Source organism: Sulfurimonas sp. NW9 (genome assembly GCF_051132275.1).
Taxonomy (GTDB): domain Bacteria; phylum Campylobacterota; class Campylobacteria; order Campylobacterales; family Sulfurimonadaceae; genus Sulfurimonas; species Sulfurimonas hydrogeniphila.
The window spans coordinates 1-57,124 of record NZ_CP093236.1 but is presented as its reverse complement, the minus strand read 5'-3'; the positions used below and the strand labels follow the sequence as shown (position 1 = coordinate 57,124).

The following is a 57,124-nucleotide window of genomic DNA, read 5'->3' as shown; positions in this document are numbered from 1 at the left end:
ACTCAGCATTTCGGATTTTCTCATGGCCAGAATCTGTGAAGAGAAGATACTTCTGTGCCCTGAAATCAAGAAGCTTATAACTGCTGCAAGTGCTGCATAGTGTGCGATATCTATCCCGAAGAGTTCTACTGCCATAATCGTTGAGGCAATAGGCGTATTTGTGGTGGCCGAAACAACACTTACAAAGCCGAGGGCTGCAAAAAGCGTAATATGTTCGGGAGAGATGATGGAGCCAAAAAAATGCCCGCTTGTTGCCCCGATGTAAAAGATCGGCGTAATGACACCCCCGCTTCCTCCTGCGGCAAGAGAAAGAGAAGTAAATACTGTTTTTAAAAGAAATGTATACCAGTGAATGTCCTGAGATGCAGCGGTATGGGGATTGAGAGCATCTGCAATTGTACTCATTCCCAAACCTATATACTGCTCACCGAAGACCAAGGTCAGTGCGACTATCAAAATACCGCCCACAAAGGCTTTGATGTATGTATTTATTTTGATGCTTTTTACATATGTATGGCTGTAGGAGATTGTTGTTATCACTATATCAGAGACAAAACCGAAAAAGAGTCCGGCAATGACCACTTTGGCTATCAGCCAGATATCCAAAGAGATATCCTGAAAAAAATGCAGGTCATAATAGGTATATTCTATCCCCAGAAACTGGGCTGTTGTAAAAGCGGCAAAACCTGCAATAAAAGACGGCAGAAGCACATCATACATAATCACACCGATAATTAACACCTCAACACCGAAGATTGCTCCGGCTATCGGGGTACCGAAAACTGTGGCAAAACCGGCACTGATCCCGCATACAACAAGCTTTTTTCTGTCTTGTTTGTGAAACTTCAAAAGCGTAGAAATAAAAGAGGCAACACCTGCCCCGATCTGCGCGCCAGGGCCCTCTTTTCCGACAGAAGCACCTGCAAAAATACTTAAAACGGTCGCAAGTGTTTTTACGGGAATGACCGAAACATCTATTTTCCCGTTATCTTTATGAATTGCGGAAATAACTTTTTCCGTTCCGTGCCCTTCTGCACTCGGGGCAAAGGTTTTCACCAGCCATACAGTCAGAACAAGGGCAAAAGGAAGCGTATAGTAGTATTCAAACGGTAAAAAAGAACGGCTTGTTTCACTATAGGCTAAAATTTTTAAAAAACCTGTAACTGTTGCACCAATCATTATGCCGATAATTGATGAGAGAAAAACCCATTTTGTAACACTGAAAAAAATAGCTGTCTGTTCTGTTATATGATTTTGTATCATCTCATTTTCTACTTTAAAGTCTTTAAAAAGATTATAACACTTTTTATTAAGATTGTATTAGAACTTTTTCCAAAAAGAACTGCTGAGCAGGACAAAAACAGTATAACACTCCAATCTGCCTATAATCATAGCCACGGAGAGAAAGATTTTGTCAAAATCAGAGAAAAAAGAAAAGTTGTCTGCAGGGCCTACCATAGAGAATCCTGGACCGATATTGCCCACTATGGCAAATGCACCTGAAACTGCAGTCATCGCATCATACCCCCGGGCATAAATATAGACGGTTACGATGGCTACAGTAATCATAAAAAGCGTAAAAAAACCAAACGTTGAAGACAAAATCCGCTCTTTTTGCTTGAGCCCGTCGATAAAAACAGAAATAATCATATTTGGATGCAGTATTCTTTTAAGCTCCGCAGAGAGTGTTTTAAAAATAATTACATGGCGGATGATTTTAATGCCGCCTGCCGTTGAACCGGCATTGCCCCCCATCAAAAGCCCCAAAAATATAATTGCTATAGCCAAATGCGACCAGGAGCCGTAATCTATAGTTGCAAATCCTGTTGTTGTCATGACAGAAGCAATCGTAAAAGATGAGTGTTTGAGGGCATCATAAAAAGAATCTCCGCTGATATCTACATGTACAAGACTCAAAGCAAGACTCAGCAGTAAAAAAACTGTAAAATACCATCTGACCTCTTCTGTTTTGTACCCGCTGACATCCCTGAAATAAAGCTTTAAATGGGCTAAAAAATTTATCCCTGCCAGCATCATAAAAATTGTCGTTGTCCAAATAATGCCGTCATTGCCAAAAGAGCCCAGAGAATCATTTTTTGTAGAGAATCCTCCCGTGGAAATTGTCGAAAAGGCATGGTTGAGCGCATCAAACCAACTCATACCGAAAAACTTCAAAAGCAGCATGTCGACCAGTGTCAGCAAGGCATATACTATCCACAGACGCAAGGCTGTATCTTTTATTTTTGGTGTCAGTTTTTCAAGAGAAATTCCTGTTGATTCGGCTTTAAAAAGAGAGAGGCTTCCCGTAGGATTGATGACTGACAAAAGCCCAACGCCCAAGACAATAACGCCAAGCCCTCCAAGCCAGTGCATCAGACTTCTGTGAAATAGTATCAAATGGGGCAGAGCTTCTATATCGCTGTAAACTGTTGCTCCCGTTGTTGTAAATCCGCTGACGGCTTCAAAAAACGAAGAGGCAAGAGACACATTTGTATAAAGAAACAGCGGTATGGCTCCGGCAACGCCAAGCAACACCCAGAGCAGATTAACCACCAGGATACTCTCTTTTATTTTCAAATCCAGTTCATGCTTTCTCAGCCACAGCCATACGCCAAGATTGATCAAAAAAAACACCCCGTCATAAAGCAAAAATTTTCCATACGCTTCTTTGTATATAACGCCTATCAAGACATCAAACAAAAAAAGTGCAGAAACAGTAATGCCTATAAGAGAGAGAATCTTCAGCACATTTTTATAGTTCATAAATCCATTCTTTTACTTTTGCACTTGTTTTTACTGCACAAAAGGCTACAATCAAATCATTTTCCTGCAGTCTCACTTTTTCACTGAGACTCCGTATCACATTTTCTCTTATATAAAAGAGGCTGGATTCTTTTACATGTAAAGGTTTTATCACTTTGTCAATAAGCCTGGAGGCGGGAAAAACTTTACGCATAAAAACCACTGCCTTTGCCCCGCAGTAACTTTTTTGAATAACAACACCTGTAGAACTGATCTCTTCCATGATTGCATTGTAGGCACTCATTTTTGGACCTCTGACAACGACTATCCCCAAAGAGTGCATCAGGTTGTAATATTCCATTTCATTGTTAATCGCAACCACTTTTTTTATGCCGCTCTCTTTTGCTTCGAGACATTTTATGATGTTATACTCATCATTGTTGGTCGCTGCTATAAAAATATCGGCACTCTCCAGTCCTTCATCTTCAAAAATATCATGCGAACCGTATTTATAGTTAATGATGGAGACCCTGCCTTTGAGCTCCTCGTCCGCTGTTTCACAAAGTTTTAAATCTTTTTCTACCAGTTTGACCTCTTTGTCTGCTTTTAGAAGTTCCTGCGAAATGGCAATCCCCAGTTCACCACCGCCAAATACAACACATCTTTGAATATCCAGAGTGTTGTCCACATCCAATTTCTGGCACACCTGCTTGATTTCATTTTCATCACCAAAAAAATAGACAAGATCATTGGGAAGAATTTCCACATCTGCATCAGGAATGCAAAAATCCTTCTTGCGTTCAATGCCGACTATTTTAAAATGCTCAGAACTGATGCTTTGCGGAAGTGTTTTGCTTGAAACCATAACAGAAATAAGTTTGCAGGGTGTGTATTTAAAAAATTTTACATTATTTGCTTTTGGGTACAAAAGAAGTGAAGAAACGGCCCCCGAGGTAAGCTTTAAAGGGAAAATAACTTTTTCAACAGCAAGTCTCTTTTGGATAACCTGCTCTTGAAAAAAATATTTTTGCACCCGTACAAATTTTCTCTTTACATGTAAAGCCGCATCTACTGTCATTGCAGCAATAAGATTTACATTGTCAATATTTGTCACTGCTATAAACAGGTCGATTTCCTGACCGATAAAACGCTTATATGTATGTATGTCCTCGACATCCCCCTGAAGCGGTAAAATATCCAGACTCTCCTGTATCCTGTCCAAAGCCTGTGAATTTTTATCAATGACAGTAACGTTGTGTCCCACACTCAGTGTTTTGGCAAGGTTAAAACCAACCTTTCCGGCACCCGCAATAATTATATGCATATACCACCCTTAAAAAAGATTAGCCAATTATATCACTATAGTCATATTTTTTTGTATCTATGTAATATTTTTTCCCTACAATAATAATTCTTTCATCTTTTTTTGCACTCTTTTTAAATCTTGCTTTGATTTTTTTGATTTTTTTTGCTGAAAAACCACGTTTTTTAAGATGCCTGTTTAAAGAGACAACCTTGCTCTCTTTGGCAACCTCGGATTCTATTACTGCCTCAAGCATCTCCTCCTCGGCTACTGCTTCTTGCGGAGCATTGAGCATAAACTGTGACGAAATACTGCTGAGAATATTTTTGAGCTGTTCATCTTTTTCTTTATAGATTCTTTCTATTTTTTCACGCTCGGCTATAAGCATCTGCTCTTTTTGGTCTCTAAGGCTCCGCGTTTCATTCTCCAGAGTATCCACACGCGACTGCAGTTTTTGATTTTGTTCTTCAAGAAGTTTGTAATATCTGTCATTGCTGAGTGTGGTGCGTCTTGGCTGCAGAGTTTTTCGCCCTGTTTTTGCCTGTGTCTCATCCAGCAGCACCATTTTGACACCGTTCTCTACAACACTTTGCAAAGAACCCCGTCGGACCCGGTTGTGTATAGCCTCTTTTGAAACACCAAAATACTCAGCCGCATCATTTATGCTCATCTTTTTCATCTTTTTTCCCCTGCTAACGCATGTTTTCAAAAACCAAAGGAGCTTCCCACTCACCTTCACGCACCATTTTCATCACCTTTTGCAGATCATCAAGCTTTGCACCTTTTACACGGATAGAATCCCCTTCTATCTGGGCATTGACTTTGAGTTTCATCTTTTTAATATCTGCAGTGATTTTTTTCGCCTCTTTGGATTCTATATAATCCACAATTTTAAAAGTCGCCTTGCGTGTGCCTCCACTGGCATCTTCCACACGAAGTTCATCCAGCACTTTTGAGGAAAGCCCCTGTTTTAGCAGTTTTGCTATAACAATGTCTTTGAGTGCATCCAGTTTGTTATCACTCGAAGCAACAAGTACCAGTACTTTGTCTTTCTCTTTCAGATTCACTTCATACGGTGTTCCCTTGAAATCATAACGATTGGAGACTTCTCTGTCTACCAGGTTAATAGCATTTTTCAAATTCTGCATATCTATTTTTGCCGTTATATCAAACGAGTGTTCTTTTGCCATAGGTGTTATCCTTTTTTTGTTTTAATTATAACATAGTTTGTTTGTTATCAATAACAGTCGGTACTACAGAAAAAAAATTAGTTTTAAAAATGCAAGGTCGGCACTGAAGTACCGATTCCGAAGAAATATAAACCTCCTCTTAGGAACCCGTACTTCAGTGCGGGCTTTGCGGCTTGAAAGCACAAGGTCGGCACTAAAGTACCGATTCCAAACAGTATAAATCTAACTAAAATTGACTTATATCATCTCCATGTAAAGAAAAAATAGCTATTATCACTCTAATTATTTTACATCTAGGTACTTATATGCAAGAAGAGTTAGAAAAAAAACTCAACAAACGTGAACGCTACAAAGCCAGACTCAAACCCTATGACTATTTTGTCAAAGAGTTCGATACCATTGATTTTGAGAGTCTGGGTGAAGGTGACAGGTACTATCTGCAGGATTTTGGCATTTTCAATACCGATTTTTTGGAAGATGAATTCACCATTCGTATTCGCGTAGCCGGAGGCAGAATCAGCACAAAACAGTTTAATTTTTTGGCAGATATTGTCAACAAATATGATTTGACCCTTGTAGTCACGGCACGTGCAGGCTTTCAACTCCATGATGTCGAAGCCGACGATGTCCATGAACTTTTTAGACTCTTGAATGAAAACGGACTCATTACCTGGCAAAGTTTTGGCGACAACATCAGAAATATAGTCACTGATGTCTATGACGGCGTCAACAAACACGCAAAAATTGAAGTCTATCCGCTGATACAACAGATGCAGGACTACATCATCAAAAACCCGAAATATGTCGGCATGCTGCCCCGCCGTGTCAGTATCGGTATCTCGGGTAACGAGGCAAATGTCAACTCCTTTTTTGCAAATGACCTCTACTTTGCACTTGCCAAAAAAGAAAACACTTACGGTTTTAATGTCTATATGGGCGGCAAAAATACGGAAATAGCACAGGATGCAGATGTATTTTTACTTTATGAGGAAGTTTTTGATTTTTTTACGGCTTTTGTAGAGACATTTTATACGCACGGCTCACGCTTTTCACGTTCTAAAACCAGACTCTTTTACATGATAGAAGAGTTGGGGATGGACAGACTCAAAGCACTTATTGAAGATGTCTATGGAAAAAAATTTAATGCTGCCGGCAAACTGCAGCTTTTGCATGGCGAATTTAATGAGTTTGAATTTTTAAACAATAACAAATACGCCTTTTGTTATCAAACAGATTTTGCAAGACTCAGTCCCAAAGAGATGCGCCAAATCAGCGACTATGCGAACAAACACGATGCCCATATTCGTTTGGGGATTGACCAAAACATCTATATTGTCGGCATAAACGAAAAAACAGCGCCTTTTGATTCGCCCGCGCTCAGCTCTACAGTAGTATCTTGTGCCGGCAATCTTTGTCCCTACGCGGTCTGGAGCATTAAGGATGAAAGTGCCAAATACCTGCCCCTGGAAAAAATCTACGAACATAAAATAAAAGTCGGATTTTCAGGCTGTGCAAAAGGGTGTGGACGCCATCGCCATACCGACATCGGGCTCATAGGCTTGAAAACCAATAACTTCGGAGATACCGACGGCGGCGCAAGAGTTTTTATAGGTGCCGAACACGACAGCGGAAAAAGTGTGGCAAGACAGCTTTTTTCCATGGTGCCTTTTGTGCACTTAAAAGAGACAATAACACTCATTGTAGAACTTTTTGAAAAAAGCAAATATAAAAATTTTCAGCTTTATGCACATCACGTTTTAAACAAATATTCTGAAGATTTTGTCAGCCTCTGGCATCTGTACAATCTCAAAAACAAAACAGCACTCACACTTCCAAAACAAAACAATATACTTACATGTAAAGAAGAAGAAAAATTGCTTTTTGAAAGTTTTTCAGATGTAATACTTATAGAAAACGACTTTAAAAAGAGTGAGTGCTTTGGCAAAAGAGCTATGGACGGTAGAGGGAAAAGACCCGCACTACAAACCGCCTATGAAAAGGGTAAATGTCAGATAAAGTTTAAATTTGCTAGAATAAATAAAAAAAGATTATACAGTATCCTTTATGAAACAACTAAACTATAACTACACATCAAAAAAAGAGTTCATCAAGTATTTACATGTAAACGATGTGCCTCTTTTTGATGACAAAATTCTAATCCAAATGTTCACCTCTTTACAAAATAAAGAAGAGATAGAACGCATTGCAAATGATGTCTGTGCAATCCTGCCTCATGCAAAACTCATCGGCTGTTCAAGTGCGGGAGAGATTCTTGAAGAAAAAATGCTTGAGAGAAGTGTTGTTTTAAGTATCTCTGTTTTTGAAAATACAACCCTCCATACATTATACATGGATGATGAAAATTCCCATCGGCTTGGTATCAAAGTTGCCAATGCTCTCTTGCAGGAGGAGACAAAATGTGTCATCTCGTTTGTAGATGGATTATCACACATTGGAGAAGAGTATCTTAACGGCTTTAACTCCTGCAATAAAACAGGCGTTCTTGTAGCCGGCGGTATGTCTGCAGACCTTTTTAGCTTTGATGATACTTTTGTCATTTATCAAAACAAAATTTACAAAAAAGGTGCTGTTGGAGTTGCGCTCAAAGGAGAAGATCTTGAAGTCACAAGTGATTACAACCTGGGCTGGAGAGCTGTCGGTCCGACTTTTACAGTGACAAAAGCAGAGGGCAACAGAGTTTATGAAATAGACAACAAACCCGTAAAAACACTCTATGCAGAAGTTTTAGGCGAAGACGTTGTGACAAATCTTCCCGCCTCGGCAGTCGAATTTCCTCTGTTAAAGCAAAAGAACGGTGTTTTGGTTGCGCGTGCAATGGTGAGTATTCTCGAAGATGAAAGTATCCTCTATGCAGGACTTTTTGAAGAAGGAGACAAAGTCAGTTTCGGTTTGGGAAGTGCCACACAGGTGAATGCACATCACCCTGAAGAAATACTCAAAGAAGAAAACAAAGAAATTCAGGCTGCCTTTATCTACTCCTGCGCCGCACGCAAGCAGTTTTTGTCCTTTGAGTTGGAAAAAGCATTCTCCCACATAGCACAACTTGCCCCTACAGCAGGCTTTTTTACCTATGGCGAATTTTATACAGACACGCAACAGGCAAACCTGCTCAATATTACAAATACTCTGCTGTTTCTTAATGAAAAAAATACACAACATATAAAAAAAGAAGTACCAAAACAAACAGACGCACCTGTGCAAACAGGTAAATTGACAGAGAGTGCCACCCTGCACCTCATCGACTATGTCTCCAAAAACCTTCAACTCCAACAAAAAGAGTTTGATGCAACAAAATTCAAACTTAACGAATTTTTAGAAGCCATCAACAGTGTTGTCATTATTTCAAAAACTGACTTACAGGGAAAAATCACCTATGTCAATGAACAGTTCGAAAAAATAAGCGGCTACAAAAAAAGTGAACTGCTGGGAAAATCGCATAATATAGTACGCAGTCCTCTGATTGAAGCAGATGTATTTAAGATTTATGGCAAACCATACAAAAAGGCAATATCTGGCACGGAACACTTTCAAACCGCAAAAAGGATGGCTCTCTCTACTATATAAAAACACATATCTTTCCAATTTTTGATCAAAACCATACTATCATAGAGTATTTGGCTATCGCGAAGATATAACAGATGTTATCGAGAGTAAAAAAGCCTATGAAAATCAACTCAAATTTACAAATATGCTCCTTGACAATGAAGAAAACATAGTCATTGTCACAAAAAACAATAAAATAGACAAAGTCAATCAAGCATTTTACAGGCGCTTCGGATATAAAACTTTAGAAGATTTTACAAGCTGGCATGAGTGTATCTGTGATCTTTTTATAGAAAAAGAGGGCTATCTGAAAAAAGAAAAAAGACCGAAGGTCTGGTATGACCCGGTTTTAAAAGAGCCTCATAAAATTCATCTGGCATGATGCTTGATGCAAACAACCAGGAACGGATTTATCATGTACGATCCCGCCAGGTTGTTTATGATGATGAAACCATCTATGTCATCCATACCTTCAATGACATTACCGAACTCGAACAGGCAAAAGAAAAAGCACAACGGGCAGAAGCGGCACAGGCAATGTTTTTGGCAAATATGAGCCATGAGATACGAACACCGATGAACGGAATTTTGGGCTTTGGGGAACTTTTGCAAAACACCCAGCTCTCAGATACACAAAAAAAATATGTAGATATCATCAACAGTTCAACCCAGACACTTTTAAACATTATTAATGATATTCTTGACTCTTCAAAAATTGCCAACAATAAAATAACACTTGAACATATAGAAATAAATCCTTATGTTGAGTTCAATACAACCTATGAACTTCTTAAATCATTGGCAGAAAAAAAATCATTGCTCTATCTGCATAAGTTTGATACAAAAATGTTTGAGTGCATTATCAGTGATCCGACAAGACTGCGCCAAATCATGACAAACCTTCTCTCAAATGCCATTAAATTCACTCCTGAAAATGGAGAGGTTCTCTTTCAGACGGAGGTTATAAAAACAAATAACGATTTTCAAACTATCCGTTTTAGTATTCATGATACAGGTATAGGCATACCAAAAGAAAAACTGCAAACTATATTTAAACCTTTTTCTCAAGCCGATGACTCTACCACACGTAAATTCGGCGGCACAGGACTCGGTCTCACCATAAGTGCAGATTTGGTAAAACTCTTTGGAGGCAAACTGGAAGTAGAGTCGCAAGAAGGGAAAGGCACCACATTTTTCTTTGATTTGGAATTTAAAAAGTGTACAGGCATGCCTACATTGAAGAAGCTTTTAGCAGACTATGAACTGATACTCATAGAAGACAATCATGAATTTGTTATACAAAAGATAGCCCAAACATTAGACTCTTTTCATCTGAACTATACACGTTTGCCCAAAGAGGATGATTTTACAAAGAAACTTTCTCAAAACACTATTTTATTAACCCTGGATACCACTGTTGGTATGCAGGCAAGAGATCTTCTCCCGCGGGAACAAATCATCTGTATCAGCGATACATGCAATAATGAGCATCTTGATTGTGTTGATTTGACTTTTGATGAATCTTTTAGTTCGAATTTATATAATTTTCTTCTCTCCAAAATGCAAAATCATGCTGCAATGCACAAAGAAAACGAACAGACTATAACACAGACATTAAAAATTCTTGTTGCCGAAGATTATGACATTAACCGCATGCTTATAGAATCTCTTCTGAACAAACATCCAAACATCAGTTATGAATTTGCAAATGACGGAGAAGAAGCTGTTCAAAAAGCAACGGCTTCCTCGTATGATATGATATTTATGGATGTCAATATGCCAAAAATGAACGGTATCGATGCAACAAAGAAAATACGACAAAAACTAGAGCATCATATTCCCATAATAGCGCTCACAGCCAATGCACTTGACGGAGACAAAGAGCGCTTTCTCGCTGCAGGAATGGATGACTATATAGCCAAACCTATCCAAATCAAGGAACTCCAAAGAGTCATCACAAGATATGCTCCCGCACAGAGTATTCACACAGATGACAAACCCGGTGACTTTAATTTTAATGCTCTGCTCAAAGAGATAAAAGAACGCTTGGAGCTCGATGATGCCATCATCATAAAACTTCTGAGTGCTTTTACAAAAACTTTCGCAGCGCACTTGAAGAACTTGAAACTGCATTTGAAACAAATGATACACAAACCATACTGCACCTGGCCCACAAACTCAAAGGTTCCTCAGCAACACTTGCCCTGGATGAAATAGCTGATATGATGGGAGAGATAGAAAAAGATATAGCCAATAATATTTCAATTAGCTATAATGACAAAATTAAAACACTCAACACCTATACCAATCTACTGGAGGATGGTTTAAAAGATGCAACATAAACTACATATTGTCATAGTCGATGACGAAACAGTTAATCTGCTTTTACTCGAAAGTATTGTAAATGCAGAAGGCTACGAGCATATCAGACTTTTGAAAATGCTCACGAAGCATTAAGCTATATGCAATCAAACACTGTTGATGCACTCATTACCGACTTCAATATGCCTGAAATGGACGGGATAGAACTTCTCAAGCAGGCAAAAGCACTCTACCCTGACCTGGTAAGCATTATGATCACAGCCAATGACAATGAAATGATGCACCGTGCCCTTGAAAGCGGTGTAACAGACTTTTGACAAAACCTATCTCTCCGCTTGTTTTTAAACTGCGTTTAAATAATATTTTGAAACTGAAAAATTCTCTCAATATCACACAGCATTTCAATGAACTTTTAACAACAAAGGTAGAAAAAGCAACAGCCGCATTGCAAAAGAGCGAATATGAAGCCCTTGAGGTACTCTCAAAAGCAGCAGAGTACAAAGATCCCGAAACAGCAAGCCATATCAGCAGAGTCTCTCACTATTCTAAGCTTTTGGCAAAAGCAGCCGGACTCTCTGAAGAAGAACAAAAAATTATTTACTATGCCGCTCCTCTGCATGACATAGGAAAAATCGGCATTAATGACGCCATTTTACTCAAACCGGAAAAACTGACAAAGATGAATTTGAAAAAATGAAAGAGCACTCCATAATTGGTGCGAAAATATTGCAAGGCAAAGAGAATATTTTTCTCAAGGCAGGAGCAGTCATAGCCCAGTCACATCATGAAAAATACAACGGCAAAGGGTATCCAAAAGGACTCAGTGGCAAAGAGATTCCTTTATATGCCCGAATTGTAGCTGTTGCTGATGTATTTGATGCACTGACATCAAACCGGCCGTATAAAAAAGCATGGGACTTTGACAAAGCCTTACAGCTGTTAATCGCCGAAAAGGGAGAGCATTTTGACCCACAGATTGTCGAATATTTTATCCAAAACATAGATGAAATAAAAACCATCTATGCCAAATTTCAGGATGATTAACTACAGTTTACTTTTTCAAAAGAGATTAAATATTCATCCCTTGTATCGGGAATACCTTCACAAGATAATGCTGGCCTTGCTTATCTGTCACCTGTTTGCTGTATGTCTGATAATTTTTCATCGTTATAATGATATCTTCAATAAATTTTGCGTCAAACTTTTCAAAAGCCTGTGCCATATTTGAAGAAACTCTCCAAACTCATTTTTAAATTTTTCGTTTGCATATTTCAGTTTTGTATCTGTATAAAAGATTGCCGTCGCATAAAACTCATTTAAATAACTTTTGCAAAGTGTACTGACTTTCATGCTGCATTGCAGTTCAGTTTCAATCTGTTTTTGACGAATAACCTGCTCTACTTTTAATTTGAGCTCTTCAGGAGAAAACGGTTTTTTGAAATAATCCAGCACCCCCGCTTTATACGCATCTCGCATCACTTCTATATCTAGGGTACTCGAAATCATAAACACCGGTAAATGGAAATTTTTTTCATCTTCTTTGATTTGCTTCAAAGCCTCTAACCCGCTCATATCCGGCATCTGCATATCCAACAGCATTAAATCAATCTTGGACTGTGCGACTTTTTGAATCGCTTCTGTACCATTGTGTGCCTCAAGAATCGTATACCCGCAAGAAGATAAAATATTTTTCATCATTCTTCTGATAACACGGGAGTCATCGACTATCAGCAGTGTATAATTTGGATTTATTTGCATACTTTCTATAATGGACAAAATCTCTTTGACTGTTAAATTTGCATTTTTTCCTTTGAGCAGATAGTCCAGTATCCCGAGTCTGAACAACTCGTCTCTTCGCAAAAGATCATTTTCTGAAGTAAATATAACAATTTTAGTCTCTTTGTTGGCTTCTTTAATCTCATCAATTAAATCTTCACCTTCTCCATCGGGAAGATGCAAATCAAGAATAACAAGAGAAATTTCATTTTCTTGTAAAATCTCTCGTGCCTTTGCCAAATCATAACTCTGCAAACAGCGAAAACCCTGTTCTTTTAATCTTGCTGTTAATGTATTGTTAATGACTCTTGAATCTTCAACAATAAGAACAGTAAAATTTTCATTTTTAATTCTTTGTTTTTCCTGTATACAGCTAAACATATCTACTTCCATTAATTTTTTCTGAATTTTTATTATTATATCTTATTTGCGTAAAACAATCAAGAAAATTATTTTCTGTTAAAATGAAAGCCCTCCACCAAAGTTTTGCGCAAAACTCGGGTCGATGTACCCTGCCATTGTAGACTTCATGCGAAGTTTTTCTATGTCTGCTTTTGAAGATATTCCCTGAGGGCAGACTAAAGTACACTCATTGCACAGGGTACAGTCCCAGACACCGTTTGTCTGCACGGTGTCTATCTTCTCTTTGGGCTCTGCCTCGCGTTTGTCACTGACATATTTCCAGACACCTGTCAACGCAAAAGGTCCTAAAAACTCTTCATTTACACTGTAAACCGGACAGGCAGAATAACACGAACCGCATAAGATACAGTCACTCTGCAAAGCATTTGTTTTTTCATCTTCATGCGTGAGCTTTGCTTCTTTGTTATATGTCTGCAGCCATGTTTTGGCACGTTTGTTCGTCTCAAGGGCTTTGTCCATATTGACAACCAAATCACGTATGACTGCTACATTTTTGAGCGGTTCTATCACATCCCCATCTTGCACTTTATAGGCACAGGCAAGCACCTCTTTTTCATTTACACGCATCGAACAGCTGCCGCAGACACTGCTTCTGCATCCGCTGCTGTATGCCAAAGAACTGTCCTGCTCTGTTTTTATACTGTTTAACACTTCTAAAAGCGTTGCATCGTTTAAATCTACTTCATACATCACAAAGCCGGATGCTCTTTTTATGCTTACTTTCATCTATTGCTCCTCTTGTACAAAATGAGCGCCGCAGCTCTCTTTTCGCTCTAACGCAGCACTCACTACCGCTTCACAGACATCAAGCATATTTCTAAATTCTATGAACTCTACAAGATTGGTATTATAAACTTTGCCGGTGTCTTTGACGCCCATAAGGGGCAGTTGTTCTTTTAAGAGTTGTATCTCTTTTCGTGCTTGGAGCAGTGCACTCTCTTTTCTTATAATGCCCACTTTTTTATAAAAAAGTTCCCCTACATACGAACGTTTTTCATAAAAATCAATTTCATTGCTAAAGCTTTTGAGCTTATCAAGAAAATTTGTCTCTTTTTTGCATGTACGCTCATTTTTGCTTTTATCATCACAAAAAGTATAATGCGCTGCACTTTTACCGGCTTCACGACCAAAAACTATAATCTCAAGCAAAGAGTTGCCACCCAAACGGTTTGCGCCATGTACTTTGTGGTTTGCACACTCACCACAGGCAAACAAACCGCTTACACTTGTTTGCGATTTGTTATCAACTTCTATTCCTCCCATGGTATAGTGTGCAACTGCTTTGATGGGAATCAGATCTTTTACAGGGTCCACCTTTTCATACAAAAGCGCCAGTTTTCTCTCCTGTGGCAGATTCTCGTCTATAAACTCTTCTCCTAGATGTCGAATATCCAAATAGACCTCTTCACCTGCTAAGATTTGCTCATTGATTGCACGACTTACTTCATCTCTTGGTGCAAGTTCGTTTATAAAACGCTCTCCCTTGGAATTAAGCAGATACCCGCCTTCTCCTCTGGCACTTTCACTGATAAGGATAGAAGAATTTTTCAATCCTGTCGGATGAAACTGTACGAACTCCATACCCAAAAGTTTTGCACCGATTCTAGCAGCTGCCGCGATACCGTCTCCTGTAGAAGCTGTTGAGTTTGTAGAGTATTTGTCATATATGCGTGAGTACCCTCCTGATGCCAAAACAACACTTTTTGCAAAGTGATGTTCCAATTCTCCGCTTCTTATATTCAAAATTAATGCACCACAGATACTCCCGTCTTCTTTTGTGAGCAAATCAAGCAAATAGCGTTCATTATGTATTTCAATATCTTCTTTCAAACAACGCTCATAAAGTGTATGCAGTATTTTTAATCCTGTATAATCCTGTGCATAGCAGGCCCTTGGAGCGGATGCCCCTCCAAGCTTTCTTTGGGCAATTTTTCCATCAGCTGTACGGGAAAAACAGACACCGATTTCATCAAGCCACTGTATGGCATTCGGTGCTTCACTGCACATGTAACGCACAGCTTCTTCGTCTGCCTGTCCGTGTGCAGATTTCAGCGTGTTTTGAATATGCTCTTCTACAGAGTCCGGACTCACATTTCCAAGTGCAGCATTCATCCCGCCCTGTGCCATACAGGTCTGACTTCTTGTCGGGTACTCTTTTGTAAGTACGCGCACACTTGCACCGGCATCCTTGGCAGCAAGAGCCGCTGTAAGTCCTGCCCCGCCTGCTCCTATAATCAATACATCTGTAATCATTGTATATTCTCACATACACTCTGAATGAGCTTTTCTCTGGCTTCAACCGATGTCCAGGCAATATGCGGTGTCATATAGAGCCTCTCTTTGTTCTTTACATGTAACAGGGGACTCTCTTGCGGCAAGGGCTCTTTTTCAAACACATCCAGCCCGAAAGAGATATTTTTTTCATCCACAAGTCTGGCAACTGCCGACTCGTTAATGATTCCGCCACGCCCGAGGTTCAGTACCACTGCACCCTCTTTACATGTAAAGAGCTTTTCATAGTCTAAAAGGTTTTTTGTTTTTTCATTAAGCGGTGCGTGCACAGTAATAATATCGCAATTTTTTAAAAGCTCGTCAAGGTCTGCTCTTTGAAAATCTTGACTGCGATTTACCCCGCTTGTCGAGTAGTAACAGACATCCGCACCGAAACATTTGGCAATATTAGCAACACCTCTGCCTATTTCACCCAAACCGATGATGCCCCATTTTTTTCCTTTTATCTCAAAAAACGGATGACTTACATCGGTAAACAGGGCACTCTTGGAGTAGGCACCGCTTTTGACAACTTCATCATAGTAGCGTGAATGGCCTATGAGATAAAAAAGCATAGAAAATGTGTGCTGGATAACAGAGTCGGTAGAATATCCGGCCACATTTTTTACTGCAATGCCAAACTCTTTTGCAGCCTCAAGGTCAACATTGTTCATTCCTGTTGCCGCAACACAGATCAGTTTGAGGTTTTTTGCATGCTGCATATGCTCTTTTATTATCACAACTTTGTTTGTTACTATAACTTCCGCATCTGTTATACGTTTGAGTGTCTCCTGCGGTAATGTTGTTTTGTATGCTGTTACGCTTCCCAACTTATCAAAACAGGACAGGTCTGTATCGCCAAAGGTCAATGTATCGAGTAAAACTATTGTACGGCTTTGCATTTACATGTCTCTGATTTTTGTTATAAGTTCACGCGCTTTTTCAAGTGCGGCATCTACTTTATCAAAAACAAGTGCCACAGCCAAGCGGCGTCCTTTATGTGCTTCGGGTTTTCCAAATACTCTGACATAGGAATTGTCACTAAAGAGGCTCTCATCCACATCAACAACAGGAGCAAAGCTCTCTTTTTCGCTTTTGAATGCGGCAGATGCGCCTTCACCGTAAAAAGTAAATCCGAGTGGCAGTCCCAACACAGCACGCAGATGCAAGGCAAACTCACTCTGGCTTTGTGTTATAAGCGTTACCATTCCCGTATCATGCGGACGCGGGGAGACTTCAGAAAAATAAACCTCATCCCCTTTGATAAAAAGTTCAACACCAAAAAGCCCCTGTCCTCCAAGTCCGTCTGTTATCTCTTTTGCCATTTTCTGTGCTTTTTCTTTGGCTATCTCGCTCATCTGCATCGGCTGCCATGAAAAGACATAATCTCCGTCGCGTTGTTCATGTCCGATAGGTTCACAAAAAACTGTCTCTTTGCCGTTACGAGCCGTAAGCATTGTAATCTCATAATCAAAATCTACAAATGCTTCGACTATCAGCTCACTTGCATCTCCGCGTGCTTCTTTTGCCGCTTCCCATGAAGCAGGAATATCTGCTTCACTTTTGGCAATACTCTGCCCATGTCCGCTTGAACTCATAACCGGTTTAATCACACAGGGAAAGCCAAGCTCACATGCTGCTTCAAGCATACCTTCTTGTGTTGTAACAAATTTATATGGTCCGGTTTTGAGTCCCAAAACCTCTGCCGCAAAGGTACGGATATTTTTTCTGTTCATCGTTTTGCTGACTGCATTGGCATTTGGAATAACATTGTAGCCTCGATCTTCTGCCGCAAAAAGCGCATCAATGTTGATAGCTTCGATTTCCGGTAAAATATAATCAGGTTTTTCACGATAGATGATTTCCAAAAGGGCATCTTTGTCAAGCATATTCACAACATGGGAACGATGCGCCACCTGATGAGCAGGAGCATTTTCGTATCTGTCAACGGCTATGGTTTCAAGTCCCAGGCGCTGTGCTTCTATGATGACTTCTTTACCAAGTTCACCGGAACCGAGCAACATGATTTTTTTTGAATTTGATTTAAGTGGAGCAGAAAAGTGCATAACTATACTTCCTTATTTATATATAGCAGAATTATACAATGCTTAAGATAATTCAGAACTTACTTAACTGTAATAGATAAGGAGTCAAAACAAATCCAAATTCTTTTATCGTTTTCTTGTTGAGATAAGGCTTCACACAAAGCCCAATATAAACGGAGCCCAAAAAACCGTATTGCAAATCTTTTGGTTCATACACAAAACTGACTATTTTATTTTCATTCGCCCATTTTGCAATATCTTTCATCTCTTTTGAATCATATGAAAGCACAATAAGAGCATCCGGAAGATTTTGCATCTTATTATATTGACTCATTAGAACAGTATCAACCGTTATTTTTTTGCCAAGCAGAGGCATCTTGTAGAGCATTTCAATTTTAAATTTAAATTTTTTGGCCATCTTGGTGTCTATTTTTTTATAAACAATCCAAATATTCAAACGCTTTGAAGGGGATTTTTGCACACTTTTTTCCATTAATGCAATTTTTGGGAACAACTTTGCTTCTATATCTATAATAACAGTATCATACTGATATCCGAATAGAGTTGTATAAGCGACTACAAAGAAGAGTAAGAGTTTTTTCAAGGCAGATTCCATTCGACATTCAACCAAAATATCCGCCCATCTCTTTGAAAATCTTCAAGATATGTCCCTGTCGTCACTCCGTCTCCAAGCTTTGAAGGGTAGACGGGAGTTGTATTAAAAATATTTTTCACAGATGCCGTCAATGTCAACATTTTATACCAGTATGTAAAAGTCTGGTCAACAAAAACTTTTGCTTTTATTTTCTCCCGTGTATCGGCAGATTCTCTCTGTTTTGCACCGACATAGCGTATGCGGGTTCCACTCTCAAGATCAGCTGTAAAATGTTTCAACAGCATAATATTTGCCAGATGGCTGGAAATAAAAGGCATCTTCGTATTATTAACAAAAGAGTAGTTTGCCTGCACATTCATTGTTGCATCCAATGAGTATTTTATCTCAAACTCTGCTCCGTATGAACTTATATCTTCAGCATTATAAAAATAAAAGCTGTTGTTTCTATCTATAAAATTTGACATATTTGAATAATACAGATTAATATTTATCCAGTTATTAAAACTGTTTTGACGATGATACACTAATTCTACAGTATCAATTGTCTCAGATTTAAGATCTTTATTTCCAAAATATGGACTTGCAGAACTGTAAAGCTCCAAAAAAGAGGGCACACGAAAAGAACGATGATAAAGCAGTTTGTAGTTTTGTACTTCATCATACGCATACAATAATGCCAACTTGGCAGAAAATCCTGCATCACTGTCGCTGTAATAATCATATCTTGCACCTGCATCGAGTGTAATATGCGGCATTAACGGATAAATATCATTAAAATAAAGGGCATACTGTTTTCTTTTAATATCTTTATCAATATTATTTACTTTTATATTGATATTTTCTGAAAGGGTTGGATCATTCACTCTGTAATCGGTAGTAATTTCATCACTTTTTGCAATATATATCCCAAGTAGAAATTCATTCAACTGTGTTTTATATAAAAGGGTGTCTTCACTGTAGAGTGTACGCTCTTTATAGCTGCCTTCTCCCAACAAATCATACTCGGGAGAGGGGGGTGTTGTCATAATCGAGTATGGAATATAGCGAGAAACACCGCCAAACTGGTACAATTTCAGACCGGCTTTTAGATTAAAAGACAAATTATTATTTATTTTTGGAGCATACACGAGCTCACTGAAAAAAGATTTTGTTTTAATTTTTTTAGGATCATGACTAATCGGCCAATCCCCGTAACCATAATAGTTTTGTGTATTGTGTTCAAGCCATCGTGATTTAAATGACAAAGCATTATACGCTATATTTAAACCGAATGATTTGTCTGTGTAATTTTCATAAGAGACAAACTTGTTTTGTGTTGTAATTAAAGAATAGTTTTTATATATACGACTGTTTTCATTGTTATTAAAGTAACCGTCCAGGGCAATATGCATATTGTTCTGTTTTACAGATTGGGAAAATGTCAGATTTTGAAAGTTTTTAGAAGAACGGGTATAAGAGAGAATATGCGCTGACGGATGTAAACTTTTCGTAATAACATTGATAACGCCGACATGTGCCAAAGAACCATATAACGCGGAGGCAGGTCCGCGAATAATCTCTATCTGTTCTATGAGGTCTATCGGCATATCAAGGTAAAAATATCCCCCTCCTGCCAACTCGCTGTTAATGCCCACCCCATCAATCATCAGTTTGATTTTATCACGGATAAATGATTTGTTTCCCCTCATATTTATCTGCTTTGCTCCGGCTGTTCCCATTGAAAGCTCAATACCGGGTACCGCAGAGAGAGCCTCATACAGAGTCCTAATTCCAAGTTTTTTTAACTCTTTTGGATGTAAAACCGAAACAACGGAAGGTGTTTGACTGATGTTAAGTTTACTTTTTGTTGCAATTTGTGAAACATCCTGAAGATCCTGTGTCAAATTAAAATCATCAAATGTGGCATTTGCATTAACAAAAACTGCATACAGCAGTAAAAAAACCATTTTTACCATTCGTCACTCTCTTTATAATTTTTTAACTTGATGGTAAAACAGCTCCCATCATCTCTATTTTCAGCCATTATCAAACCTTTCATCCTCGATTCTATAATATTTTTTGCAATATGCAGTCCAATTCCTGTTCCTGAAATTTTAGATTTTGTTGTAAAATAAGGCTCAAATATATTTGCTATAATTTTTGGAGGAATGCCTCCGCCATTATCACAAATTTCTAAAACAGTATCTTTATCTGTACCTTTGAGCACCATAGAAATCATGCCATCTTTAAGCTCATTCCGTTCTTGTCTGCTCCTAATGGCATCTTTTGCATTATTCAGTATTATGAGCACGACCTGTTTGAATTCGTTTTCAACACCATAAAAAAGTGCTTTAGTTTGCACATCAAAATTACAGCAGATTGCATTATTCCTAAACTGTGCATCCAAAATCTTTATAACGTCTTTCAGTAAAGGAACAGGATTAAAATAACTGTTTTTTCTTGAAGGATTTAAAAAATTGCGAAAATCATCAATAGTATCAGACATATACTGAATATTATGAGAGATCTCTTCCATTCTCTTGTGAAACTCTTGTGCATGTAATGTATCAAGATCATACTTAATCAGCAAATCACTGCTAGCCAGTCCAATATTATTCAAAGGCTGACGCCATTGATGTGCAATAGACTCAATCATCTCCCCCATAGCAGCTTGTCTTGATTGATGCAGCATAAGCTTTTCCTGTTGATGCTGCTTTGCCACTTCTTCTTGTACCTTCTCCTTGAGTTCTTTGTTAAATAATTGTAATTGATGCAAATAGTCTGTAATCGTGTACATCATTTCATTTGATGTTTTGGCAATAATTTGAATTTCCTGCGTTGCATTATCAACTTTCACATCAACCGGTTCTTTTGTATGTGAATATTTTAAAAAAGCTTTAGATATGACGTTGAGCAGATGCAAATCACGCCGCAATAAAAAGAGACTTATTAAAAAGATTCCCAAAGTAAGCAACAGTGTCAAACCCAGCATATAGAGTATATTTACGGAAAGTTTTTTCAAATTTTTATTGGAATATTCTGCTTTGATTGAAGCTATGCTTTTATTATTAAAAGGATCTTTTATAACACCTTCATAATAAAAAGCCTGTTGGGGTAATATTTTCTTTTTCTTTTCATATATTATTTTTCCGTCTGCATCTTTTAGACGTATTTCAGCAATATCATACTGTTTTAATATTTTATTTAGCAAAAATTTTACATTATTTTTTTGCTCAAAAGAGATGTGAAAAGCAAGCAAAGGTTCTATTCCGCGAAATAAGAATGTAATCTTTTGTCCCTCTTCTTTAATGAGTATCTCTTTAAAATAGGAAAATGAAATAATATATACAGGGATGATGATAGAGAAAAATACAAGCCAAAATAAGAAAGTAAATTTACCAATTAATGTTTTAAACATAAAAATAATTATACATTCTCAGAGCCAATAAAGCCCTGAAAACAGAGTGCTGTACTAAAAGCTTACTGTTTTAAACCAATAAGTGTTTGCAGAAGCTGGTCAGAGGTCGTAATAGTTTTTCCGTTTGCCTGGAAACCACGCTGAATAATAATGAGCTGTGTCAATGCACGAGAAAGATCCACATTAGAAGCTTCCAATGCAGAACTTTGGATAAATCCACGTCCGGCAGTCGCAGCAGTTCCTATGATAGGGTCTCCTGAGTTGGCTGTCTGGTTATAAACATTTCCGCCTTCTGTAGCCAATCCTTCGTTATTTGTAAATTTCGCCATAGCAATTTGTGCCAAACCAAAAGAACGTCCGTTTGAAAATGAACCAATCAGAGTACCGCTTTGATCAATTCTGATTCCAATCAAATCCCCTCCTGTAAAACCGTCTTGGGAAATCCCGGAAGTAGCACTTTTACTGTCAAATGATGTCATCCCGTCAAAGTTGTTAGGCGTACCAAAAGAAAGATTAACAGTCTGATTTGGAGCAGAACCGTTGTTTCCGGTAAAGGAAACACTTGTCGGATCATAGGTACTCAGAGAGCCGTCTGTATTGAATGTTATCGAACCATTGACCTGGTTTGTAGGGGCTGCTGTACTGATTGTTGCAGGTTCAGGAACGGTAATCCTCATATCCCATTTACTTGCAGAAACCTTTCTAAATTCAGTTCGAAGCGTATGTTTAGTACCCAGTGAATCAAATATATCTATAGAACTTGAATGCGTAGCGGCATTAAAATCCTGAGAAAAAGCAACGGCTCCTGTAACATTTGGCAAACTGCCTTCTAGGGCACTCATTGTTGTCAAAAAGCGTGTATTTTCAGTCACCCCACCAGCTAACAGTGGTTCTACTATAATATTTAAAGCAGCACCACCGGCAGCTGAGTTGTCAATTTTTATTTTCCCCTGTTCATCTACAACAACTGTTGCAGTAGATGACACAAGATTCACATCTGCTTTTATCTTGTCTCTAAGGTCTTTTAATGTCTGAAAGTCTCCTGTACCGTCTGACTGATACTCATATGTCTGTACAGTTCCATTACCATAGTCAATTGTTATACCCTGTCCGTCCTGCAAAGAAAAAGCCTCTCCGTTACTGTTAAACATAGAACCGACATCACCGGAATTTACACCAGCGGTATTACCGTTATAATCGCTCACAACTCCGGCATCATCAATTTGATAAGCACGAGAGTAACTCTCAACCAAAGGTCCCGAATTGAGATTTGCTTTTAAAACAACTTCTGAAGTTGGACTTGCAGGAGTTGTCAATCCTGGCGGAATATTGATATTTTCAATCGGTGCAGTAGAATCCACTTTTCCGGTAACCGGATCACGCAGCCATCCCTGTGTTATAAAGCCGTTATTGTCAACAAAGTTTCCGCCTGCATCAAACTTAAAATCACCTGCACGTGTATATTTATATGTGTTCCCCCCATCAGGCGATATAATGAAAAACCCATCTCCCTGAATCGCGACATCCGTATTTTTATCGGAGTTTTGGATAGATCCCTGTGAAAAAATACGCGTCATGGAGCTGACCGTTGAACCAAGCCCCACCTGTACAGGATTTTTTCCGCCGAGCTGTCCCTGAGGAGCAGTAGCAATTGCCTTTGTTTGTGCCAAAAGATCTGAGAAATTTGCTCTGGAGTATTTAAAACCAATTGTATTGACATTGGCAATATTGTTTGATTCTACATCCATCGCAACCTGATGGGACTGCAGTCCGGATACCCCGGAGAAAAGTGATTTTAACATATTAAATCCTTTGAAAACTATCTTAAAAAGACAGTGTTAGTATGGTTTATAAAGCATAAAGTGTTCCAGTTATAGGATTTAGGCATCCATATTGAGTGCTTTTTGCATCATTTGATCCGCTGTAGTAATTGATTTTGAGTTGGCATCATATGCCCGCTGCAGAATGATCAGTTCGGTAAGTCCGGCACTCATTGCAACATTGGAGCCTTCCAATCTAAAATTTGTAATTTCTGTTCCAATTATATTTTGCCCGTTGGTATCTTGAAAAAAAATTGGTTCACCACTGTTGGAACTTACTCCAAATCGAGTACCGGTAATCCTTTCCAAGCCCTGATCATTGACAAAATGGTATACGGCTATGCGTCCGACACTACTCTGTCTTCCATTTGTAAACGTTGCAATTACCTCACCGTTTTTATTGATTGCATATCCCTCAAGTTCTCCCCCTATTGTTCCATCGGCTACAGAAGAGCCAGGTACTACAGGTATGTCGATTGAAACAACCCCATCATATGCTGTACCAAGATCAATGGTGACAGGTGTGCCATTATTATCTATAGTTGTTAATGTCGATGAGACAAGAGCACCTGTTTCATCAAATGCAACTGTTCCGGTTTGCGTATCATAAATTATTTGCCCATCAAGTGATTTTGTTGTTGCTGTAACATCCCATTGTGTTCCCGGCGGGGTTTGCACTGCTGATTTGGTAAATTCTAAACGCAACTCATTACGATTATTTTGAGGGTCAATAACACTTGCACCCATTGTAACCACTTCTGAACCTTCTGCACCCACACCTACATTTCCTAAGAATTTCACTTGTGTTGTTGGTTCAGGAGGGTATGTGAGGGTTTTTGGAAAACGTAGTTTTTCCTGCTCATTTACACCACCTAACGGAACTTCACTAAGTGTTTGTGTAAGTATGTTATCTTCACTGATATTATTTCCAATTGTTCCAAGAACATAGTATCCATCAGTAGTGACAAGATCACTGTTTGCATCAAAAGTAAAGTCTCCCGCTCTGGTATAGAGTGGTGCACCGCCTTGCTCAATTCCAAACCAGCCATCACCCAAAATAGCCAAATCTGTACTTCTGTCAGAAAGTGACAAAGTTCCCTGTGCCAGGGAGAGAGAAGCTGACTGCATCTGCACACCAGTACCTATACTGTTATTCAAGGCAAGATTATTTGATGCGCTGGCTAAGCTGTCTTCAAAAAGTGTTGAATATTCAGCATTATATGCACGAAATCCGACAGTAGAAATATTTGCAAGATTATCTGAAACAACATCAATACCACCAGAAGATGTTTTTAAGCCGGATATTCCCGTATAAAATGCTTGCGTCATCATAGCAAATCCTTCTTTTAGTAAACTTCTTTTATGTTGTCTAACGGCACATAATTTGAACCGACTTTGACAAGTGTATTTCCGTTGTCAAATCGTACAGACTCTATAGGATAAGCTCCCAAGCGTGTTTGTTGTGTGTCACCATTTGCATCTACATACTGTGCATTTACATGATAAATGGCACTCTCAGCCTGATTGCCCGAGGTGTCTGTACCATCCCATGTAAACTGATACACACCTGAAGGGTTTGTTCCTACATCCAAAGTCTGTACAGTATTTCCGTCTGCATCTGTAATAGAAACCGTACCCTGTTCGACTGCATTTGGAAAATAAACTTCAAAGGTTGTATCTGTCCCCTTGTCGTGAGCAATAGCATCACTGCCAAGGTCAGCAGTTTTTCCTATCGCTGCAATAGTCGAAAACTGTTGCGAACTTCCCAAAGAAGCTGTCAATTTTTCCAAGGCTGCATTTGTATTATCTGCCGACTCAAGACTGGCCAATTGGGAAGTCTGTGTCAATATTGTTTCTGTGTCGGTTGGTGAAGTGGGATCCTGATATTGAAGCTGTACCAAAAGCAGCTTCATGAAATCATCTTTCCCGAGTGTTCCTTTTGGATTGTCAGACGATGTAGTTGCGGAGAGTGCCGAATTATTTGCTGTTGTATCTATTGTCATAATATGTCCTTTATGCGTAGTATGGAACTACAATTTCCAATGAGCTTAAAACTTCTTCATTGCTCTGCAGCGTTTCAAAATAGTTGTACTCGTCATCAGCTTTTTGCTGGTTTTGTCTCTGCTGTTCCTGCTGTCCGGCTTGAGAGTTTTCGCTTTGAGCATTACTGTTAAAATTTAAAGAAGCATTTTGTATTCCATTATTTTGTAACTGCACTTTTAAGTCCTGCGCATTCACAGCCAGAGTATTGATGGCAGTATTGTTTGAACTGATATTTATATGAAGATTTTTTCCGCGTTGTACTATCGTCAGATCAACCTCACCCAGTCTTTGTGGATTTAGCTGAACTTTGATACGTGTAAATGGCGACTTATACTCTTCAATTGCAGATTTTACATCATGAGAGAGATATTTGACCATCTGTTTTGCTTCATTGAGTTTTACCTCAAAACTGTCTGCCTTTGCAATATTCAATCCATCTGTCTTTGCCTGTACAGCGCCGTCTTCACTCTTGTCATTTTGCAAAAGAGACGCTAATGATTTTTCTGTCTCTCTTGAAGTATGCGGTGCTACCATCACCTTTGCTGTTGCCACTGAAAAATCTGCTGTAAGACCTGATTCATTCTTTGTGATTTTTTCTCCACGCAGAAGAAGCTTCAATGTGTCATCAGCTTTTTGTTTTGGAGTTTTGTCTATTGTCAGTGTATTTACTTTTGTATCTACAATTTGCTGTGTCGTAATTTCAGTAACGCTGCTCTGCGCTTTAAACAAGGGGGTCTGTTTCTGCTCTTGTTTAACCTGCTGTGTATTTTTAACAATCTCTTTTTTTACCAGTTCCAAACTTTCGTCTGCCACCCCTGTCTCTTGAACTTTTGCAACATCTGCTTTTGTTTTTTTTACTTTGACACGAACCGGTATCTCTTCATTTGAAACGTCTGCTTCTTCTTTTGCTTCTTGTTTTATCTGGGAAAAAGAAGTTTGTTCTGACTTTTGTACTGCTTCTTGTTTTATCTGCAAAGGAGAGGATTTTTGTTCTGCTATTGTTTTTGCATTCGTCTGTGCAAAGTCTTTCACCTCTTCCAATGTGATTTTTGAAAGTTCAATCCCTGTTTTCTTTGCAAGCTGTACAAGACCGTTCAGTGTTTTTGGCAAGGCATCAATCTCGGCTTTCTTGTACCCTTCACTCTGCACAATTTTGCTTTTCAGAAACTCTTTTGCCTCTTTTATCAAAACTTTAACATCCTCTTGTGACATTTTGGCTGTTATTTGCGAAGCAAGTTCGGCACTTTCTACTTCTGTGGCAGATCCAACAGGAACTTTTTCATCATTTAATGCAAGAATCAATGAACCGTTTTGCATAATTTTACTGTTTGATTCTTTTGTTCCTTTAAGCAAGGATGCAAAAGAGATCGTTGGCTCTTCCTCTTCCGGAAGTGCTGTATTTAAAGGAGATAAGGAAGAAATCTCTTTTTTTATATCTACTGAAATCACACTTTGCTCCTCTGCTTTTCAAAAGAATTTTAAAATACAAAGCATTTAGTGTTCCATTAAGTTAAGCAGATTTTTCGGAACGCGGACTTCAGTCCGGGCTGAGAGTGGCAAGACTATTGCAACAGCAGACACTGCAGAAAAAAATTTAGTTTTTTCCAAGTCACGCTTTAGCGTTAGAAAGTACCGGTTCCGAGAAAGCATTAATATTTTTAAAGAAGTGTCGATATTAGAAATATGAAAATTATATTTTTAATACTTTTGCCGTTATTGGTGATTGCAGAGACCATATATGCCACAAAAGTTTCCAAGTCAAATATTGAAGCGATGCACAACCCAAAAATAAAATGCAGATGGGTGTGCGATAAAAAAATATACAAAGAGCAAAAAATATCCGAAGCAATCTCTTTTTACAAAAACTCCAAATATTATAAATTTACAAAAAAAGGCTTCTAAGTACCTACTTAATAGTCTCTTGTAATCCTGTCCAGACAGTGCAACTCTTTTTTAAAAAATCTACTGACACTGTTTTGCATATTTTCAAGAATATCTTTTGTTGTTTCACCGTCCACAGGATAGCTCAGTAAAAAAGAGTCCAGATACTTTGCAAAAAACTCATCAAACATCTTTTTGACAATCTCAGCTCCGTATTTGTCAGTGTAAGGAAGGACAAAAAAATAATCCGCGCCGTCATTTGCTATCGAATCTGATGAACGCAGTATTTCCGTTAAAGAAGCATCCACCACACTCTGCTCAATCCCCGAAAAATCGCAATAGAGCAGAGTAAAACTCTCAGCACGGTTTTCATCCAGTCTGTCCGATATACCAATATTTAAATCCAGTAAATTTTTAAAATTGTCAAATGAGAAATGTACGCCTGCCATCTTGGGTTCCTTCTGTTTTCTTTAGTATAACAAAAAATCTTTAATCCGACTCAATCATTCGGTGTGACCAGTTCCCCTCTTTTGAGTTTTGCAATTTTCCCCCGGAATTTCCGGATATAAAAAGCTTTCTCTTCAAAACTGATATTTGAAGCAATATTGACCTTTTTCAACTCTCTTTCATAGTATCTTGTCAAAAAAGTAATCAGTTCCGCATTCAAAGCCTCTTCATCTTGAAGCGGTGTGATAGTCTCATCTACCCGAATAGCCATTATCTCGGGAGTATCTTGTTTTCCCTGCAGTACCAGTGAAAATTCATAAGAGTGAAACTGCAAAAAACTCGGGTCAATCACATCCAAAATTTGTTCAATATACTCAGGTTTGTCCAAAATAGTTTTAATCAAAGAGAGTTCCCACATATCTCTGTGTGCACTGTTTTTTTGCTGGGGAATATTTTGCCTGTTTGTATCTGTCTGGGTATTGAATCGCAAAAGCGAGGGAGAGACACCCAATCCGCCCAGACGTGAAGCAAGGTAGGTTTTATACTCCTCTTGCAGTATGGGAGAGAGTGTTTTTAGATAGGCAATGCCCTCTTGCATACAGGATTCTTTGGCTTTTGGGTCTTTGAGATTATACAGAGAAAGAATTTCATCAAGGACAAACTCTATAAAAGGTTTTGCTTTGCGAAACATACTGCTCAACTCTTCAACGCGCCCCTCTTTGACCATATCGGCAGGGTCAAGTCCTCCGTCAAACACCACAACACCGCCGTTAAAACCAGAAGCACTTAAAAGTTTTGAAGCCTTGAGGGCTGCTGCACGCCCTGCTTTATCTCCGTCATATGCCATGACAATACGAGGAGAACCTTTTCGAAGCAGCGGCAGATGTTCATGTGTCAACGCCGTTCCCAGCGTTGCCACAGCATTGTCAAATCCGGCCTGATGCAGCATTATAACATCAAGATAACCCTCTGTGATAATGATTTCGCCTTTTTTATGCAGGCTTTGTTTTGCCAGATGATAGGCATACAAAAGACGTGATTTGTTAAAAAAAGCTGTCTCGGGAGAGTTGACATATTTTGCCTGATGTCCGGTTATAGTTCTGCCGCCAAAGCCGACAATACTGCCGTTGGCGGAGAAAATCGGAAAGGTTATTCTCTCTATAAAACGGGCATAGGTATGGTTGCGTTCCTGATTGTAACCGACAACACCCATATCCACTGCTTCTTTGATACTGAACTGCTGTGAGCGGATAAAATTCAGCGTTGCATTCGAATCGGGTGCATAGCCGATACCAAATTTTTCTATACTGTTTTCATAAATGCCCCGCTCTTGAAGATACGAAAAGGCTGTTTGGTTTTTCGTTAAAAGTGATTGATACCACTCATTGAGCTTCTCCATAACCTGTGAACGCGGTTTGTTATGTTTGTTATCGGTGTAAGCAAGTGTAAAGTTATAGGAATCCGCCAGTTTTTCCAAAGCTTCGGGATAGTTCAGCTTTTCATACTCCATCACAAACTTCACTGCATCCCCGCCGGCTCCACATCCAAAACAGTGAAAGATCTGTTTTTGCGGACTCACTACAAAAGAGGGGGATTTTTCCTCATGAAAAGGACAAGGTGCTTTAAAATTACCCCCTGCTTTTTTCAGTTCTATATAGCTGCCGACAACATCAACAATATCAAGTCTGGCTTTGAGGGCTTCTATGGAATCTTGGGAAATCATAAAGAAATTATACTATGATATTTTTAAGATTAAGCGTGAAAACTGTCCCCTTGCCGACTTCGCTTTGTACAGAAACAGCAATATCTAATTCTTCACACAGTTTTTTAACGATATGCAGTCCTATGCCTATGCCTCTCTCCTGCTCTTTGTAAAATCTCTCAAAGACACGCTTGGGATTTTGTATGCCTTTGCCTGTATCTTCAATGCTTAAAATATTATCGCTAAATCGGATAAAAACCTTTCCCTCTTTTTGATTGTATTTGGCAGCGTTTGAGATCAGATTATCTATGATTCTCGTAAAAGAATCTTTGTTTACATGTAACACAACAGCCGGAATTTCTGTATGAAAGCTGATATCTCTGTAATTACTTTCTATAAGATTTATACGCTCTTTCAAAAATTCTTTTAACACAAGCTGCTCTTTTTGCGTTACATGTGAATGCAGATAAGCTCGCAAATTTGCCTGCAGATTCAAAATATTCTGCACAGCATTTTCTATTCTCTTGATTTTAGTATTTTCTCCCGTTTCACTTTTGAGCATGGAAACATTGAGGCGCAAGGTAGACAAAGGCGTATTAAAATCATGTAAAATATCTTTTATAAACTCCTCGGTTACATGTAACGCCTTTCTTAACGGAGAGAGTGCATACAGAGCAAAGAAAAAAGACAATATTGCAATGACAAATACAACAATAAAAAAATTCCATAAAAGTTCTTTTTGCAGAGTGCGTACCTCCTGCATATACTTCTCTTTTGGAAGATAAATTTTCAGGGCATTTTTTGTAGAATTAGGAATGGAAAAATAAGCACTTAATTCGCTTTCATTTTTATACAGTCTGTAGAGTTCATACTCTTTTTTGGGGACAAAATCGTATTGAAACTCTTTACACTGCAGAGAAAAACTGCAAAGTCTCATTTTTGAAAAAACAGTCTCATCAAGGCTTTGCAGCTCTTTTTGATAGTTGAGTAGAAAAAGAGCCCCTGCCAAGAGTGTCTGTGATAAGAAGAAGAGAAAAAAACTCTTCAGCAGGGACTCTTTTTCAACTTTTTTCAAGCATATATCCTATTGCGCGAATATTTTTTATATCCAGGCCTGTGATATGTTTAAATTTATTGAGTGCAACCCGTAAAGCCGCATCTGATGGGCTGACAAGACAGTCCATCAGAACAGTTTTGTCCAAAACCTTGCCGATATTATGCATAAACAGATCACAAAGGCACTCTTGCACTTCTCCCAAAGAGACTATTTTGCCATCTTTATAGAGCTCTTTTTTTTCTGCTGAATATCTCAGATTTTTATAAACAATGTCTTTGTTTGTCTGAGACAATTTGGCATTGACACGGATAAGCAACTCTTCCGGGAAAAAAGGCTTTTTGAGATAATCATCCGCACCAATGGAAAACGCCTTGGATATAGAATTCAAATCTATTAAAGCACTGATAAAAACTGCCGGTGTAGTATCATCGGCATTTCGCAGACTCTCCAATAGTTCCAGTCCGTTCATATCCGGAACATTAATGTCAAAAACATACAAATCATACCTCTTTTCATACGAAGCGTCAATAGCATCATTTCCGTTATGCACCGTATCGACACTGTATCCGGCCCCTTCCAAGAGCTCTGCCAAAGTCAGGGCGAGGGGTACATCATCTTCAAGTAAAAGTATATGTTTTTGCATCATCTTTCTTTAAAAATAATAGCCCAGTTTTACGGAAGCGGCTTGGTCACTTGCACTGTCACTCAGTCCGTACGCATAAGAGAAGGTAGTGAACCAGTGCATGTTGATACTGTAGTATCCGTACGCCGAAACTGTTCTGATTTTTTCAACACCTGCATAAATACTGTCTGAAGTATTATATGCCCCGCTTAGGTACAGTTTGTTTGTAACGTAATACCCTAAACCGCCACTAAATGCATTTGTGTTTTGATAGGCAACCGTTCCTGCTATATCATCATCATTAATCATCGTGTAAATATAACCACCGAATATATTGACTTTTCCTAAAGCATAACTTGCATTCAGTGAAGCTGTATAGTCAGTGTTGTTGTTATTTAACGCTGTATCATATGTAGGCAGAAGAACGCCCGCCCCTACACGAAAAGAGAAAGATTTCAGTGGTTTAAACTGATACGATGCTCCTAAAAATGAGTCATTTAAACCATTTTCACTATAGCCGTCTCCATTGGTAGTATAATAGGATGTAGACGCCTGAAGTGAAAAGTTTTTATAGTAATAGTCAATTTGAAGGGAACTGGAATAGGTATCTGTCTGATTTAAAGAGGCATAATTGGATCCGGCATAATTTGCACCGATGATAATATCAAAATGATGGGAGGAGACAAGGCTTTTTTTAGTACACCCGTTTATATCAACCAAATCGGTCAAAGGGGTATTGGGACATTTGTCTCTACTGTCATCCACACCGTCCATATCTGAATCAGAGTAGGCAAAAAGGCTGGCAGAGAACATGCCCAGCATCATTAAAATAAACATTTTTTTCATAGGTATCTCCTTTATAAACCAATCACCTCGTTAAGCTCTGGAGATGATTGATTGTTTAATTTTTCTATCTGCGGTGTATCATGTCAATATTCATATTTTGTTCGACTGCTCCGCCACTTCTTTCAATAGTTTGCATATACTGACTGCCAGCCTGCTGCTGTGTCATATTCTGTACCTGGTTCATATGCTCATTTGTCTGCATCTGCATCTCCTGTACATGGTCCTGAGCTCTTGTCTGCGTCATATCACCAAGGTTATGCTCTTCATCAGGCATCATATCTCTTGCCATTGCTGCAGTACCTGTACCAAGTTCGTGTCCGGCACCTGCTTCTGTCTGCATTTTACTCTGCATCTCTTGTATTGCAGCCATTCGCTCTTCCTGGTTCATCTGCATAAGTCTTTGTTTAAACTCATTCATCAACTGCACTCTTTCTTGTTCAGGTGCGCTTTGAATGGCTTCTATCTGTGCATCAACGCTCACTGTTGCTGTATCTGTCGCAGCACTCTCATCTGCCGAAGCTATGCTTAAAAGACCAAGCAAAGCAACTGATAATGTAATGTTAACTAATTTCATCTGAAATCCTTTGTGTTTAATTTTCAAACCCGGGAATTCTTTGATTCCCTTGTTTTGATGTTGGTATTATCACACAACATAGTTAGCAAAGTGTTAGCACTTCACTAATTTTTCTTTTTATCATAAAAAAGCAGATATGTTGATGGCAATATCAGTAAAGTAAGCAGTGTCGAGCTTATAATCCCTCCTGTTATAACCACCGCCAAAGGGTACTGTATCTCACTCCCTACACCTGTCGCATAAAGAAGCGGCAGAATTCCGAAAAGTGTTGTAAAAGCTGTCATCAGTACCGGTCGCAGACGCAGCAGTGTTGCATCTTTTAAAAGTATCTTCAAATCCACATCAGGATATTTGGTTCGCAGTTCATCTATAAAACTCACCAATACAATACCGTTGAGTATCGCGATGGCAAAAATAGCCAAAAAGCCCACTATCGCCGAAACAGACAAATATATACCGCCGACAAGCAGAGCAATGATACCGCCGATAAACCCAAAAGGAACATTCAGCAAAATAATCATCGACTTTTTCAGAGAATTAAATGCCGTATAAAGCAGTAAAATAACCAAAAGAAGTGTTACGGGAATAATAATAATCAGCTTTTGTGTCGCTTCTTTCATATTTTTAAAGTCACCCGCCCAGCCTATATAGTATCCTGCGGGCATTTTCACTTTTTCTTTTATCAACGCATCCGCTTCTTTTACAAAAGAGGCGGTATCTCGTCCTTCTACATCCATTGAGACGACCATATAACGGCTCAGGTTCTCTCTTTTGATAAAAGAGGCGCCTTGGACTATTTCAATGGCACAGACATCTTTGAGCCTGACAATATTTCCGTTTTGTGAACGGAGTGTTACATTTTTTATAGATGCAATATCTTCTTTTGCGCCTTTTATCTTGGCAACAATGGCAAATCTTTTAATCCCCTCTATTTTCTGGGTGACACCCTCTTCTCCTATACCGTTACGAATAACCTGCATCACATCTTCTACACTTATACCGTACCGTGCAAGAGCGAGATAGTCCGGAGTTATTTTAATCTGTGCCTGACCAAGCTGTGATTCTACTTCCATTCGCTCCAGTCCGTCCACGCCTTTAATGGTGTTTTGAATATCTTTGGCAATTCTGTCGAGTTCTTTTTGATTCTCTCCGTAAATTTTAATAGCCAGTTCTGCTTTTACGCCTTCAAGTAATTCTTCTATACGCATTGCAATAGGCTGCGTAGGAATAAACTGTACAAAAGCAAAATAATGTTCCAAATCTTCACTCATCTTTTTCGTCAAAGCAGGCAAATTTTCAATATTAGGTTTGAGCGTCAAAAGCACTTCCATGTAGTTTGCCTGCGCCGTTTCTCCTTTTTCGCTTCGTCCTATCATTGTCAGCACAGACTCTACATCTTTGGGGTAATGTTTTCGTATATACTTTTCTATATCTTCAGAAACTTCTATGGACTGGGTAAGCGCTGTTCCCGGAATTGCAATAACCCTGTACATAATAGACTCTTCATTGAGTGTTGGCAAAAATTCCCGTCCCTGCTGGGAAAGCATATAGGCAAGAACAATAAACACAACAGTGACAATTGCCAAAATCTTTTTTGCATTTTCCAGTGCAAACAGCAGTACAGGCGTATAGACTTTTTTAATACCTCTCATCACGATATTTTCAGGAGAGTTTGTCGGTTTTAAAAGCATCAAAATAAGTACCGGAACCAGTACAAGTGCTACAAGCAGCGAGCCGAGCATGACAAACACAATATTGAGTGCCATCGGCGTATAGAGTTTTCCGGCTAAACCGTCAAGTGAGAGCAGAGGAATAAAGACCGCCGCAATGATTAAAACAGCAAAAGTCACAGGGGTTGCCACCTCTTTTGCCGCCTCGGTGACTACTTGCAATTTGGGCTCATAAGGATTGTCATGCAGTTTTCTAAAACTGTTCTCTACAATTACAATGGTTCCGTCAACTATCATACCTACCGCAATTGCCAGACCACTCAAACTCATAAGATTGGCTGAAAGATTGTAATAATCCATCAGCAAAAACGCACTCAATAAAGACAGGGGCAAAGAGAGGATAACAATAAAAGCGCTGCGCAGTTCAAACAGAAATAAAAACAGTACAATGGCAACCAAAACTACACCACTTAAAAGTGCCGAGGTCATTGTATTTACCGCTTTGTGTGTAATGTCTGTTCTGTCATACAGAGTAGTAATTTTCACACCCTCCGGCAGAGCACTGTTGACTGTCTTGATCTTTTCTTTTAAACGTTCGACGACCTTTGCCGCATTGGTAGCTGTCCGTTGCAGCACCATTCCCATAACAGCTTCATTCCCGTCTATCGTCACGGCTCCAAATCTTGGGCTCACACCAGGCATTACACTGGCAACATCACCAATGGTAATAGCCTGCCCCTGACTGGGTTTTATGACACTGTTTCTTATATCATCAAGCGTTTTATACAAACCTGCTCCGCGAATCAGATACTGTTCCCGGTTAAACTCCAAATACTGCCCGCCTGCTGCCTGATTTGATTTTTGCAGTGCCTCAATGATATCGCCATAGGTAATCCCAAAGTCCTGCAGTTTTTTTGTATCTATCAAAACATTATACTGTTTCTCATAACCGCCCCAGCCGATGACCTCTTCGACACCGCTGACACTTTTAAAAAGAGGGGTAACAATGTACTTTTGCATCTCTTTGAGTTCCTGCAGGGAGTATTTTCCTGTTGTATCTTCTACCTGATACCAGAAAACCTGTCCCAAACCGGTTGTATTTGGTCCCAAAACAGGTTTTCCCCAGCCTTTTGGAATATCCACACTTGCAAGTCGTTCTGAAACGAGTTGGCGTAAAAAATATATGTCCATATCGTCTTCAAAAAAGACAGAAACATAGGAGAGTCCAAAAATGGAGTTTGACATAATAAGTTTCACCCCTGCCATCCCCGAGACAACTGATTCTATAGGGTAGGTGATGAGCTTTTCTATGTCTTCGGCAGAATTTCCCGGACTCTCTGTATAAATGACAACCTGTTTCGGCGTAATATCAGGAAAGGCATCAATGGGAATATCCCGGTATGCCCTGTAACCAAAAGCAATAATTCCGAGAAAAAAGACAAGCACTAAAATTTTGTATTTGAGCGAAAGCTCTATAAGTTTATCTAACATACCAGCCCCTAATCCCCATCGCCAAGAGATGATTTGAGCAATGCCGATTTCACATAATAACTCTCACCGCTCACATAGGTTTCTCCCAACTCCAAACCTTTTACCCCGACATATTCATCATCTTCTGCAACTATTGCCACAACCTGCGGCACATATTCCGGAGACTCTTCCTTGCTGGGAACAAAAACCACCCATTCGTTGTTAAAAAAAGAAAATGCCGATTTTTTCACAGCAACATAGCTTTTTGCATCAGCAAAATATATTGTTGCCTTTACATAGACATCAATAAAAAGATCATCCACTTTTTGATCCACGCTTGAAAGAACCACGACTCTTTGTGTTGTTTCATCCACCTTGGGCATTATTTGCGTGGCATGTGTAATAATCTCTTCTCCTGCATAGTCAACCACTACTGTATCCCCAATACGCGCTTTGGTCGCATATTCAAGAGGCAGATAGGATTTCACATAATAGGCTTGATTCTTTACTATTGAAACAATCGGTTCATTTGGGATACAGAAGAGTGCAATGGTTTTAAAAGAGCTGAAACACGTCCGCAGCTGTGTGCATATAAAATAAAGTCAGCGGTTGCTTTTTTGAGATTTTTCACATCTATATTCAATGTTTCAAGTTGCGACTGCAAGGCTGTAAGATTGGCCGCAATTTCACTTGTCTTAATCGCTTCAGAGTTAAGACTCTGCATTGACGTCATTCCCTTTTTGTAAAGTTTTTCAACAGCTTCATAATTTTTTTGTGCTGACTTATACTGTTTCTTCAGTGCAATATAATCTGCGCTCATTTTTGAAACTTTAATAGACTTGATAAGAGCAATTTTATCCCCTTCACTTACATCCTGTGCGGGTTTGACAAAATATTTTTCCAAATGCCCGCCCACTAACGAGGTAATAGACTGCTGCGCATTTGAAAGCTGTATGATCTTGGCATTGAGTGCTACCGATTTTTTAAAACTGTGCATTTGTGTCTTTGCCAGTGGAACTTCAGCAGCCAGTACAACAGCCCCGATTCCCAGCAACAGTGATAGTAATAACTTATTCATTATATTCTCCTACTTCATAGTTATACAGAACTATATTTCTGTTTATTTTATTTTCAAGTATTATCTTTTTTTCTTTTGTCTGTATCATTTGGTTCTTGATATTTTGCAGTTCCAAAAGGTTGATGTTTGCTATTTTGTAACCGTCTTCATACATTTTTAACAGCTCTTTTTGCGCATTGTAAAGATCCTGTGTAGAGCCTACAACAGCACGTAGAATATTTAACTCTTTTTTTAACCGCTCGATATTGCGCGAAAGCGCTGTTTTTTGATTCTGCAGCAGAAATTCACTCTGTTTTGCCTGTAATACGGCGATACGCTGCTCTTCTTTTTTTGTGTTAAACAGAGCAAGAGGAATATTCATACCGACTCTGGCAATGCTTTGGTCCGGTTCAGCTTCGTAGGCTGCATAAACGTTCATCCACTGAATTTTGTTTGCATTGAGTCTTGCTTTTGCATTTGCGGTATTTTGCTGTGTTTTGAGGTAGTACAGCTCTGCCGAACTGTTTTGTATCTCTTCTTTTTGCATTTTGTCTGAAAGCCTAAACACATAGTTGTCATCGAGTTCTTTCTCGTTTTGCAGACCCGCAAATGCCAACAGTTTATAATAACTTGCAAGCCGCATTGCTTTTTTCTCATTCAGCAGGTTTTTACTGCTTGTCAAATCCACTTTTGCCCGAAGATATTTCACTTTTGCGATTGTTCCCGCTTCATATCGCTCTCTTGAAATATTTGCAATATTTTTAGAAATTAAAAACTCCTCCCGGGCCAATCGGAGCAATGCAGACTCGGTTATATACTCAACATAAAGCAAAGAGAGCACTTTCACAAATTCTGCATGCTGAAGAGTCACCAGTCCTTTAGCCTCTTCCTTGTTGCTGCTGCCAAATTTGTTCTGTCTTTGCCGACACCCCACAAACGGACAGGCTGCATCAGGGCAACCCTGTAGCCTGCTTCACTCTTTCCAAGATCAGGAGTAAACTTTGATGCCTCAAGGGAGAGTTTCGGGTTTTTATATCTCTGTATCACGTTTGACTGCTCATCCGCACGCTCTATCTCCAAAGCATTCGCTTTAAGATAGGGAGATGCCTGCAAAGCCTCATATAAAAATGTATCAAAATCCTGTGCGGACAGAACTGCACAAAATCCAAATACTGCAAATATGCTTTTTTTAAACATAGTTATCCTTTTGTTTGTTGTTAATTTATAAATATTAGATTAGAACTATGCGCTGATAGGAGGTTTTAGAAAGTTATCGTATGAGTTAAACTCATATATCTTGATATTTGAATAGGGTTTTTGAGAAAAATTTTCACGTGCAAAAGGGATATTTATTTCAGGAAGAATAAAAGCAATGTGAAAACAGTGGTGCAACTGACAAATGCAGTTATCCGCTGTCTCACTGTTATTGCTAAATTCATGGACATACTCACTCACCTGACACGGGTCTGTCTCAAGAACCTCTATTGCGTACGCATGGAGTATGTTAAAACTCATTGACAACAATAAAACAAATGTGAGCAGTCTCTTTTTCATAATCGTATTATACCCTAAGCACTGCAACAACTGCCGTCATTACACTCTTTATCTTGAAAAAATATGGTTTTATTACATAGTACAGCACAAATCCCCAAAGAACAAGGCTTGCAATCCAGGCGATAAAACCGGCATCCTCATCCATATGCACAAGTTCTTTGACATTCACATCGCGAAAAAGATAGTCAAGTCCCAGTCCGAAAAGAAGGGAGCCGGCTATGATGGTCCCAAGATAGATATAAAGCGTTCTTGTTCCCAACATCTTTTTTACAACGCCTATTGTTACAGTATTTGTCGCAGGACCTGCACTTAAAAAAACAAAAGCCGCTCCGGGACTCACACCGGCTAACATCAACCTGCGGCAATCGGCAAAGAAGCGGTTGCACATACATACATAGGCACGGCAATGGCTATCACTATGATATACGAGAGCCAGTTGTATTTTATAAGTATTTCACTCAGATTGTCAGGAACCGCCACAGTTATTAAAGCACCCAGAAGAAGACCTACGAGCAATGGTGACGCAATGTCTTTTAAAAGTGTTCCAAAAGCATAGGTGAAGGCATTTTTAACAATATTGTTTTTTTTCTCGCCACTGCTTGCCTGCGTGCTGCAACAGCTTGCATCATCAGATGTTTTTACTGCCGAGAAAGTCATTACCGAGGATGGTTTGTCGGAGCCTTCATACTAAATACTGCGGCAGGTTTTTGCTCTTTTTTGTTCTCCTTTTCAGGGTAAAAATTGGATAAAATTCCGGCAATAACAGAAATAATCATCGAAGTCACAACCCTGTAAATAGTAAAAGCCCAGCCAAACATTCCATAAGTCGCAAGTATGGAATCAACTCCTGTAATCGGTGTAGAGATCAAAAAAGAGAGTGTGGCACCGTTACTTGCACCGCTTTTTTTGATACCCGTTGCCAAAGGAATTACCCCGCAAGAACATACAGGAAGAGGAATACCGAAAACTGTCGCTTTGATTACCGACATAACAGAATCTTTTCCAAGATGGTTTTTTACAATACTCTCAGGAACAAGTTCGTGCAAAAACCCGGCAAAAACAAGTCCGAACAAAATATAAGGGGCCATGGCGTTGCTTAAATCAACCAGAGCAGAGAAAAAAAGCATAACAGTTTCCATCATAAACCTAATGTGTTTGGATTTTTACGGCGCCGCATTTTCCTGCGCCGCATTTCATATTTTTGTTTTTCATTTCACACATTTTACCGCCCATAGATTTGCCCCATGACTCTTTAAAATTATCATACAGCCAGGAAGCAACAGCCGCTCTCTCTTCTTTGCTTAGCGTTTTTCCTATCGGAGGCATTGTACCAAAACGTTTATATGCCATCGGCATACAGAAACCTTTCTTTTTTGAAGGGTTTTGTATATAATCTGCTACAAAAGCAATAAAATCTTCACGGGTTTTGAGCATCATTTTCAAACGTTTTGATACCATAGGCATCGGCGGCGCTTTCATTTTGCTTTTTTGCATTTTGCGCATCATTTTTTCACGCATTGCCATTTTTTCTTCCTGTGTGGCATTTTGCATTTTCTGACGCATTGCCTGCATCTGTGTCTGATCATCATCCCTTTCATAGCATGACATGAGGCACATTTTGCTTTGTATATATCTTCTCCCGAATTTGCTCCAAGAGAAACAAATCCTAAAATTAAAACTAATAATAATTTTTTCATAACTAAAATTCCTTTTTATGATATAATTCATATAACGATATTGTTATATAATAAAACTTCGAAAGAGATTAGATGGAAAAATTAGTTCAGCTTGCAAAAATACTGTCAGACAGTAACAGAGTAAAAATAATAGCACTGCTTTACAGAGAAAAAGCGCTCTGTGTATGTGAAATCTGTGATACATTAGAGCTCTCACAGCCATTGGTTTCACGCCATCTGAAACAGATGCGCGAAGCCCAACTTGTACAAACAAAACAAAGCGGAAAGTGGATCATTTATTCTCTTGGCAAAAATAAAATTCTGTACTGCTTTTTAGACACAATACAGGAAGATATAGCAACTTTACCAAAAATTATTTCATGTACCACACGATAAAAAAACAATATCAACTTTGAAAGAAAAATTTATTATGCTATACTTCCATTTCAAATTTAAACAGAAAGTGGGTGATGTGATATGCCTGGTATTGTACTACGTCCGGATGACAACTTTGATGCTGCTTACAGACGTTTCAAAAAACAAGTTGACCGTAACTTAATCGTTACAGAAGCTCGTGCTCGCCGTTTCCATGAAACAGAGACTGAAAAACGTAAAAAGTTCAAAATTGCTTCTCGTAAGAAAATGCTTAAACGTCTTTATATGATGAGACGTTACGAATCACGCCTGTAAACGCTTCTCCTTTGGGAGAACGTTTCTTCTTCTCTTAATCCTTTAATTTATTTTTCCATACATTTCATTATGAAAATTAAGTGCATACCTGTCACTCATGCTTGCAATATAATCTGCAATAACCCTGTGTTTGCTTCTTATATCCAACTGCTTATAATAAAACTGCGGAAGCATTTTCTCTTCTTCCATCAGACCTTTATAGAGTCCTTTGACTGCCTGTTTCCCGGCATACATTTTTCGAACTATATTTTTATGCTGATACATCTTGACAAAAAGAAGTTTCTTCAGTTTTTTTAATTTTTGTTTCAAGCTCTTTTTCAAAACCTATAGGTGTTTCTTCACAATGCGCAACTTTTTGCTTTGAGTATTCAAGGAGAGAATAGACCAGATGGTTTATAAGATGTGAACTGAATCTGTAGCGAAACATTTCATCATTCTCTTCTCCTACACCTTCCAAAGCAACCTTTTCAAGAATTTCACAGGCAAGTTCACTCTCTTTGAGATCCTCAAAAGTAAGCAGTCCGGAGTTTACCCCGTCATCTATGTCATGGCTCATATACGCAATTTCATCGGCACGGTCTACAACCATAGCCTCATAGGTAGGATGTTTGTTTAAATCAAACTGTTTGTCTATTATCTCTGGAAGAAAGGGCTTTTTATAGGGATAAGAGTGCTTCAAAATTCCTTCAAGTGTTGCAAAAGTAAGATTGAGTCCGTCAAAATTTTTATACCGTTTTTCAAGTTTGGTCACAACCCGAAATGATTGAAAATTATGCTCAAATCCGTTAGAAAATCCGTCAGCCTTCAAGCACTCATCCAGAGTATCTCCCCCTACATGTCCAAAAGGCGTATGTCCGAGATCATGTGCAAGAGCAATTGATTCAGAGAGTGATTCATTAAGTTCAAGCTGTGATGCTATGGAACGTGCGATTGGATACTTCTATAGAGTGTGTTAAACGTGTGCGAAAAAAATCACCCTCGTGGTTTAGAAAAACCTGTGTTTTATACTCAAGTTTTCTAAATGATCCAGAGTGAATGATTCTGTCTCTGTCACGGGCATAAGGATTGCGAAAATCTTTTTCTATTTTATAAAATCGTTCATAAGGTTTCAATATTGTTCTTCTCAGGCTTTTTTAATAAATTCGGTTTTTAGATAGATTTTTGTTCCGTTGACCCGACCTTCAACATGGTCATCCATATCATGCGGCAATGCAATTCTTGTCACAGTTGTTCCGCGTTTTGCAGTAAATCCCGCACCCTTGACATCTAAATCTTTTAATATAACGATGGAGTCACCGGCCTTGAGTTCAACGCCGTTTGCATCTCGAAAAACTACCTTGTTTGCTTCTGCATTGATAGCCGCATCTGCAAGTTTTTTCTCTTCTTCTTCAAGATACATCATATCTGTCATATCCCCGCGACCAAGCCTATTCCATAATATATACGAAAGTACTTTTACAGCCGGCACTTCACTCCACATAGCATCATTGAGACAGTTAAAATGTGTTTCATCAAGTTCATCATTTTCTATCTGCTCTTTACATGTAACACAAACATAAACGCTTTGTTCTTCACTGCCATCACTTACAGGCAGTTCTAAAAGAGTCACATCTTCACTGCTGGCACATAATTCACATACTTCACTTCTTGGCATATTTTATTCCTTCATTGTTTTTTTGGAATTATACTACTTTTCTTTATGAAACTCTAAATCTGAATCAGATACTTTTTTCTCATTCACAACTTTGTTAAATGCTTTATCTGCCTCTTTTTCACTATAGTCTCGGCACTCTTGCGGAATCGTGGCAGTGGGATCACTTTGAATTTTGTCACACATGGCCGCTGTTATAGTAATATTGGAACATCCTGTCAAAAAAAGTATTGTAAGCATTGAAATCTTAATCATAAAAAATCCTATTTTTTCTTGATAATCAAATCAAGATATTTTTTTGGAGTGACTTTCATCATCTCCTGAGCCAGCCAGCGTATTTGAAAATAGGCAGCACCGCTGTCGCGTAATGTAAGATAGTTTTTCAAACTTCTGAGATTAAATGTCACTACCATGTCAACTTTGACATTGTCTGTAATGATGTGTTTAAAAGCATCGCCTACATTTCTCTTCTTTTTTCCGGTCTGCAGAGCATCATAAAGTTTTTGGGGCTTGCCTTGAAATTCTTTCAAAAGAGGAAGAGAACTTTTTGCAACAGCAAGTTCATAAAAATTGTCTACTTTTTTTGACTGAAAATCAAGCTTATCATACATTGCGCTGATTTCAAGTCTGTTATAGGCTTCATCGGCAGTGACAAACATATCAAAACCCAAAACCTTTTCTATAAAAAATTCTTTCTCTCCTGAGTGTTTTGCAGCAACAAAAGCATTGATAAGCGAGCTCATTGTATATCGTGTACTTCTTACACTGATTGCCTGTATGCGGTGTCTTGCATGTTCTTGTAAAACCCCTCTGCTTGTTGAGCGAATAAGATAACTCAAATTGGCATGTTCCAAAATAGAGTGGTGAAAATAGGTCCATGCCAAATCATCAAGCAGCTGTGACTCTTCTATATTGTTCAAAGATTCACACATTTTCGTATCAGGAAGCACCTTTTCAATTTCTTGAACAATCTCATTTTCACTGTTGCCAAAACTGTCATAACATGTGCGTGCAGCTGTTTCTGCTACGCCAATACCGGTATCTTGCAGCAAAACAACTTCTGGCTTCGTATACTTTATGCCATACATCTCTTCCATGATTATGCCCTCAATTAAATTACTACTATTCTACTATAAAAAGCTTTAAAAAGCTACTTGAGCACCCCGTCAAGTATCGGAACAAAATCACACTCTTCAAGCTCTTCTTCTTCAATATACTCCCCGTTTTTTATAAAACGGGTAATAACCTGTTTGTTTCCTTTTTGCAAAGGGGCAACAAGAATTCCCCCCTCAGCCAACTGTTCAAAAAGTTTTTTTGGAATCTCTTTCGCTGTTGCAGAAAAAAGAATTCTGTCATAAGGCGCATACTGAATCCAGCCGTTTTGTCCGTCATCTGTACGGGCATGGACATTATTTATACCAAGTTCTCGAAACCTTTTTTTTGCTTCAAGTATCAAAGATTCTATGCGCTCTATGGTAAAAACCCCGCGAAACAGATGGAAAGAACGGCTGCCTGATATCCACTTCCGCAGCCTATTCCAAAACCCTGTCTGCTCCACGCGGAAAAAGGTATTCCGTCATTTTTGCAACAGTCAAAGGAGAACTGATATACTGATTAGCCCCTATAGGCAAAGCATCGAGTTTATAGGCATTGTGTCTAAATCCTGCCGGCACAAATGCTTCTCTGTTTGTAGCAGCAATCGCTTTTTTTACTTCTTCACTTAAAGGAAACTGTGTACTACACTCTTCTGCCAGACGGGCTGTTTTTGTCGCTGTTATTCTGTCCAAGTTATTCTATCCCCACATCCATATATCTTCTCATTAGTTTTATCTCTTTTTTCCTGTACTGCATTTTCAAACAAGACTTGTTTGTGTTTCTGAAGGCTTCACCCTGCGGGGTGATAATACCGCTCATTGCTGTGCACTCTTTATTTGCACTGTCACTTGCCACAACATAGCACTGATTCATCAAGGCCAGTGCCTGTGTCAAAATTTTAAAATGCTCTGTACGCAACTCTCCCCACCATGAAGGCACGGCAATAACATCGGCCCCTTCTGATTTTTGCCAAAGTTCTTTAAAACGCAGTTCAAAACAAACAAACACGGCTAACTTAATACCGGCAACTTCCACTATTTTAAAATCTTCTTCACTGCCTGCGTGCATGTATTTGTCTTCATCACCAAATTTAAAAAGTTTGGCTTTTGCTCTTTGAAACACCACTTCTCCGTTATAAAAAACTTTGGCAAAGTTATAGACTTTCCCCTCTTTTTCTTCTAACATTGTCAAAACAATGATTTTGTCATGAGAAACTTTTTTCAGTGCCTCAGTAGCCCGTGGCGCAAAAGCAAGCATTGCATCCATACGCTCATAGTCATAAGAAGTCAAACACACTTCAGGTGCAACTATAATGGTATTTTTTTCTGTTTGTGTAATAAGTGCCAAAAGTGTCTGTAAATTATTTTCATAACTCTGTGTTGTTTCAAACAACAAAGAGCATAAAGAGTATTCGGCAGTGTTAGAAGTCATCATCAAATGAAAGGCTGCCTTTTGAGTAGTTTGTTACAGTGCCTTCAAAGAAGTTTGTTTTCTGGTCATTGAATTTTGCAAAGTCATCTACCCATTTAATAGGGTTGGAGACATTGTACAGCTTGTCAAAACCGACAGAGTTTAATCTGTCATCGGCGAGATACTGAATATACTGCTCAACAATCCCATCTGTCAAACCTAAAATCTGTCCCTGCGTGATATATTTGCCCCACTCGGTCTCAAGCTTGACAGCCTCTTTAAACATCTCAATTACATCGGCTCTGAGTTCATCAGTAAAAAGATCCGGTCGCTCTTTTCTTAAGGTATTGATTAAATTTTGAAACAGTACCAGGTGTGTCACTTCATCACGCTGAATGAAACGAATCATCTGTGCGGAACCGAGCATTTTTCCCGAACGTGCCAGTGTATAGATGTAGGTAAAACCACTGTAAAAATAGATGCCTTCAAGTATCTGATTTGCAAAACATGCTTTGACAAAATTTGTATCTGTCGGATTTTTTGCCAGCTCCTGATAGACAGCGGCAATCGTATCATTTTTGTGTTTGAGCATCATATCTCTGCGCCACAGATCATATATCTCTTCCGAGTTTGTAGAGATGCTGTCAACCATCACAGCATAACTTTGTGAGTGCAAAGCCTCTTCAAAAGACTGGCGCACCAAAATAAGATTTATCTCAGGGGCAGTCACATAAGGATTTACGTTATCTATTAAATTGTTTGTTTGGAGTGAATCCATAAAAATAAGTTGCGAAAGCGCTTTGTCATAAGCCGTTTTTTCAGCATCCGTGAGTTGTTTGTAATCATTGACATCCCGTGTCATATCAACTTCTTTTGGAAACCATGTGTTGTTAAGCATCATCTCCCACAGATTATATGCCCATTGGTATTTAATGTTGTTGAGTTCAAAAATACCTGTCGGATTTCCGCCAAAGACTTTTCTGTCATTAACATTTTCAGTTGAGTCAGGGTTATATATCTGTTTTCTGTTCATGGAATTCCCTTGTAAGTGATTATTTGAGTGTATGATTATATCCATCTGTAGATAAATTTTTGATAAGATATGAGAATGAATTTCAAACCATCTATTTTATTAAAAAACAGACATGTACAAACTGTCTATGCCAGCCTCTTTCGAAGGGTTCTTGTCAAAAATTTTGAGATAGAAACATTCACCCTCAGCGACGGAGATTTTCTCGAATGCTACTGGAAAAAAATTGATAATCATACAAAAATGTCTCCTGTTGTCATACTTTTTCACGGATTGGCAGGTTCTTATAAGTCTCCCTATATTCAAGGAACAGTAAAAGAACTCAAAGAAGCGGGATTCAGCAGTGTAGTCATGCATTTCAGAGGCTGTTCGGGCAAGCAGAATCTCAAACCAAGATCATACCACAGCGGTGATACACAGGATGCTTTTGAATTTATACAGGCTGTTTCAAAAAGATATCCCCGGGCAAAGATATTTGCGGTCGGATTTTCACTCGGTGCAAATATGCTCCTGAAACTTTTAGGAGAGAAACGCTCTACATGTAAACTTACTGCCGCTGTTGCTGTATCTGCACCGATGCTTTTAGACAAATGTGCCACACACATAAATAAAGGCTTTGCAAAATTTTATCAAAAGATTTTATTAAAAGATTTAAAAAGAGACTTGGAAAAGAAATATGAATCTTTTAATATGCAACAGATTATTTCTTTGCAGCAAAATGAGATAAAAAAATTAAAAAATTTTTGGGAATTTGACAATGTCTACACAGCCCCTGTTCATGGATTTTGCTCTGCACAGGAGTATTATACGAAATCCAGCAGCAGACAGTTTTTAAAATTCATATCAGTTCCAACACTTGTTATTCATGCGAAAGACGACCCTTTCATGCCTCCTGATATATTACCGACAAATGATGAAATATCATCTGCCGTTGAATTGGAAGTCAGTGAATTTGGAGGACATGTGGGATTTGTATCAGGAAGTATTTTCCACCCTCAATATTGGGCGGAAAAAAGAATTGTCAGTTTTTTTAAAACATTTTTACAGCAAGAGGTTCAAAAAGATATTTGAAACTCTCTATTTTTATTTGCGTGCGTGACGTTTTCTTTCACTCTCTGTTAAAAATTTCTTACGGATACGAATATTTTTAGGTGTCACTTCAAGAAGTTCGTCATCTTCTATCCACTCTAATGCACGCTCTAAACTCATATCACGAGGCGGAACAAGTTTAATCGCCTCATCTGCACCGCTTGAACGGACATTTGACTGTGCTTTTCCTTTAATAGGATTTACCACAAGGTCATTTGAACGTGAATGCTCACCGATAATCATACCCTCATACACTTCTGTCTGCACACCGATAAAAAGAACACCGCGGTCTTGAATACCAAAAAGCGAGAAAGCCAGTGTAGAACCGGATGTCATGGAAACAAGTGCACCGTATGAACGTGATTCAACTTCACCTGAAAACGGACGGAATTCCAAGAAAGAGTGATTCATTACACCCTCACCTTTTGTATCTGTCAAAAACTGCCCTCTAAAACCGATAAGTGCACGCGCAGGAATTTCAAACTCTATACGTTGGAAACCCTGTCCCATTGGCAGCATTGATTTCATTTCCGCTTTTCTTTTTCCCAAACGCTCAATAACCGTACCGCTTAAATCTTCCGGAACATCAATCACCAAATGCTCAAAAGGTTCACATTTCACACCGTTAATCTCTTTGGTAATAACTTCCGGACGCGAAATTGAAAATTCAAAGTTTTCGCGACGCATATTTTCGGCAAGTACTGTAATTTGAAGTTCACCACGGCCGGAAACTTTGAATTTACCCTCGCCGACAACTTCAAGACGCATAGCAACATTTGTGTTCATCTCAAACTCAAGTCTTTCACGAAGCTTGTTTGATGTAACGTGTTTGCCTTCTTTACCGGCCAAAGGAGAATCATTTACGGCAAAAACAACAGTCAGTGTCGGCTCTTCAACATGCATAGGATCAAGTGCAACAGGATTTACAGGATCGGCAATCGTGTCTCCGACATCAACAGTTTCCATTCCTGCAAATGCAACAATATCTCCTGCTTCCGCTTCCTCGATTTCCATACGGTTCAGTCCGTGAAAACCTATAAGTTTGGAGATTTTTCCTTTGACCATTTCGCCGTCAGCTTTTGCAAGCATAACATTGTCACCTTTATGTACAGTACCGTTAAAGATACGGCTGATACCGATTTTACCGACATAGTTGTCATAATCAAGTGTAAATACCTGTGCCTGCAGAGGATTTGCAGCATCACCTTCCGGTTCAGGAATTTTATTGATGATTGTTTCAAAAATACACTCAAAATCTCCGTCAGGATCATCCATATCCATTTTTGCCATACCATCACGTGCAGCAGCATAGATAATAGGAAAATCCTGCTGTTCATCTGTTGCACCCATATCTGCAAAAAGGTCAAACATTTCATCTACAACACGCTCAGGATCTGCTGAAGGTTTGTCAATTTTATTGATAACGACAATCGGCATTTTACCAAGTGCCAGCATTTTTTTCACAACAAATTTTGTTTGAGGCATAACACCTTCATAGGCATCAACAAGTACCAAAACACCATCTACCATTTTTAAAACACGTTCAACTTCCCCACCAAAATCGGCGTGGCCCGGAGTATCTATAATATTGATTTTATAATCTTTGTAACGAATAGCTGTATTTTTTGAAAGAATCGTAATACCACGCTCTTTTTCGATGTCATTGCTATCCATCGCTCTTTCATCATGTTGTTCGTGAGAACCGAATGTACCGGATTGCTCCAAGAGCCCATCAACCAGTGTAGTTTTACCGTGGTCAACGTGAGCGATAACGGCTATATTTCTAATTTTTTGCATTAGGGGTTTCCTTTATTTGGAAAATTTGCTGAAGAAAATTCTGCATTTCAGAGTACTTTCAGCTATTTTTCGCGAATTATACCCAAATAATTATTATATCCTTGTAAAATTAGTGATATACTTAGAGTATGATTAACTATCCGAAGAGTCTCGATACTATTTTTCACAAATTATACACACACAATATACTCCCTGTCATTGTAGGCGGTTATATTCGCGATGCACTTTTAGGAATTCCTTCAAATGATATTGATATTGAGCTCTACGGAGTCAGTTCTCTTGATAAAGTTGAAGAAATTTTACAGGAATTTGGAAAGGTGAACAGTGTTGGAAAGAGCTTTGGTGTCTGCAAGATGTACTATAAAAATCTGGATTTGGATTTTTCTCTGCCAAGAGAAGATAACAAAATTGCTTCGGGACATCAGGGTTTTGCAATCAAAATCTATAAAAATCTGGATTTTAAAACAGCTGCACTTAGAAGGGATTTTACCATCAATGCCATAGGTTATGATGTTGTCGGTAAAAAAATATTAGATCCTTATCACGGCAGAGAAGATTTAGATAAAAAAATATTACGCTCTGTGGATAAACAAAAATTTAAAGAGGATCCTTTGCGGGTTCTTCGTGCCGTTGTCTTTGCATCCCGCTTCCGTATGAAGCTTGATAAAATTCTTGTACTTACATGTAAAGAGATGATAAAAGAAAAACTTCTTGAAGAACTTCCCAAAGAAAGAGTTTTTCAAGAATTACAAAAACTTCTTCTAAAATCAGACAAACCCTCTCTCGGATTTAATCTTCTTAAAGAGTTAGGAGCATTTTCATTTTTTAGAGAACTTGCATTTCTAAACGGACAAGAGTATAAAGAAATTTTCAACTCTTTGGATATGTTAAAACAACTGTCAATAACAAATGATAAAGAGTTTGTTATACTTGCTTTGACTGTTATAACATCGAAGTTTTCAACAATACAGACACAGACATTTTTACAGAGAGTAACAAATGAAAAAACACTAATCAAAAAAGTTTTGCAACTTCATACAATTGATTTTGATTTAGATGATTTTAATGATTATGATATATACAAACTTGCTCAAAAAACAGATATTGCATTTTATGCACACTACTTACATGTAACGCAGAAGAAAAAAAAGATACAGAGTATTTACTCAAAAAAGCGAAAAAACTCAATGTACTTCATAAACCAATTCCTCCTCTCGTCAGTGGAAAAGATTTAATTGAACTGGGTCTACAGCCATCAAAAGAATTTTCAAAAATACTTCAATCAACATATCAGGCACAAATTCAAAATATTTTTAACACTAAATCTGATGCTCTCATCTGGCTCCAAAAAAATCTACTTTCCTAAAATATTCATTTTATTTTGTAGTTTTGAATATTGATTTATAGTGTTTATTGCTGATTTTAAAGTCTCAACGAGTTTTGAACTGTATATTTGTTTATTTCGTGTGTCATAATCATTGATAAGTTCTTTATAAATTTCTAAAAATTTTTGAGCTGATTCGATAGTTTTCCATATTAATATGTTTGTTCGTCAAAACAGCAATAAAAAGCTCAAAAGCTTTTTTCTTTTTTATATCCATATCATCGTTTTTAATAAAATATGCTTGTGTTTTTTCATCAAACGAAATAAGTTTTTTCATAACTTCATTTGCGCCTTCAACACTTAGTGCAAGATCTTTCATATTATTTTTTATATAAGAGCGCATTTCGGTAAGATTCATTTTTGCTATTTTTTCAATTAATTGCGAATTTGCCAATTTATCTTGATTTTTTTTACCAAACATTATCTACTCCTTATATTTTAGTTTACAACAGTTTCAATTTCTGAGAGATATTTTCCTTCCAGATAATCAATTTTCATCTCTTTGGCAACCGTGTAAACTTCTTTATCTTCTATATTTTTTATCCAGGTTTTTACACCTTTTTCATGAGCCATAACAGTAAAACCATCAATTATATTACGATTGTGAAATAGTTTTTCTTTATTTGAATAATAAGTATCAAATCGGACTACATCAATATTTAATTCTCTTAAATATAAAAAACTTGTATGCAGTGAACCTAATCTGTCTATGGCTATAAGGACACCAAAAGCTTTTAACGATTTTATTATACTATTATATCTGCTTATATAAGAATAATACTGCATTTCACTTAAAACAAACATTATTTTCTTGTCAGAATATTCTTTTAAAAGTTCTTTTGTTTTTGAAAGGAATTTGTCATTTCTCAATGATGTAGGCAAAACATTGATTGCGTAAATATTTTCTCTGTATTGGCAGTTTTTTAAAATTTCTTCTAAGACCATCAAATCAAAACTCACACCGAGTCCCAGTTTATTGATAACTTTTAAATATGTTTTTGGATGAATTATTTTTTTGTTTTGTCCTTTGAGTTTTATATAACATTCTCTAAAGACTGCATCATTTTTATTGTTGTAAACTGCCTGTGACATAATAAGAAGATTTTTATTTTCAATAGCATCAATGACCAATAATTCCAATTCATTTGGATTGATACTCTCTTCTTCTTTGTATTTCATATTTTTGTTTTTATTTTGAAGATCAAAAAGGTTTTCTATGAGGTAATTTAAATCTTTTGAATAACTCGTATCTGTCATGGCTCCTGATATTTTTATCTCTATATCATCCACATTCAAATCATTGGATTTTAAACATATAAGTTCTAGCAAAGTGCTGTATCTGTCTTTTGCTCCATCAAGTCCTATGATAAAATCACCGCCTTTAATATGACCAATAGGAAAATTTTCAATCCCTTCTTTTTTTAAATACTCTGTTATCCAATCAACAACATACTTTAAAACTTTATCCCGTTTTTTAATCCGTAAAGAGTATTTATATCATTTAAATTATCTATACTGATAAGAATCAGCGTATACTCTTTTTTTTGTTTTATCTCTTTTTGCAAATATTGATACAGGTATTCTCTGCTGAATGTTTTTGTTACACTGTCTGTTATTTTTACATCAAATCCTTTGTATATAAGAAAAAAAATAAAGTAGATACTGACAAGTAAAAGTAAAACAGCTTCTATATAAAATGATATTTCAAGTGTAGTGTAATTACTGATAAGTGTATGAAAAATAAAGGCAAGTATAAGAGCAAAGATAGGTAAAGCCATTCTAAGTGCAAGCTTAAAACGGTATTCCCTCTCTTTTGTTTGGGACAATAACATTTATACGTCTAAATGCTTCACATCTTTTGCATGTGTTTCGATATAGTTACGACGAGGTTCAACTTCATCACCCATAAACAATGTAAATGCATCTGATGCAACAGTTGCATCTTCTATGGAAATTTGTAAAAGGACACGGTTTTCAGGTGTCATGGTTGTTTCCCATAACTGATCAGGATTCATTTCACCCAGACCTTTGTAGCGTTGAATATACGCACCTTTTCTTGCATAGTCTTTGATATTTTCCAGTACTTCTATGATATCTTTGTCAAAATGAATATCCCATTCTGTTATCTTTTTATAAACAAAACTTGCTTCATTGAAATGCGGAGCAGAAAAAAGATCATCATTTATAAGAAGCTCTTCCATTCCTGTTTCTGTCTGTACAAAAAGATGAATTTCATTTGTTTCTTCATTAATGGTATAGGTTAAAATATTGTTGTTTATTGAAGTTAAAAATTTCTCTATTTCAACAAACATCTCTTTTGCAGGCAGGGCAATCAGGTCAGGGTTTTCAATAAAATGACGGATAAGTTTTACAAGAGCATAACGACGATTGAGTGCTTCAAGTGAAGAAGCATAATGATCAACCATTTTAAAATAGGCTATTAAATCATTATTTCCCACTCCGTCAACTTCCAAAGATTCTATACCGTTGCTGATAAGATATTCATTCATAGCAGCATCATCTTTAAAATAGATCTCTTTTTTGCCTTTTTTGTAACGATACAGTGGCGGTTGTGCAAGGTACAAATAGCCTTTATCTATAATGTCACGAAAATACCTGAAAAAGAAAGTAAGCAGAAGTGTCTGAATATGAGAACCGTCAACATCAGCATCTGTCATGATGATAATTTTATGGTAACGGAGTTTTTCTTCTTTATACTCTTCTCCGATTCCACAACCCATAGCTGTTATCATATTTGTAATTTCATCTGATTTTAAAATCTTGTCAAGCCGTGCTTTTTCAACATTTAGAATTTTACCTTTAAGTGGTAAAATTGCCTGAAAAACACGGTCACGCCCCATTTTTGCAGAACCACCCGCAGAATCCCCTTCCACCAGATAGAGTTCGCAGATACTTGCATCTTTGCTTTGACAATCAGCCAACTTTCCTGGAAGGGTGCCAACACTCATAGAATCTTTTCTTCGTGTTAATTCTCTTGCTTTTTTGGCAGCTTCACGACCGCGTGCTGCCATTAAAGCTTTGCTGACAATGGCTTTGGCCTCTATAGGATTTTCTTCAAAATATTTGTTAAGAGCTTCACCTGTTGCTTTTTGAATAAGCGGACGTACATAGGTGTTTCCGAGTTTTCCTTTTGTCTGTCCTTCAAACTGAGGTTCCGGAACACGGACTGAAACAATTGTAATCAGTCCTTCTTTTACGTCATCTCCGGAAATTTTGACATCTTTTTCTTTTGCGGCACCGTTTTTGGCATTATAGTTTGATATGACACGTGTAAGTCCTGCACGAAAACCTGCTTCATGTGTTCCCCCGTTTGGCGTGCGGATATTGTTGACAAATGAGGCAAGTTTTTCTTCATAGGAGTCATTATACATCAGGGCAATGTCAAACTCTATATCTTCGGCTTTTCCGCTGAAACTGTAGACATTGGCAACAATTTCTTTTTTATTCATATCAGTCACATACTGGGCTATACCGCCTTCAAAATGATAGACTTCTTTTGTACCGTTTCTTTCATCATTGAATTTTATGGTGATAAAAGGATTCAGATAGGCAAGTTCTTTGAATCTTTTTGCCAGGTATTCGTATTCAAAGGTTATTGTTTCTGTAAAGATACTCGGATCTGCTGCAAATTCAATAGTTGTACCGGTTTTACGGGTTGTTCCTGTAACTTCAAGAGGTCCCTGGGGAATCCCCATTTTAAAATCCTGTTCATGGATTTTCCCGTCACGGTAAATTGTCATGTGTAAATCAGAAGAGAGGGCATTTACAACAGAAACACCGACTCCGTGCAGTCCTCCGGAAACTTTGTAGGTATCTTTGTCGAATTTACCTCCGGCATGCAGTACTGTTAAAACAACAGTAGCGGCGCTCATATTTTCGGTAGGGTGCATCTCTGTCGGAATTCCGCGACCGTTGTCACTGACTTTACATGTACCGTTTTTAGTGAGTGTTACTGTTATAGTGTCACAATACCCTGCCATTGCTTCATCAATAGAGTTATCAATAACTTCATAGACCAAGTGATGCAGACCGCGGTGTCCGGTATCTCCGATATACATACCGGGACGTTTACGAACAGCTTCCAAGCCTTTAAGAACTTTAATATTACTAGCGCCATATTCTTGTTGCATTTAATACTCCATTGCCGTTTTCGGCATAATTAAAGACATTTTATCTAAAATAATCTTATGATAAGTTTTATAGCTGTGCAGAGGAAGGGAGAACCTACAGTTTAAATAACTATAGGCATAACAACTGTAATAAAATTTTCATCTTTTAAAATAAAAGGAAGGTTTCCTTCATTGAGTCCGATTGTAAATTCTGAAGAGTTTATAGAATTTAAAAAATCAAGTAAATATTTTGAATTGATTGCTATTGAAAAAGGTTCATCAAAACCTGTGTTGTAACTAATTTCTGTTTTTGCTTCGATGTTGTCTTCGCTTAAACTTTCAAAACTGATGGTATCATTGAAAAAAGTGAGTTTTACATCTGTAGATATAGTTGTAATTTGTTTGATAGAATTAATCATAATGGCTTTAGGTAAAACCAGATTATAGTTTGTTTCTTTGGGAATGATTCTTGAATATTCAGGGAATTTTCCGTTAATGAGTTTTGTAAAAAAAGTATATTGTTCTGAATGGATAATAAGATTTGTTTCGTCGTAATAGAGCTCGATATTATCAAAAAAGAGTTTTTGGATTTCAACAATTGCTTTTTTGGGAATTATTATAGATAATTCGTTTTCACTTTGGTTGTTAAGAGTAACAACTGCCAATCTTCGTGTATCTGTGGCTGCAAAGTTAATAGAATCTTTTTTTATATCTATTAAAGCACCGTTAAGTTCAAATTTGGGATTGTTGGTATCTATGGCAGGTGTTATTTTTTTTAAAGATTCAATGAGTGTGTGTGATTCGATGGAAATTCTTGGTTTTCCTTCGTAAGAAGGAAATTCCGGAAACTCATTATATGAAAAAGTAGGCAGTTTGAAATTAGAGTGTCCCTGTGATATAAGAAGAGTGTCATTTTTTGCTTCCAAATTAATTTCATCATCTTTTAATATTCTGACAATATCGAGAAATTTTTTACCGTTAGCGGTAATACTGCCTTCGTTTTCAATTTTTAGATTATCAGTTGATACTAAAAAACCTATTTCATAATCAGTTGCCTTCAGTGTTAGTTTTGAGCCGGAAACATTCATATAGACATGTGAAGTTATCTGTGATGTATCTTTTTTTTCCAAAAATGGTGCAGCATGAATGAGTATATTTTCCAATATAGATTTTGAGATGGTAATTTTCATTTTTTAAATCCCTATATATTTATATAATTTTAGTAAGTAGTAGTAGTATGGAGTGAATATGTGACAAATCAACTCAAACACCTACAGGCTTACTTTTTGAGATGTGAATACACCTTAAGGCTTCTTTCACATCTATTCACTTTTACAATTATATCTTTTTTTTTAATGCTTTTAAAATAAAATCAGGAGATAGATGTTATTTTGTTTGTAAGTTCATCAATTTTTACTTTAAAATCTTCATCATCTTTAAGCAGATTGTTGATTTTTTTAATGGTATGGCTGATGGCGGTATGGTCTTTCATGCCAAAATACTGTGCAAGTTGAGGCATTGTGTTTTGTGTGAGTTCGCGGCAGATATATATGGCAATTCTACGGGCATATACAATATTTTTGCTTCTGCCTTTTGAACGTATTTCACTTGGTTTGATGTTGAGATCTTTGGCTACAACTTCGGTAATGGTTTCCATTGTAAGGTTTGCTCTGTTCTCGTTCATCTGGTCTTTGAGCACATTTTTTGTAAAATCCAGATCAATGTCAACATGCATCAGTTGTGAATAGGCATGGAGTTTGGAAAGTATTCCTTCAATTTCTCTTACATTGCTGTCGATGACGGTTGCTATGTAGTTGACTATATCTTCGGAGAGTTTTACCTTGTTTATTTCACATTTTTTCTTGATGATGGCTATTTTTGTTTCTAATTCCGGTGGCTGTATATCGGCAACGAGTCCCCATTCAAATCTGCTTTGCAGACGCGCTTCAAGACCGCCGATTTTTTTAGGATGTTTGTCAGCCGTGAGAATAATTTGCTTTCCGGCACCTTTTAAAGCTTCAAAAGTGTGAAAAAATTCTTCTTGAATACCTTCTTTATTACTTAAAAACTGAATATCATCAATAAGCAGTACATCACATTTACGGTATTTTTCCTGAAAACGTTCCATTGTTTTGTTCCGTACATGTCGGATAAAATCATTTAAAAACTGCTCAACTGTCGTATATATGACAATTTTTCCCTCATTTTGAAAAACATTGCCGGCTGCCTGCATGAGGTGGGTTTTTCCAAGACCGACACCACCGTAGATAAACAAAGGATTGTAAACTTTTCCTGCATTTTCGCTGACACTTTTTACAGCAGCATAGGCAAACTGGTTGGAACCTCCGACCATAAAGTTGTCAAAAGAGTGTGAAGGATTTAACAAAGAGCTGCTTTGTTTTACTTCTACGGCTTTTTTTGTCTTTCTTTTTTCTATACTGTTTTTAAGCGTTATTTCTACATTTACTTTGGAACCGTTTTTTACTTCAAAAAGATGTGCTATTTTTTCTCTGTATTTATTTTTAATCCAATTGACAACCAGTGCATTGGGAGCATAAAATATAGCCAAATCAGCAGTAGATTTTTTTATATCATAAGAGAGATGTCTTATATATCTGTTATATTCGAGTTCACTTATTTCATCTTTGAGTGCCTGTAATACTTCTTGACCTATATTCACATAAAACCTTGTTTCTTTTTTTATATGTGAATAATACTTTTTTTATCCATAAAACAGGGTTAAATAGATGTGAATAGCCAAAATTCTCTTATGTGAATAT

The 57,124-nt window shown here is 37.9% G+C and carries 61 protein-coding genes and 2 pseudogenes (1 of these 63 cut by a window edge); 14 read left to right on the top strand and 49 right to left on the bottom strand.

Annotated elements, in window-relative coordinates; translation table 11 throughout:
* The 5 genes in view from MLC44_RS00315 to MLC44_RS00295 are tightly spaced (at most 57 nt apart) and all read right to left on the bottom strand, a layout consistent with a single transcriptional unit that may run on beyond the window.
* Positions 1 to 1,263 carry the 5' portion of a chloride channel protein gene (locus MLC44_RS00315; RefSeq protein ID WP_434580723.1) on the bottom strand. The gene continues 111 nt to the left of window position 1, outside the view, so the window shows 1,263 of its 1,374 coding nt (coding positions 1–1,263); it begins with the start codon at positions 1,261 to 1,263; the stop codon falls past the left edge of the window.
* A 57-nt stretch (positions 1,264 to 1,320) separates the two neighbouring features.
* Complete coding sequence (locus MLC44_RS00310; RefSeq protein ID WP_151901417.1) at positions 1,321 to 2,763, bottom strand: TrkH family potassium uptake protein; 1,443 nt, start codon at positions 2,761 to 2,763, stop codon at positions 1,321 to 1,323.
* Positions 2,753 to 4,066, bottom strand: coding sequence for an NAD-binding protein (locus MLC44_RS00305; protein WP_151901418.1), 1,314 nt, complete (start codon positions 4,064 to 4,066; stop codon positions 2,753 to 2,755). Before MLC44_RS00305 ends, MLC44_RS00310 begins: the two co-directional genes overlap by 11 nt.
* A gap of 19 nt (positions 4,067 to 4,085) precedes the next feature.
* Positions 4,086 to 4,724 (bottom strand): DNA-binding protein, encoded by a 639-nt coding sequence (locus MLC44_RS00300; RefSeq protein ID WP_434657876.1) that lies wholly within the window; start codon positions 4,722 to 4,724, stop codon positions 4,086 to 4,088.
* Between the two features lie 13 nt (positions 4,725 to 4,737).
* Positions 4,738 to 5,235 carry a YajQ family cyclic di-GMP-binding protein gene (locus MLC44_RS00295; RefSeq protein WP_418640856.1) on the bottom strand — a complete coding sequence of 166 codons (498 nt, stop codon included), beginning with the start codon at positions 5,233 to 5,235 and terminating at the stop codon, positions 4,738 to 4,740.
* Between the two features lie 305 nt (positions 5,236 to 5,540).
* On the opposite strand from MLC44_RS00295, the gene MLC44_RS00290 reads away from it, so the two are divergent.
* The 9 genes and pseudogenes from MLC44_RS00290 to MLC44_RS00250 all read left to right on the top strand — a co-directional run bounded on the left by MLC44_RS00290 (position 5,541) and on the right by MLC44_RS00250 (position 12,165).
* Positions 5,541 to 7,319, top strand: coding sequence for a nitrite/sulfite reductase (locus MLC44_RS00290; protein ID WP_434657872.1), 1,779 nt, complete (start codon positions 5,541 to 5,543; stop codon positions 7,317 to 7,319).
* Positions 7,300 to 8,820 (top strand): FIST N-terminal domain-containing protein, encoded by a 1,521-nt coding sequence (locus MLC44_RS00285; RefSeq protein WP_434657870.1) that lies wholly within the window; start codon positions 7,300 to 7,302, stop codon positions 8,818 to 8,820. The genes MLC44_RS00290 and MLC44_RS00285 overlap by 20 nt, the downstream gene beginning before the upstream one ends.
* Positions 8,766 to 8,891 carry a hypothetical protein gene (locus MLC44_RS00280; RefSeq protein WP_434658892.1) on the top strand — a complete coding sequence of 42 codons (126 nt, stop codon included), beginning with the start codon at positions 8,766 to 8,768 and terminating at the stop codon, positions 8,889 to 8,891. Before MLC44_RS00285 ends, MLC44_RS00280 begins: the two co-directional genes overlap by 55 nt.
* 53 nt (positions 8,892 to 8,944) lie before the next feature.
* The gene (locus tag MLC44_RS00275) at positions 8,945 to 9,181 is read left to right on the top strand and encodes a hypothetical protein (protein WP_434657868.1); all 237 of its coding nucleotides are present in this window, start codon (positions 8,945 to 8,947) and stop codon (positions 9,179 to 9,181) included.
* Positions 9,178 to 10,743: pseudogene (locus MLC44_RS00270) on the top strand (ATP-binding protein); the annotation flags it as partial. The gene MLC44_RS00275 and the pseudogene MLC44_RS00270, both read left to right, overlap by 4 nt.
* A 387-nt stretch (positions 10,744 to 11,130) precedes the next feature.
* Positions 11,131 to 11,256: a hypothetical protein gene (locus MLC44_RS00265; RefSeq protein ID WP_434657866.1), complete on the top strand. Its 126-nt coding sequence runs from the start codon at positions 11,131 to 11,133 to the stop codon at positions 11,254 to 11,256.
* Between the two features lie 5 nt (positions 11,257 to 11,261).
* A complete protein-coding gene (locus tag MLC44_RS00260; RefSeq protein ID WP_434657863.1) occupies positions 11,262 to 11,438 on the top strand; it encodes a response regulator transcription factor in 177 nt (58 codons plus the stop codon).
* On the top strand, positions 11,435 to 11,818 hold the full coding sequence (locus tag MLC44_RS00255) for an HD-GYP domain-containing protein (RefSeq protein WP_434657860.1): 384 nt from the start codon (positions 11,435 to 11,437) through the stop codon (positions 11,816 to 11,818). Before MLC44_RS00260 ends, MLC44_RS00255 begins: the two co-directional genes overlap by 4 nt.
* Positions 11,815 to 12,165 (top strand): HD-GYP domain-containing protein, encoded by a 351-nt coding sequence (locus MLC44_RS00250; protein WP_434657857.1) that lies wholly within the window; start codon positions 11,815 to 11,817, stop codon positions 12,163 to 12,165. Before MLC44_RS00255 ends, MLC44_RS00250 begins: the two co-directional genes overlap by 4 nt.
* Positions 12,166 to 12,288: 123 nt before the next feature.
* Here the strand turns inward: MLC44_RS00250 and MLC44_RS00245 are convergent, their stop codons facing one another.
* The 12 genes from MLC44_RS00245 to MLC44_RS00190 all read right to left on the bottom strand — a co-directional run bounded on the left by MLC44_RS00245 (position 12,289) and on the right by MLC44_RS00190 (position 26,961).
* Positions 12,289 to 13,278 (bottom strand): response regulator, encoded by a 990-nt coding sequence (locus MLC44_RS00245; RefSeq protein WP_434657855.1) that lies wholly within the window; start codon positions 13,276 to 13,278, stop codon positions 12,289 to 12,291.
* A gap of 78 nt (positions 13,279 to 13,356) precedes the next feature.
* Entirely contained in the window at positions 13,357 to 14,046 is a 690-nt protein-coding gene (locus MLC44_RS00240) for a succinate dehydrogenase/fumarate reductase iron-sulfur subunit (RefSeq protein ID WP_434657852.1), read from the bottom strand.
* Positions 14,047 to 15,573 carry an FAD-binding protein gene (locus tag MLC44_RS00235; protein ID WP_151901426.1) on the bottom strand — a complete coding sequence of 509 codons (1,527 nt, stop codon included), beginning with the start codon at positions 15,571 to 15,573 and terminating at the stop codon, positions 14,047 to 14,049.
* On the bottom strand, positions 15,570 to 16,493 hold the full coding sequence (locus tag MLC44_RS00230; RefSeq protein WP_434657849.1) for a D-2-hydroxyacid dehydrogenase: 924 nt from the start codon (positions 16,491 to 16,493) through the stop codon (positions 15,570 to 15,572). Before MLC44_RS00230 ends, MLC44_RS00235 begins: the two co-directional genes overlap by 4 nt.
* Positions 16,494 to 17,657 (bottom strand): formate-dependent phosphoribosylglycinamide formyltransferase, encoded by a 1,164-nt coding sequence (gene purT / locus MLC44_RS00225; RefSeq protein ID WP_434580708.1) that lies wholly within the window; start codon positions 17,655 to 17,657, stop codon positions 16,494 to 16,496.
* Positions 17,658 to 17,709: 52 nt separating this feature from the next.
* The gene (locus tag MLC44_RS00220) at positions 17,710 to 18,240 is read right to left on the bottom strand and encodes a hypothetical protein (protein ID WP_346389082.1); all 531 of its coding nucleotides are present in this window, start codon (positions 18,238 to 18,240) and stop codon (positions 17,710 to 17,712) included.
* A complete protein-coding gene (locus MLC44_RS00215) occupies positions 18,237 to 20,207 on the bottom strand; it encodes a TonB-dependent receptor plug domain-containing protein (protein ID WP_434657847.1) in 1,971 nt (656 codons plus the stop codon). Before MLC44_RS00215 ends, MLC44_RS00220 begins: the two co-directional genes overlap by 4 nt.
* Positions 20,201 to 21,649 carry a sensor histidine kinase gene (locus tag MLC44_RS00210; RefSeq protein ID WP_346389080.1) on the bottom strand — a complete coding sequence of 483 codons (1,449 nt, stop codon included), beginning with the start codon at positions 21,647 to 21,649 and terminating at the stop codon, positions 20,201 to 20,203. The genes MLC44_RS00215 and MLC44_RS00210 overlap by 7 nt, the downstream gene beginning before the upstream one ends.
* A gap of 62 nt (positions 21,650 to 21,711) precedes the next feature.
* Positions 21,712 to 23,451 carry a flagellar hook-basal body complex protein gene (locus MLC44_RS00205; RefSeq protein ID WP_346389079.1) on the bottom strand — a complete coding sequence of 580 codons (1,740 nt, stop codon included), beginning with the start codon at positions 23,449 to 23,451 and terminating at the stop codon, positions 21,712 to 21,714.
* A 78-nt stretch (positions 23,452 to 23,529) separates the two neighbouring features.
* Positions 23,530 to 24,801: a flagellar hook protein FlgE gene (locus tag MLC44_RS00200; RefSeq protein ID WP_434657843.1), complete on the bottom strand. Its 1,272-nt coding sequence runs from the start codon at positions 24,799 to 24,801 to the stop codon at positions 23,530 to 23,532.
* 14 nt (positions 24,802 to 24,815) lie between these two features.
* Positions 24,816 to 25,472: a FlgD immunoglobulin-like domain containing protein gene (locus tag MLC44_RS00195; RefSeq protein ID WP_434637155.1), complete on the bottom strand. Its 657-nt coding sequence runs from the start codon at positions 25,470 to 25,472 to the stop codon at positions 24,816 to 24,818.
* 10 nt (positions 25,473 to 25,482) lie between these two features.
* Positions 25,483 to 26,961 carry a flagellar hook-length control protein FliK gene (locus tag MLC44_RS00190; protein ID WP_434657840.1) on the bottom strand — a complete coding sequence of 493 codons (1,479 nt, stop codon included), beginning with the start codon at positions 26,959 to 26,961 and terminating at the stop codon, positions 25,483 to 25,485.
* Positions 26,962 to 27,195: 234 nt separating this feature from the next.
* On the opposite strand from MLC44_RS00190, the gene MLC44_RS00185 reads away from it, so the two are divergent.
* Positions 27,196 to 27,414 carry a hypothetical protein gene (locus MLC44_RS00185; RefSeq protein ID WP_434657837.1) on the top strand — a complete coding sequence of 73 codons (219 nt, stop codon included), beginning with the start codon at positions 27,196 to 27,198 and terminating at the stop codon, positions 27,412 to 27,414.
* Between the two features lie 8 nt (positions 27,415 to 27,422).
* Here MLC44_RS00185 and MLC44_RS00180 read toward each other — a convergent pair whose 3' ends face one another.
* The 16 genes from MLC44_RS00180 to MLC44_RS00105 all read right to left on the bottom strand — a co-directional run bounded on the left by MLC44_RS00180 (position 27,423) and on the right by MLC44_RS00105 (position 40,000).
* Complete coding sequence (locus tag MLC44_RS00180) at positions 27,423 to 27,842, bottom strand: hypothetical protein (RefSeq protein WP_151901434.1); 420 nt, start codon at positions 27,840 to 27,842, stop codon at positions 27,423 to 27,425.
* Between the two features lie 50 nt (positions 27,843 to 27,892).
* On the bottom strand, positions 27,893 to 29,563 hold the full coding sequence (dnaG, locus tag MLC44_RS00175; protein ID WP_434657834.1) for a DNA primase: 1,671 nt from the start codon (positions 29,561 to 29,563) through the stop codon (positions 27,893 to 27,895).
* Positions 29,564 to 29,570: 7 nt separating this feature from the next.
* Complete coding sequence (locus MLC44_RS00170) at positions 29,571 to 30,617, bottom strand: sensor histidine kinase (protein WP_434657830.1); 1,047 nt, start codon at positions 30,615 to 30,617, stop codon at positions 29,571 to 29,573.
* Positions 30,604 to 31,242 (bottom strand): response regulator transcription factor, encoded by a 639-nt coding sequence (locus MLC44_RS00165; protein ID WP_434657826.1) that lies wholly within the window; start codon positions 31,240 to 31,242, stop codon positions 30,604 to 30,606. Before MLC44_RS00165 ends, MLC44_RS00170 begins: the two co-directional genes overlap by 14 nt.
* 9 nt (positions 31,243 to 31,251) lie before the next feature.
* Positions 31,252 to 32,067 (bottom strand): DUF3187 domain-containing protein, encoded by an 816-nt coding sequence (locus MLC44_RS00160; RefSeq protein ID WP_346389072.1) that lies wholly within the window; start codon positions 32,065 to 32,067, stop codon positions 31,252 to 31,254.
* Between the two features lie 64 nt (positions 32,068 to 32,131).
* Positions 32,132 to 32,641, bottom strand: coding sequence for a hypothetical protein (locus MLC44_RS00155; protein WP_434657823.1), 510 nt, complete (start codon positions 32,639 to 32,641; stop codon positions 32,132 to 32,134).
* A 104-nt stretch (positions 32,642 to 32,745) separates the two neighbouring features.
* Positions 32,746 to 35,802 (bottom strand): efflux RND transporter permease subunit, encoded by a 3,057-nt coding sequence (locus MLC44_RS00150; protein ID WP_434657820.1) that lies wholly within the window; start codon positions 35,800 to 35,802, stop codon positions 32,746 to 32,748.
* A gap of 8 nt (positions 35,803 to 35,810) precedes the next feature.
* Positions 35,811 to 36,269, bottom strand: a complete 459-nt coding sequence (locus MLC44_RS00145; RefSeq protein ID WP_434657817.1) for a hypothetical protein — start codon at positions 36,267 to 36,269, stop codon at positions 35,811 to 35,813.
* Between the two features lie 20 nt (positions 36,270 to 36,289).
* On the bottom strand, positions 36,290 to 36,859 hold the full coding sequence (locus tag MLC44_RS00140; protein WP_434657815.1) for a hypothetical protein: 570 nt from the start codon (positions 36,857 to 36,859) through the stop codon (positions 36,290 to 36,292).
* On the bottom strand, positions 36,852 to 37,709 hold the full coding sequence (locus MLC44_RS00135) for a TolC family protein (RefSeq protein WP_434657812.1): 858 nt from the start codon (positions 37,707 to 37,709) through the stop codon (positions 36,852 to 36,854). Before MLC44_RS00135 ends, MLC44_RS00140 begins: the two co-directional genes overlap by 8 nt.
* The gene (locus MLC44_RS00130; protein WP_434657809.1) at positions 37,706 to 38,035 is read right to left on the bottom strand and encodes a TolC family protein; all 330 of its coding nucleotides are present in this window, start codon (positions 38,033 to 38,035) and stop codon (positions 37,706 to 37,708) included. Before MLC44_RS00130 ends, MLC44_RS00135 begins: the two co-directional genes overlap by 4 nt.
* A gap of 45 nt (positions 38,036 to 38,080) precedes the next feature.
* Positions 38,081 to 38,392, bottom strand: coding sequence for a hypothetical protein (locus tag MLC44_RS00125; RefSeq protein WP_151901443.1), 312 nt, complete (start codon positions 38,390 to 38,392; stop codon positions 38,081 to 38,083).
* A 7-nt stretch (positions 38,393 to 38,399) separates the two neighbouring features.
* A complete protein-coding gene (locus MLC44_RS00120; RefSeq protein WP_434657806.1) occupies positions 38,400 to 38,744 on the bottom strand; it encodes a hypothetical protein in 345 nt (114 codons plus the stop codon).
* Positions 38,744 to 39,049 carry a hypothetical protein gene (locus MLC44_RS00115; RefSeq protein WP_434657803.1) on the bottom strand — a complete coding sequence of 102 codons (306 nt, stop codon included), beginning with the start codon at positions 39,047 to 39,049 and terminating at the stop codon, positions 38,744 to 38,746. The genes MLC44_RS00120 and MLC44_RS00115 overlap by 1 nt, the downstream gene beginning before the upstream one ends.
* The gene (locus MLC44_RS00110; RefSeq protein ID WP_434657800.1) at positions 39,049 to 39,519 is read right to left on the bottom strand and encodes a permease; all 471 of its coding nucleotides are present in this window, start codon (positions 39,517 to 39,519) and stop codon (positions 39,049 to 39,051) included. Before MLC44_RS00110 ends, MLC44_RS00115 begins: the two co-directional genes overlap by 1 nt.
* 19 nt (positions 39,520 to 39,538) lie before the next feature.
* On the bottom strand, positions 39,539 to 40,000 hold the full coding sequence (locus MLC44_RS00105) for a c-type cytochrome (RefSeq protein WP_434657797.1): 462 nt from the start codon (positions 39,998 to 40,000) through the stop codon (positions 39,539 to 39,541).
* 161 nt (positions 40,001 to 40,161) lie between these two features.
* Here MLC44_RS00105 and MLC44_RS00100 point away from each other — a divergent pair, with 161 nt between their 5' ends.
* Positions 40,162 to 40,464, top strand: a complete 303-nt coding sequence (locus MLC44_RS00100; protein ID WP_418640845.1) for an ArsR/SmtB family transcription factor — start codon at positions 40,162 to 40,164, stop codon at positions 40,462 to 40,464.
* An 81-nt stretch (positions 40,465 to 40,545) separates the two neighbouring features.
* Complete coding sequence (rpsU, locus tag MLC44_RS00095; RefSeq protein WP_151901446.1) at positions 40,546 to 40,758, top strand: 30S ribosomal protein S21; 213 nt, start codon at positions 40,546 to 40,548, stop codon at positions 40,756 to 40,758.
* 42 nt (positions 40,759 to 40,800) lie between these two features.
* Here the strand turns inward: rpsU and MLC44_RS00090 are convergent, their stop codons facing one another.
* The 9 genes and pseudogenes from MLC44_RS00090 to MLC44_RS00050 all read right to left on the bottom strand — a co-directional run bounded on the left by MLC44_RS00090 (position 40,801) and on the right by MLC44_RS00050 (position 45,947).
* Positions 40,801 to 41,022, bottom strand: coding sequence for a hypothetical protein (locus MLC44_RS00090; RefSeq protein WP_434657794.1), 222 nt, complete (start codon positions 41,020 to 41,022; stop codon positions 40,801 to 40,803).
* A complete protein-coding gene (locus tag MLC44_RS00085) occupies positions 41,009 to 41,635 on the bottom strand; it encodes an HD domain-containing protein (RefSeq protein WP_434658891.1) in 627 nt (208 codons plus the stop codon). The genes MLC44_RS00090 and MLC44_RS00085 overlap by 14 nt, the downstream gene beginning before the upstream one ends.
* Before the next feature lie 25 nt (positions 41,636 to 41,660).
* The gene (locus tag MLC44_RS00080; protein WP_434657792.1) at positions 41,661 to 41,870 is read right to left on the bottom strand and encodes a hypothetical protein; all 210 of its coding nucleotides are present in this window, start codon (positions 41,868 to 41,870) and stop codon (positions 41,661 to 41,663) included.
* Positions 41,871 to 41,881: 11 nt separating this feature from the next.
* On the bottom strand, positions 41,882 to 42,412 hold the full coding sequence (locus tag MLC44_RS00075) for a PhnA domain-containing protein (protein WP_151901448.1): 531 nt from the start codon (positions 42,410 to 42,412) through the stop codon (positions 41,882 to 41,884).
* Between the two features lie 33 nt (positions 42,413 to 42,445).
* Positions 42,446 to 42,664 carry a hypothetical protein gene (locus MLC44_RS00070; RefSeq protein WP_418640843.1) on the bottom strand — a complete coding sequence of 73 codons (219 nt, stop codon included), beginning with the start codon at positions 42,662 to 42,664 and terminating at the stop codon, positions 42,446 to 42,448.
* An 8-nt stretch (positions 42,665 to 42,672) separates the two neighbouring features.
* Entirely contained in the window at positions 42,673 to 43,506 is an 834-nt protein-coding gene (locus MLC44_RS00065; protein WP_151901450.1) for an FAD-dependent thymidylate synthase, read from the bottom strand.
* Positions 43,507 to 43,559: 53 nt separating this feature from the next.
* Positions 43,560 to 44,187: pseudogene (locus MLC44_RS00060) on the bottom strand (protein-L-isoaspartate(D-aspartate) O-methyltransferase).
* 10 nt (positions 44,188 to 44,197) lie between these two features.
* Complete coding sequence (locus tag MLC44_RS00055) at positions 44,198 to 44,938, bottom strand: carbon-nitrogen hydrolase family protein (protein WP_151901452.1); 741 nt, start codon at positions 44,936 to 44,938, stop codon at positions 44,198 to 44,200.
* Positions 44,925 to 45,947: a ribonucleotide-diphosphate reductase subunit beta gene (locus tag MLC44_RS00050; RefSeq protein ID WP_151901453.1), complete on the bottom strand. Its 1,023-nt coding sequence runs from the start codon at positions 45,945 to 45,947 to the stop codon at positions 44,925 to 44,927. Before MLC44_RS00050 ends, MLC44_RS00055 begins: the two co-directional genes overlap by 14 nt.
* Before the next feature lie 75 nt (positions 45,948 to 46,022).
* Between MLC44_RS00050 and MLC44_RS00045 the strand changes: the two genes are divergently transcribed.
* The gene (locus tag MLC44_RS00045) at positions 46,023 to 47,015 is read left to right on the top strand and encodes a hydrolase (protein ID WP_346389061.1); all 993 of its coding nucleotides are present in this window, start codon (positions 46,023 to 46,025) and stop codon (positions 47,013 to 47,015) included.
* Positions 47,016 to 47,027: 12 nt separating this feature from the next.
* On the opposite strand, the gene typA is transcribed toward MLC44_RS00045, so the two are convergent.
* Positions 47,028 to 48,830: a translational GTPase TypA gene (gene typA / locus MLC44_RS00040; protein WP_418640840.1), complete on the bottom strand. Its 1,803-nt coding sequence runs from the start codon at positions 48,828 to 48,830 to the stop codon at positions 47,028 to 47,030.
* Positions 48,831 to 48,958: 128 nt separating this feature from the next.
* On the opposite strand from typA, the gene MLC44_RS00035 reads away from it, so the two are divergent.
* Positions 48,959 to 50,065 carry a CCA tRNA nucleotidyltransferase gene (locus tag MLC44_RS00035; RefSeq protein WP_434657788.1) on the top strand — a complete coding sequence of 369 codons (1,107 nt, stop codon included), beginning with the start codon at positions 48,959 to 48,961 and terminating at the stop codon, positions 50,063 to 50,065.
* Between the two features lie 255 nt (positions 50,066 to 50,320).
* On the opposite strand, the gene MLC44_RS00030 is transcribed toward MLC44_RS00035, so the two are convergent.
* From MLC44_RS00030 to dnaA, 6 genes are all read right to left on the bottom strand, one after another.
* Positions 50,321 to 50,635 (bottom strand): hypothetical protein, encoded by a 315-nt coding sequence (locus tag MLC44_RS00030; protein ID WP_434657786.1) that lies wholly within the window; start codon positions 50,633 to 50,635, stop codon positions 50,321 to 50,323.
* Positions 50,636 to 50,652: 17 nt separating this feature from the next.
* Entirely contained in the window at positions 50,653 to 51,543 is an 891-nt protein-coding gene (locus MLC44_RS00025; protein ID WP_434657783.1) for an EAL domain-containing protein, read from the bottom strand.
* A 125-nt stretch (positions 51,544 to 51,668) separates the two neighbouring features.
* Complete coding sequence (locus MLC44_RS00020) at positions 51,669 to 51,992, bottom strand: diguanylate cyclase domain-containing protein (protein WP_434657781.1); 324 nt, start codon at positions 51,990 to 51,992, stop codon at positions 51,669 to 51,671.
* 54 nt (positions 51,993 to 52,046) lie between these two features.
* Positions 52,047 to 54,365 carry a DNA topoisomerase (ATP-hydrolyzing) subunit B gene (gyrB, locus tag MLC44_RS00015; protein WP_151901459.1) on the bottom strand — a complete coding sequence of 773 codons (2,319 nt, stop codon included), beginning with the start codon at positions 54,363 to 54,365 and terminating at the stop codon, positions 52,047 to 52,049.
* A 101-nt stretch (positions 54,366 to 54,466) separates the two neighbouring features.
* Entirely contained in the window at positions 54,467 to 55,534 is a 1,068-nt protein-coding gene (dnaN, locus tag MLC44_RS00010; protein WP_434657777.1) for a DNA polymerase III subunit beta, read from the bottom strand.
* A gap of 182 nt (positions 55,535 to 55,716) precedes the next feature.
* On the bottom strand, positions 55,717 to 57,024 hold the full coding sequence (dnaA, locus tag MLC44_RS00005; RefSeq protein WP_346389056.1) for a chromosomal replication initiator protein DnaA: 1,308 nt from the start codon (positions 57,022 to 57,024) through the stop codon (positions 55,717 to 55,719).
* Positions 57,025 to 57,124 lie beyond the last annotated feature (100 nt).

What these genes read in the sequence shown, in the direction of transcription:
- MLC44_RS00035 (WP_434657788.1), top strand. Translation starts at nt 48,959, where the DNA reads ATGATTAACTATCCGAAGAGTCTCGATACTATTTTTCACAAATTATAC.
- MLC44_RS00200 (WP_434657843.1), bottom strand. Translation starts at nt 24,801, where the DNA reads ATGATGACGCAAGCATTTTATACGGGAATATCCGGCTTAAAAACATCT.
- gyrB (WP_151901459.1), bottom strand. Translation starts at nt 54,365, where the DNA reads ATGCAACAAGAATATGGCGCTAGTAATATTAAAGTTCTTAAAGGCTTG.
- MLC44_RS00155 (WP_434657823.1), bottom strand. Translation starts at nt 32,641, where the DNA reads ATGAAATTAGTTAACATTACATTATCAGTTGCTTTGCTTGGTCTTTTA.
- purT (WP_434580708.1), bottom strand. Translation starts at nt 17,657, where the DNA reads ATGCACTTTTCTGCTCCACTTAAATCAAATTCAAAAAAAATCATGTTG.
- MLC44_RS00195 (WP_434637155.1), bottom strand. Translation starts at nt 25,472, where the DNA reads ATGACAATAGATACAACAGCAAATAATTCGGCACTCTCCGCAACTACA.
- MLC44_RS00250 (WP_434657857.1), top strand. Translation starts at nt 11,815, where the DNA reads ATGAAAGAGCACTCCATAATTGGTGCGAAAATATTGCAAGGCAAAGAG.
- MLC44_RS00120 (WP_434657806.1), bottom strand. Translation starts at nt 38,744, where the DNA reads ATGTTAGCCGGTGTGAGTCCCGGAGCGGCTTTTGTTTTTTTAAGTGCA.
- MLC44_RS00305 (WP_151901418.1), bottom strand. Translation starts at nt 4,066, where the DNA reads ATGCATATAATTATTGCGGGTGCCGGAAAGGTTGGTTTTAACCTTGCC.
- rpsU (WP_151901446.1), top strand. Translation starts at nt 40,546, where the DNA reads ATGCCTGGTATTGTACTACGTCCGGATGACAACTTTGATGCTGCTTAC.
- MLC44_RS00130 (WP_434657809.1), bottom strand. Translation starts at nt 38,035, where the DNA reads ATGTTTAAAAAAAGCATATTTGCAGTATTTGGATTTTGTGCAGTTCTG.
- MLC44_RS00265 (WP_434657866.1), top strand. Translation starts at nt 11,131, where the DNA reads ATGCAACATAAACTACATATTGTCATAGTCGATGACGAAACAGTTAAT.
- MLC44_RS00310 (WP_151901417.1), bottom strand. Translation starts at nt 2,763, where the DNA reads ATGAACTATAAAAATGTGCTGAAGATTCTCTCTCTTATAGGCATTACT.
- dnaN (WP_434657777.1), bottom strand. Translation starts at nt 55,534, where the DNA reads ATGAAAATTACCATCTCAAAATCTATATTGGAAAATATACTCATTCAT.
- dnaG (WP_434657834.1), bottom strand. Translation starts at nt 29,563, where the DNA reads ATGATTTCCCAAGATTCCATAGAAGCCCTCAAAGCCAGACTTGATATT.
- MLC44_RS00150 (WP_434657820.1), bottom strand. Translation starts at nt 35,802, where the DNA reads ATGTTAGATAAACTTATAGAGCTTTCGCTCAAATACAAAATTTTAGTG.
- MLC44_RS00290 (WP_434657872.1), top strand. Translation starts at nt 5,541, where the DNA reads ATGCAAGAAGAGTTAGAAAAAAAACTCAACAAACGTGAACGCTACAAA.
- MLC44_RS00020 (WP_434657781.1), bottom strand. Translation starts at nt 51,992, where the DNA reads ATGGCTTTACCTATCTTTGCTCTTATACTTGCCTTTATTTTTCATACA.
- MLC44_RS00100 (WP_418640845.1), top strand. Translation starts at nt 40,162, where the DNA reads ATGGAAAAATTAGTTCAGCTTGCAAAAATACTGTCAGACAGTAACAGA.
- MLC44_RS00300 (WP_434657876.1), bottom strand. Translation starts at nt 4,724, where the DNA reads ATGAAAAAGATGAGCATAAATGATGCGGCTGAGTATTTTGGTGTTTCA.
- MLC44_RS00050 (WP_151901453.1), bottom strand. Translation starts at nt 45,947, where the DNA reads ATGAACAGAAAACAGATATATAACCCTGACTCAACTGAAAATGTTAAT.
- MLC44_RS00105 (WP_434657797.1), bottom strand. Translation starts at nt 40,000, where the DNA reads ATGTCATGCTATGAAAGGGATGATGATCAGACACAGATGCAGGCAATG.
- MLC44_RS00245 (WP_434657855.1), bottom strand. Translation starts at nt 13,278, where the DNA reads ATGTTTAGCTGTATACAGGAAAAACAAAGAATTAAAAATGAAAATTTT.
- MLC44_RS00090 (WP_434657794.1), bottom strand. Translation starts at nt 41,022, where the DNA reads ATGTATCAGCATAAAAATATAGTTCGAAAAATGTATGCCGGGAAACAG.
- MLC44_RS00210 (WP_346389080.1), bottom strand. Translation starts at nt 21,649, where the DNA reads ATGTTTAAAACATTAATTGGTAAATTTACTTTCTTATTTTGGCTTGTA.
- MLC44_RS00075 (WP_151901448.1), bottom strand. Translation starts at nt 42,412, where the DNA reads ATGCCAAGAAGTGAAGTATGTGAATTATGTGCCAGCAGTGAAGATGTG.
- MLC44_RS00215 (WP_434657847.1), bottom strand. Translation starts at nt 20,207, where the DNA reads ATGGTAAAAATGGTTTTTTTACTGCTGTATGCAGTTTTTGTTAATGCA.
- MLC44_RS00115 (WP_434657803.1), bottom strand. Translation starts at nt 39,049, where the DNA reads ATGACTTTCTCGGCAGTAAAAACATCTGATGATGCAAGCTGTTGCAGC.
- MLC44_RS00045 (WP_346389061.1), top strand. Translation starts at nt 46,023, where the DNA reads ATGAATTTCAAACCATCTATTTTATTAAAAAACAGACATGTACAAACT.
- MLC44_RS00065 (WP_151901450.1), bottom strand. Translation starts at nt 43,506, where the DNA reads ATGGAAGAGATGTATGGCATAAAGTATACGAAGCCAGAAGTTGTTTTG.
- MLC44_RS00125 (WP_151901443.1), bottom strand. Translation starts at nt 38,392, where the DNA reads ATGAAAAAGAGACTGCTCACATTTGTTTTATTGTTGTCAATGAGTTTT.
- MLC44_RS00110 (WP_434657800.1), bottom strand. Translation starts at nt 39,519, where the DNA reads ATGCTTTTTTTCTCTGCTCTGGTTGATTTAAGCAACGCCATGGCCCCT.
- MLC44_RS00240 (WP_434657852.1), bottom strand. Translation starts at nt 14,046, where the DNA reads ATGAAAGTAAGCATAAAAAGAGCATCCGGCTTTGTGATGTATGAAGTA.
- MLC44_RS00230 (WP_434657849.1), bottom strand. Translation starts at nt 16,493, where the DNA reads ATGCAAAGCCGTACAATAGTTTTACTCGATACATTGACCTTTGGCGAT.
- MLC44_RS00055 (WP_151901452.1), bottom strand. Translation starts at nt 44,938, where the DNA reads ATGATGACTTCTAACACTGCCGAATACTCTTTATGCTCTTTGTTGTTT.
- MLC44_RS00160 (WP_346389072.1), bottom strand. Translation starts at nt 32,067, where the DNA reads ATGAAAAAAATGTTTATTTTAATGATGCTGGGCATGTTCTCTGCCAGC.
- MLC44_RS00275 (WP_434657868.1), top strand. Translation starts at nt 8,945, where the DNA reads ATGCTCCTTGACAATGAAGAAAACATAGTCATTGTCACAAAAAACAAT.
- MLC44_RS00235 (WP_151901426.1), bottom strand. Translation starts at nt 15,573, where the DNA reads ATGATTACAGATGTATTGATTATAGGAGCAGGCGGGGCAGGACTTACA.
- typA (WP_418640840.1), bottom strand. Translation starts at nt 48,830, where the DNA reads ATGCAAAAAATTAGAAATATAGCCGTTATCGCTCACGTTGACCACGGT.
- MLC44_RS00140 (WP_434657815.1), bottom strand. Translation starts at nt 36,859, where the DNA reads ATGAATAAGTTATTACTATCACTGTTGCTGGGAATCGGGGCTGTTGTA.
- MLC44_RS00185 (WP_434657837.1), top strand. Translation starts at nt 27,196, where the DNA reads ATGAAAATTATATTTTTAATACTTTTGCCGTTATTGGTGATTGCAGAG.
- MLC44_RS00205 (WP_346389079.1), bottom strand. Translation starts at nt 23,451, where the DNA reads ATGTTAAAATCACTTTTCTCCGGGGTATCCGGACTGCAGTCCCATCAG.
- MLC44_RS00165 (WP_434657826.1), bottom strand. Translation starts at nt 31,242, where the DNA reads ATGCAAAAACATATACTTTTACTTGAAGATGATGTACCCCTCGCCCTG.
- MLC44_RS00030 (WP_434657786.1), bottom strand. Translation starts at nt 50,635, where the DNA reads ATGTTTGGTAAAAAAAATCAAGATAAATTGGCAAATTCGCAATTAATT.
- MLC44_RS00295 (WP_418640856.1), bottom strand. Translation starts at nt 5,235, where the DNA reads ATGGCAAAAGAACACTCGTTTGATATAACGGCAAAAATAGATATGCAG.
- MLC44_RS00260 (WP_434657863.1), top strand. Translation starts at nt 11,262, where the DNA reads ATGCAATCAAACACTGTTGATGCACTCATTACCGACTTCAATATGCCT.
- MLC44_RS00070 (WP_418640843.1), bottom strand. Translation starts at nt 42,664, where the DNA reads ATGATTAAGATTTCAATGCTTACAATACTTTTTTTGACAGGATGTTCC.
- MLC44_RS00285 (WP_434657870.1), top strand. Translation starts at nt 7,300, where the DNA reads ATGAAACAACTAAACTATAACTACACATCAAAAAAAGAGTTCATCAAG.
- MLC44_RS00180 (WP_151901434.1), bottom strand. Translation starts at nt 27,842, where the DNA reads ATGGCAGGCGTACATTTCTCATTTGACAATTTTAAAAATTTACTGGAT.